Origin of the sequence: Soonwooa buanensis, from assembly GCF_900167905.1 — a bacterium.
In the GTDB taxonomy this organism is placed as follows: Bacteria; Bacteroidota; Bacteroidia; order Flavobacteriales; family Weeksellaceae; genus Soonwooa; species Soonwooa buanensis.
Genome location: NZ_FUYZ01000010.1, coordinates 1 through 57,671, shown reverse-complemented (window position 1 = coordinate 57,671; position 57,671 = coordinate 1). Strand labels below are relative to the sequence as shown.

At 34.2% G+C, this 57,671-nt stretch carries 49 protein-coding genes and 1 riboswitch (1 of these 50 running past the window's edge); of the genes, 25 read left to right on the top strand and 24 right to left on the bottom strand.

The window, feature by feature from the left end; translation table 11 throughout:
• Nucleotides 1-734, bottom strand: the beginning of a protein-coding gene (recQ, locus tag B5X62_RS12640) for a DNA helicase RecQ (protein WP_079667802.1). The gene continues 1,474 nt to the left of window position 1, outside the view; 734 of the gene's 2,208 nt are visible here — the first part of the coding sequence; its start codon is at nucleotides 732-734; the stop codon falls past the left edge of the window.
• 222 nt (nucleotides 735-956) lie between these two features.
• Here recQ and B5X62_RS12635 point away from each other — a divergent pair, with 222 nt between their 5' ends.
• Nucleotides 957-1,907 (top strand): KpsF/GutQ family sugar-phosphate isomerase, encoded by a 951-nt coding sequence (locus B5X62_RS12635; RefSeq protein ID WP_079667801.1) that lies wholly within the window; start codon nucleotides 957-959, stop codon nucleotides 1,905-1,907.
• 85 nt (nucleotides 1,908-1,992) lie between these two features.
• Entirely contained in the window at nucleotides 1,993-2,823 is an 831-nt protein-coding gene (tatC, locus tag B5X62_RS12630) for a twin-arginine translocase subunit TatC (RefSeq protein WP_079667800.1), read from the top strand.
• A gap of 54 nt (nucleotides 2,824-2,877) precedes the next feature.
• Here the strand turns inward: tatC and B5X62_RS12625 are convergent, their stop codons facing one another.
• The gene (locus B5X62_RS12625) at nucleotides 2,878-3,342 is read right to left on the bottom strand and encodes a methylglyoxal synthase (protein WP_079667799.1); all 465 of its coding nucleotides are present in this window, start codon (nucleotides 3,340-3,342) and stop codon (nucleotides 2,878-2,880) included.
• Between the two features lie 304 nt (nucleotides 3,343-3,646).
• Between B5X62_RS12625 and katG the strand changes: the two genes are divergently transcribed.
• The 3 genes from katG to B5X62_RS12610 all read left to right on the top strand — a co-directional run bounded on the left by katG (nucleotide 3,647) and on the right by B5X62_RS12610 (nucleotide 8,570).
• Nucleotides 3,647-5,896, top strand: coding sequence for a catalase/peroxidase HPI (gene katG, locus B5X62_RS12620; protein ID WP_079667798.1), 2,250 nt, complete (start codon nucleotides 3,647-3,649; stop codon nucleotides 5,894-5,896).
• A gap of 341 nt (nucleotides 5,897-6,237) precedes the next feature.
• On the top strand, nucleotides 6,238-7,899 hold the full coding sequence (locus B5X62_RS12615) for a tetratricopeptide repeat-containing sensor histidine kinase (protein ID WP_144038387.1): 1,662 nt from the start codon (nucleotides 6,238-6,240) through the stop codon (nucleotides 7,897-7,899).
• 5 nt (nucleotides 7,900-7,904) lie between these two features.
• On the top strand, nucleotides 7,905-8,570 hold the full coding sequence (locus tag B5X62_RS12610; protein ID WP_079667796.1) for a response regulator: 666 nt from the start codon (nucleotides 7,905-7,907) through the stop codon (nucleotides 8,568-8,570).
• Nucleotides 8,571-9,075: 505 nt separating this feature from the next.
• Here B5X62_RS12610 and B5X62_RS12605 read toward each other — a convergent pair.
• Nucleotides 9,076-11,292, bottom strand: coding sequence for an NADP-dependent isocitrate dehydrogenase (locus tag B5X62_RS12605; RefSeq protein ID WP_079667795.1), 2,217 nt, complete (start codon nucleotides 11,290-11,292; stop codon nucleotides 9,076-9,078).
• Between the two features lie 188 nt (nucleotides 11,293-11,480).
• On the opposite strand from B5X62_RS12605, the gene tpx reads away from it, so the two are divergent.
• The 7 genes from tpx (at nucleotide 11,481) to B5X62_RS12570 (ending at nucleotide 19,810) form a co-directional block, all read left to right on the top strand.
• Nucleotides 11,481-11,978 (top strand): thiol peroxidase, encoded by a 498-nt coding sequence (gene tpx / locus B5X62_RS12600; protein WP_079667794.1) that lies wholly within the window; start codon nucleotides 11,481-11,483, stop codon nucleotides 11,976-11,978.
• Nucleotides 11,979-12,038: 60 nt separating this feature from the next.
• Nucleotides 12,039-13,244 carry a DUF763 domain-containing protein gene (locus tag B5X62_RS12595; RefSeq protein ID WP_079667793.1) on the top strand — a complete coding sequence of 402 codons (1,206 nt, stop codon included), beginning with the start codon at nucleotides 12,039-12,041 and terminating at the stop codon, nucleotides 13,242-13,244.
• Between the two features lie 92 nt (nucleotides 13,245-13,336).
• Nucleotides 13,337-15,682, top strand: coding sequence for an adenylate/guanylate cyclase domain-containing protein (locus B5X62_RS12590; protein WP_144038386.1), 2,346 nt, complete (start codon nucleotides 13,337-13,339; stop codon nucleotides 15,680-15,682).
• Between the two features lie 22 nt (nucleotides 15,683-15,704).
• The gene (locus B5X62_RS12585; RefSeq protein ID WP_144038385.1) at nucleotides 15,705-17,714 is read left to right on the top strand and encodes an adenylate/guanylate cyclase domain-containing protein; all 2,010 of its coding nucleotides are present in this window, start codon (nucleotides 15,705-15,707) and stop codon (nucleotides 17,712-17,714) included.
• A gap of 32 nt (nucleotides 17,715-17,746) precedes the next feature.
• Nucleotides 17,747-18,322 (top strand): HD domain-containing protein, encoded by a 576-nt coding sequence (locus B5X62_RS12580; protein ID WP_079667790.1) that lies wholly within the window; start codon nucleotides 17,747-17,749, stop codon nucleotides 18,320-18,322.
• A 15-nt stretch (nucleotides 18,323-18,337) separates the two neighbouring features.
• Complete coding sequence (locus B5X62_RS12575) at nucleotides 18,338-19,219, top strand: YitT family protein (RefSeq protein WP_079667789.1); 882 nt, start codon at nucleotides 18,338-18,340, stop codon at nucleotides 19,217-19,219.
• A gap of 12 nt (nucleotides 19,220-19,231) precedes the next feature.
• A complete protein-coding gene (locus B5X62_RS12570) occupies nucleotides 19,232-19,810 on the top strand; it encodes a Crp/Fnr family transcriptional regulator (protein ID WP_079667788.1) in 579 nt (192 codons plus the stop codon).
• Here the strand turns inward: B5X62_RS12570 and B5X62_RS12565 are convergent.
• From B5X62_RS12565 to B5X62_RS12535, 7 genes are all read right to left on the bottom strand, one after another.
• Entirely contained in the window at nucleotides 19,807-20,658 is an 852-nt protein-coding gene (locus B5X62_RS12565) for a mechanosensitive ion channel family protein (RefSeq protein WP_079667787.1), read from the bottom strand. The genes B5X62_RS12570 and B5X62_RS12565 overlap by 4 nt on opposite strands.
• A gap of 90 nt (nucleotides 20,659-20,748) precedes the next feature.
• The gene (locus B5X62_RS15770) at nucleotides 20,749-21,135 is read right to left on the bottom strand and encodes a hypothetical protein (RefSeq protein WP_079667786.1); all 387 of its coding nucleotides are present in this window, start codon (nucleotides 21,133-21,135) and stop codon (nucleotides 20,749-20,751) included.
• Nucleotides 21,136-21,218: 83 nt separating this feature from the next.
• Entirely contained in the window at nucleotides 21,219-21,731 is a 513-nt protein-coding gene (locus tag B5X62_RS12555) for a DUF421 domain-containing protein (protein WP_079667785.1), read from the bottom strand.
• Nucleotides 21,732-21,807: 76 nt separating this feature from the next.
• Nucleotides 21,808-22,419 (bottom strand): T9SS type A sorting domain-containing protein, encoded by a 612-nt coding sequence (locus B5X62_RS12550; protein ID WP_079667784.1) that lies wholly within the window; start codon nucleotides 22,417-22,419, stop codon nucleotides 21,808-21,810.
• 133 nt (nucleotides 22,420-22,552) lie between these two features.
• Complete coding sequence (locus tag B5X62_RS12545; RefSeq protein ID WP_079667783.1) at nucleotides 22,553-22,957, bottom strand: hypothetical protein; 405 nt, start codon at nucleotides 22,955-22,957, stop codon at nucleotides 22,553-22,555.
• Between the two features lie 174 nt (nucleotides 22,958-23,131).
• On the bottom strand, nucleotides 23,132-25,957 hold the full coding sequence (gene uvrA / locus B5X62_RS12540; RefSeq protein ID WP_079667857.1) for an excinuclease ABC subunit UvrA: 2,826 nt from the start codon (nucleotides 25,955-25,957) through the stop codon (nucleotides 23,132-23,134).
• Nucleotides 25,958-26,056: 99 nt separating this feature from the next.
• Nucleotides 26,057-26,992: a DUF6845 domain-containing protein gene (locus B5X62_RS12535; RefSeq protein WP_079667782.1), complete on the bottom strand. Its 936-nt coding sequence runs from the start codon at nucleotides 26,990-26,992 to the stop codon at nucleotides 26,057-26,059.
• Between the two features lie 172 nt (nucleotides 26,993-27,164).
• On the opposite strand from B5X62_RS12535, the gene B5X62_RS12530 reads away from it, so the two are divergent.
• Entirely contained in the window at nucleotides 27,165-27,959 is a 795-nt protein-coding gene (locus B5X62_RS12530; RefSeq protein ID WP_079667781.1) for a S1/P1 nuclease, read from the top strand.
• 332 nt (nucleotides 27,960-28,291) lie between these two features.
• Here the strand turns inward: B5X62_RS12530 and B5X62_RS12525 are convergent, their stop codons facing one another.
• Entirely contained in the window at nucleotides 28,292-29,596 is a 1,305-nt protein-coding gene (locus B5X62_RS12525; protein ID WP_079667780.1) for a dihydrolipoamide acetyltransferase family protein, read from the bottom strand.
• A 340-nt stretch (nucleotides 29,597-29,936) separates the two neighbouring features.
• Between B5X62_RS12525 and B5X62_RS12520 the strand changes: the two genes are divergently transcribed.
• From B5X62_RS12520 to B5X62_RS12510, 3 genes are all read left to right on the top strand, one after another.
• Nucleotides 29,937-32,540, top strand: a complete 2,604-nt coding sequence (locus B5X62_RS12520; protein ID WP_079667779.1) for a T9SS-dependent M36 family metallopeptidase — start codon at nucleotides 29,937-29,939, stop codon at nucleotides 32,538-32,540.
• A gap of 131 nt (nucleotides 32,541-32,671) precedes the next feature.
• Nucleotides 32,672-34,477 (top strand): translational GTPase TypA, encoded by a 1,806-nt coding sequence (gene typA, locus B5X62_RS12515; RefSeq protein ID WP_079667778.1) that lies wholly within the window; start codon nucleotides 32,672-32,674, stop codon nucleotides 34,475-34,477.
• A 13-nt stretch (nucleotides 34,478-34,490) separates the two neighbouring features.
• Nucleotides 34,491-35,744, top strand: a complete 1,254-nt coding sequence (locus B5X62_RS12510) for a T9SS type A sorting domain-containing protein (RefSeq protein ID WP_079667777.1) — start codon at nucleotides 34,491-34,493, stop codon at nucleotides 35,742-35,744.
• Nucleotides 35,745-35,905: 161 nt separating this feature from the next.
• Here the strand turns inward: B5X62_RS12510 and B5X62_RS12505 are convergent, their stop codons facing one another.
• The gene (locus tag B5X62_RS12505; RefSeq protein WP_079667776.1) at nucleotides 35,906-36,403 is read right to left on the bottom strand and encodes an ecotin family protein; all 498 of its coding nucleotides are present in this window, start codon (nucleotides 36,401-36,403) and stop codon (nucleotides 35,906-35,908) included.
• A gap of 152 nt (nucleotides 36,404-36,555) precedes the next feature.
• A complete protein-coding gene (locus B5X62_RS12500; RefSeq protein WP_245797196.1) occupies nucleotides 36,556-37,995 on the bottom strand; it encodes an amino acid permease in 1,440 nt (479 codons plus the stop codon).
• Between the two features lie 525 nt (nucleotides 37,996-38,520).
• On the opposite strand from B5X62_RS12500, the gene B5X62_RS15485 reads away from it, so the two are divergent.
• Nucleotides 38,521-38,691, top strand: coding sequence for a lmo0937 family membrane protein (locus B5X62_RS15485; RefSeq protein WP_144038384.1), 171 nt, complete (start codon nucleotides 38,521-38,523; stop codon nucleotides 38,689-38,691).
• 58 nt (nucleotides 38,692-38,749) lie between these two features.
• On the opposite strand, the gene B5X62_RS12495 is transcribed toward B5X62_RS15485, so the two are convergent.
• Nucleotides 38,750-39,577: a hypothetical protein gene (locus B5X62_RS12495; protein ID WP_144038383.1), complete on the bottom strand. Its 828-nt coding sequence runs from the start codon at nucleotides 39,575-39,577 to the stop codon at nucleotides 38,750-38,752.
• 201 nt (nucleotides 39,578-39,778) lie between these two features.
• On the opposite strand from B5X62_RS12495, the gene B5X62_RS12490 reads away from it, so the two are divergent.
• The 4 genes from B5X62_RS12490 to B5X62_RS12475 all read left to right on the top strand — a co-directional run bounded on the left by B5X62_RS12490 (nucleotide 39,779) and on the right by B5X62_RS12475 (nucleotide 43,634).
• A complete protein-coding gene (locus tag B5X62_RS12490; protein ID WP_144038382.1) occupies nucleotides 39,779-40,339 on the top strand; it encodes a hypothetical protein in 561 nt (186 codons plus the stop codon).
• 15 nt (nucleotides 40,340-40,354) lie between these two features.
• Nucleotides 40,355-40,873: a hypothetical protein gene (locus B5X62_RS12485; RefSeq protein WP_079667772.1), complete on the top strand. Its 519-nt coding sequence runs from the start codon at nucleotides 40,355-40,357 to the stop codon at nucleotides 40,871-40,873.
• A 76-nt stretch (nucleotides 40,874-40,949) separates the two neighbouring features.
• Entirely contained in the window at nucleotides 40,950-41,363 is a 414-nt protein-coding gene (locus B5X62_RS12480) for a lysozyme inhibitor LprI family protein (protein ID WP_079667771.1), read from the top strand.
• Between the two features lie 75 nt (nucleotides 41,364-41,438).
• A complete protein-coding gene (locus B5X62_RS12475) occupies nucleotides 41,439-43,634 on the top strand; it encodes a B12-binding domain-containing radical SAM protein (protein ID WP_079667770.1) in 2,196 nt (731 codons plus the stop codon).
• Nucleotides 43,635-43,636: 2 nt separating this feature from the next.
• Here B5X62_RS12475 and B5X62_RS12470 read toward each other — a convergent pair whose 3' ends face one another.
• Complete coding sequence (locus B5X62_RS12470) at nucleotides 43,637-44,278, bottom strand: hypothetical protein (protein ID WP_079667769.1); 642 nt, start codon at nucleotides 44,276-44,278, stop codon at nucleotides 43,637-43,639.
• Nucleotides 44,279-44,344: 66 nt separating this feature from the next.
• The gene (locus B5X62_RS12465; protein ID WP_079667768.1) at nucleotides 44,345-46,141 is read right to left on the bottom strand and encodes an ABC transporter ATP-binding protein; all 1,797 of its coding nucleotides are present in this window, start codon (nucleotides 46,139-46,141) and stop codon (nucleotides 44,345-44,347) included.
• A 193-nt stretch (nucleotides 46,142-46,334) separates the two neighbouring features.
• On the opposite strand from B5X62_RS12465, the gene B5X62_RS12460 reads away from it, so the two are divergent.
• The 3 genes from B5X62_RS12460 (at nucleotide 46,335) to B5X62_RS12450 (ending at nucleotide 49,863) form a co-directional block, all read left to right on the top strand.
• Nucleotides 46,335-47,105 carry a hypothetical protein gene (locus B5X62_RS12460; RefSeq protein ID WP_079667767.1) on the top strand — a complete coding sequence of 257 codons (771 nt, stop codon included), beginning with the start codon at nucleotides 46,335-46,337 and terminating at the stop codon, nucleotides 47,103-47,105.
• A gap of 234 nt (nucleotides 47,106-47,339) precedes the next feature.
• Nucleotides 47,340-47,792: a DoxX family protein gene (locus B5X62_RS12455; RefSeq protein WP_144038381.1), complete on the top strand. Its 453-nt coding sequence runs from the start codon at nucleotides 47,340-47,342 to the stop codon at nucleotides 47,790-47,792.
• Nucleotides 47,793-47,910: 118 nt separating this feature from the next.
• Nucleotides 47,911-49,863 carry a TonB-dependent receptor plug domain-containing protein gene (locus tag B5X62_RS12450; RefSeq protein ID WP_079667765.1) on the top strand — a complete coding sequence of 651 codons (1,953 nt, stop codon included), beginning with the start codon at nucleotides 47,911-47,913 and terminating at the stop codon, nucleotides 49,861-49,863.
• A 3-nt stretch (nucleotides 49,864-49,866) separates the two neighbouring features.
• Here the strand turns inward: B5X62_RS12450 and B5X62_RS12445 are convergent, their stop codons facing one another.
• From B5X62_RS12445 to thiS, 8 genes are read right to left on the bottom strand one after another with little or no spacing between them, the layout of a single operon-like run.
• Nucleotides 49,867-50,568, bottom strand: a complete 702-nt coding sequence (locus B5X62_RS12445) for a HesA/MoeB/ThiF family protein (protein ID WP_079667764.1) — start codon at nucleotides 50,566-50,568, stop codon at nucleotides 49,867-49,869.
• Entirely contained in the window at nucleotides 50,569-51,678 is a 1,110-nt protein-coding gene (gene thiH, locus B5X62_RS12440; protein WP_394333309.1) for a 2-iminoacetate synthase ThiH, read from the bottom strand.
• A 9-nt stretch (nucleotides 51,679-51,687) separates the two neighbouring features.
• Nucleotides 51,688-52,461 (bottom strand): thiazole synthase, encoded by a 774-nt coding sequence (locus B5X62_RS12435; protein ID WP_079667762.1) that lies wholly within the window; start codon nucleotides 52,459-52,461, stop codon nucleotides 51,688-51,690.
• The gene (locus B5X62_RS12430; RefSeq protein WP_079667761.1) at nucleotides 52,458-53,081 is read right to left on the bottom strand and encodes a thiamine phosphate synthase; all 624 of its coding nucleotides are present in this window, start codon (nucleotides 53,079-53,081) and stop codon (nucleotides 52,458-52,460) included. The genes B5X62_RS12435 and B5X62_RS12430 overlap by 4 nt, the downstream gene beginning before the upstream one ends.
• Nucleotides 53,068-53,814 (bottom strand): hydroxymethylpyrimidine/phosphomethylpyrimidine kinase, encoded by a 747-nt coding sequence (locus B5X62_RS12425; RefSeq protein WP_079667760.1) that lies wholly within the window; start codon nucleotides 53,812-53,814, stop codon nucleotides 53,068-53,070. Before B5X62_RS12425 ends, B5X62_RS12430 begins: the two co-directional genes overlap by 14 nt.
• A complete protein-coding gene (locus B5X62_RS12420) occupies nucleotides 53,787-54,374 on the bottom strand; it encodes a thiamine phosphate synthase (protein WP_159447655.1) in 588 nt (195 codons plus the stop codon). Before B5X62_RS12420 ends, B5X62_RS12425 begins: the two co-directional genes overlap by 28 nt.
• Nucleotides 54,371-56,185, bottom strand: a complete 1,815-nt coding sequence (thiC, locus tag B5X62_RS12415) for a phosphomethylpyrimidine synthase ThiC (RefSeq protein ID WP_079667758.1) — start codon at nucleotides 56,183-56,185, stop codon at nucleotides 54,371-54,373. Before thiC ends, B5X62_RS12420 begins: the two co-directional genes overlap by 4 nt.
• Nucleotides 56,186-56,211: 26 nt before the next feature.
• Nucleotides 56,212-56,418 (bottom strand): sulfur carrier protein ThiS, encoded by a 207-nt coding sequence (gene thiS, locus B5X62_RS12410; protein WP_079667757.1) that lies wholly within the window; start codon nucleotides 56,416-56,418, stop codon nucleotides 56,212-56,214.
• Between the two features lie 63 nt (nucleotides 56,419-56,481).
• A riboswitch (TPP riboswitch) is annotated at nucleotides 56,482-56,578 on the bottom strand.
• A 112-nt stretch (nucleotides 56,579-56,690) separates the two neighbouring features.
• Between thiS and B5X62_RS12405 the strand changes: the two genes are divergently transcribed.
• Nucleotides 56,691-57,314: a hypothetical protein gene (locus B5X62_RS12405; RefSeq protein ID WP_079667756.1), complete on the top strand. Its 624-nt coding sequence runs from the start codon at nucleotides 56,691-56,693 to the stop codon at nucleotides 57,312-57,314.
• The last annotated feature ends 357 nt before the right edge of the window (nucleotides 57,315-57,671 follow it).

The window sequence follows — 57,671 nt, the reverse complement described above, 5'->3', positions numbered from 1 at the left end:
CGGCGGCTGAGACAATAGACAATTCCGGATTTACCTTTATGTTGGTTGATGAATTTTACAATTTCCTTATCAACATTAACTTTTGGTCGGATTTCGTAGAACAAATTGGCTCTGTTAAAGCTTTCTTTAAAAACTAAAGCATTGTTCATTCCCAAAGTTTTTTGGATATCATCCTGAACTTTTGGCGTTGCAGTCGCTGTTAAAGCCATAACCGGCACGTCAGCAATTTTATCAATAATACCTTTTAAGTTGCGATATTCTGGACGGAAATCGTGTCCCCACTCCGAAATACAGTGCGCTTCATCAATGGCAACAAACGAAATCTTAACATCGCGAAGAAATTCAACATACTCTTCTTTTATCAGAGATTCTGGTGCAACATATAGTAGTTTTGTTTTCCCAGATTTAATATCATCAAAAACTTGTTTGGTTTGCGCTTTATTAAGTGATGAGTTAAGAACATGCGCCACACCACTTTCTTCAGAAAGCCCATTAACCGCGTCAACTTGGTTCTTCATCAAAGCGATAAGTGGCGACACAACGATCGCCGTGCCATCCGAGATTAATGCAGGTAGTTGATAACAAAGCGATTTTCCACCACCTGTTGGCATTAATACAAAAACATCTTTCGATGCCAATAATGTATTTACAATCTCTTCTTGCTGACCTTTAAATGTTGAAAAACCAAAGTATTTTTTTAACTCCTTTGATAAGTCGATGTTCTTTATATCCATCCTTTAGTTTTGTTTACTAAATTTGCACAATAAATCAAAAATGACTTCAATTATTAAAGAATAACATTTTTGCTAAACTTTAAAAGCTTAATAGCTGACTTGATGTACTAAAGTTACTAAAGCTAATTGAAAAAACCAAAAATCTATTTTTTTTGGGAACGTGAAGATAGCAAAATTTAATGTGATTCTAAAATAAATAATGAAGCTTAATAATTAAGTAATATGAATCTTCTTTCACTAGCCAAAGATGCCCTATCCATCGAAATCGCCGAGCTTGAATCACTTAAAAATAGATTGGATGACAGTTTTGTAAAAGCCGTTGAAAGCATCAATGCTGCCTCCGGAAAACTCATCGTAGTTGGCATCGGTAAATCTGCCCATGTTGGTAACAAAATCGTGGCAACACTTAACTCAACTGGCACGCCCGCGCAATTTCTACATGCGGCAGAAGCCATTCACGGTGATCTTGGTGTTATCCAAAAACAAGACGTTGTGCTTTGCATATCGTATTCTGGAAACTCGCCCGAAATCGTTAATCTTCTTCCCTTTTTAAAAGATTATTCTTCATGTTTAATCGGTATGACTGGAAATCCTGATAGTAAATTAGGAAAAGCATCTGCAATTATTTTGAATACGTATGTTGACAAAGAAGCTTGCCCGAACAAGTTGGCGCCAACAAGCTCTACGACAGTCCAAATGGCTTTGGGTGACGCGCTAGCAGTTTGTCTTATGGAACTAAAAGATTTTAAAGATATCGATTTTGCAAAATTCCATCCAGGAGGAAGCTTAGGAAAAAATTTAACAGCGAAAGTGGAACAATTTGTTTCGCAAACCAAACCAGAAGTTAATCCCGAAGCAACAATTCGTGAGGTTATTATTTCGGTGAGTGCTTCCAAACATGGTATAACCGTCGTGACAGACAACGGAAAAATTCTAGGTGTGATTACTGACGGCGATTTGCGAAGAATGTTGTTAAATCAGGATGATGTTTCCAAAGTTATTGCAAAAGATATTATGAGCAAAAATCCGAAAAACATTGATAAATCCGAACTTGCGAAAGAAGCCATGTACATTCTTAAAAACAACAATATCGGACAACTCATCGTAACGGATAACGGACAATATTATGGCATTATCGACTTGCACAAACTTTTGGATGAAGGGATAATTTAGAATTTCGAAAAAAGTCATACAAAGATTTAACAATAAAATAGTTAATTTCGCAGTCACAAAATTGCATTAACAGGAACAGAAATTAATGAGCGAAGAAAAAGAAATGTCCTTTTTGGGACACATTGGAGAGCTTAGATCACATTTGGTAAGATCAATTTTAGCCATTATTGCTGGTGCTTTAATCGTAGGATTTAATATTAATTGGATTATGGATCACATATTTTTTGGTCCAACAAGTAACGATTTTCCGACTTTCCGATTGATTAATCATTTTTCAAAAATGTTTACTGGTCAAGAAAGTATCCATCTTCCCGACACTTTCAAAATTCAACAAAAGCAATTATTTCAGCAGTTTAATGTGATGATGGCGGTTTCTATTTTTGGTGGAATTGTTATCGCATTTCCATATATAATTTGGGAAATTTGGAGATTTATAAGTCCTGCTTTACTTCCTAAAGAAAAAAGAAACTCAGTGTTTTATATCAATAGCATTTGGATTTTATTTATTGCTGGTGTTTTAACAGGATATTTTTTAATTCTACCTTTAGCTATTAATTTCGGTTTACTATTCACAGTTTCAGAAAACATTGTTCAACTATTTGATTTAAGCGATTATACAACACTTTTTTTACAAGTTGTATTAGGAATGGGCTTGGTATTTTTGTTCCCGATAATCGTTTATATATTGACAGCCATCGGGATTTTAACACCGAAATTCTTAAAAACTTATCGTCGTCATGCCATTGTTTTAATCATGGTTGTTGCTGCGATTATTACGCCTGCTGATGTGCTAAGTATGATGGCAGCTGCGTTACCGTTACTATTGTTGTATGAATTTAGTATTTTGATGTCAAAATATGTGTATAATAAAATTGAAAAAGAAAACAAACGAGATTTGATGAAAACCTCAGAATAAACTCAAAAAGCTACAAGATTAATTGTAGCTTTTTTTATTGAATAAAATGTGATTCTATATACCTTTCTTGATATTTCGGTTCAAATAGGTTTTGTAATCAGGAAGCGATACGCTGTGATCTTCGTCCATATATTTGGAAGTAATTAAGAAATCGGCACTTGCAGAATTACTTGCTGTTGGGATATTCCAGACCACGCAAAGTCTCAAAAAAGCCTTTACGTCGCTGTCATGAGGTTGCGATTCCATCGGATCCCAAAAGAAAATAACCATATTTATTTTTTCTTCAGCAATCATGGCTCCAAGTTGCTGATCTCCACCCAATGGACCACTCAGGACACGCGCCACTTCAACATTCAGACTTTCCGAAATTAGTTTTCCAGTTGTTCCCGTTGCTATAAGATGATGTTGTACCAAGATATCTCGATGGCGTTTTACCCAATCTAGTAATTCATCTTTTTTATGATCGTGTGCTACCAGAGCAATTGTCTTTTTTGCAGGAAGTTGTTTTAATTCTGTCATGATTTTTATTTCAAAACAAAGTTAATCAATTGTTTCGATAGGATTTTTGCATTAAATAAAACTTACGAATGTTAATCTTATTTTAAAATTGATAAACAATTGTGCATATCATGGAAATATCTTTTAAATTTAAAGATAAAATTTATGTATTAGTAAATTTTAAATAGATGAACGGAATTGAAATTTTGAATATGATAGATTTTATTTATCGGTTGTTTAAATTTAAGTTATGACTAAAATTGATTTTCCCAATATTAAACCAATAGCTTTGTTAAAACCTTTTAGAAATTAAAAATAAACTTATATGAACACAGAAAACGGAGAAGGCAAATGCCCTTTTAATCACGGTGAAACTTCACCACAACCAACTCAAGAAACAAATTCTAATTCAGGAAAATGCCCTGTAATTCATGGTGGACTTACTTCCAATAACGAATCTGTGATGGATTGGTGGCCAAATGCTCTTAATTTGGATATCTTGGCGCAACACGACCAAAAAACAAATCCTTTTGGTGAAGATTTTAATTATGCAGAAGAATTCAAAAAACTGGATTTAGAAGCAGTTAAAAATGATATAAAAACTTTATTAACGGACAGTCAAGATTGGTGGCCAGCTGATTACGGAAACTACGCAGGAATGTTTGTGCGTACAGCTTGGCACATGGCGGGAAGTTACCGCGCAATGGACGGTCGTGGTGGTGCGAACACAGGAAATCAACGTTTTGCGCCGTTAAATTCTTGGCCAGATAACGTAAATACAGACAAAGGTCGCCGTTTGCTTTGGCCAATCAAAAAGAAATACGGAAATAAAATTTCTTGGGGAGATTTAATTATCCTTGCAGGAACGGTTGCTTACGACGCGGTAGGTTTGAAAACTTTCGGTTACGGCGGTGGACGTTTGGATATTTGGGCTCCCGAAAAAGATGTTTATTGGGGTTCTGAGAAAAAATGGTTAGACTCTACAAAGCATCGTTATGGTGATGATGAAAACCGTGACACTCTAGAAAATCCTTTGGCAGCCGTACAAATGGGATTAATTTATGTAAATCCTGAAGGTGTTGATGGACATCCAGACCCTATTAAAACTGGTCATGATATTCGAGTGACATTCAAAAGAATGGGAATGGATGATGAGGAAACCGTAGCTTTAACGGTTGGTGGTCACACGATTGGAAAATCTCACGGAAACGGAAAAGCCGAGAATTTAGGCCCAGACCCAGAAGGTGCAGATGTAAACGAGCAAGGTTTGGGTTGGCATAATTCTGTGGGAACTGGAAATCGTGATAATACGATGGTTTCGGGAATTGAAGGTGCTTGGACAACCAATCCGACGCGTTGGGACAACGAATTCTTGACATTACTTTTCAAATACGATTGGCAATTAACGAAATCTCCTGCTGGAGCAAATCAATACGAACCCGTTAATATTGCAGAAGAAGATATGCCAGTTGATGCATTCAACCCGAATGTGAAGCGCAATCCAATGATGACAGATGCTGATATGGCGATGAAATTTGACCCTATTTACAGAGAAATTTCATTAAACTTTTTAAATAATCCAGATAAATTAGCGGATGTTTTCGCAAGAGCTTGGTTCAAGTTGACGCACCGTGATATGGGACCAAAAAATCGTTATTTGGGGGCGGATGTTCCTGCCGAAGATTTGATTTGGCAAGATCCAATTCCGAAAGTTGATTATACTTTAAGCGATTCTGAAATTGCTGATTTAAAACAAACTTTATTAAATTCTGGACTTTCAAGAACGGAATTAATCAACACCGCTTGGGATTCTGCAAGAACTTGGAGAGGTTCCGATTATCGTGGTGGTGCAAATGGAGCGAGAATTAGACTAGAACCTCAAAGAAATTGGGTTGCCAACGAGCCTGAAAGATTGAACAAAGTTTTAGCAAAATTGGAGGAAATTCAAGCTGGATTGGCGAAAAAAGTTTCTATTGCAGATTTAATTGTTTTGGGAGGAACAGCAGCTGTTGAAAATGCAGCTCAAGAAGCTGGTGTGAACATTACCGTTCCGTTTGCTGCAGGTCGTGGCGATGCAACTCAAGAACAAACCGACATCGAATCTTTCGAATATTTGGAGCCACTTTACGACGGTTACCGAAATTTCTTGAAACAAAATTACGATGTTAAAGCTGAAGAATTATTGCTAGACAGAACGCAATTAATGGGATTAACAGCTCCAGAAATGGTGGCTTTAATTGGTGGAATGCGTGTTTTAGGCACCAATTATGCTGGAACTAAACATGGCGTTTTCACCGACAGAGAAGGTGTTTTAACAAACGATTTCTTTGTGAACTTAACCGACATGAACAACAAATGGATTCCAACGGGAGACAATTTGTACAATATTGTAGATCGCAATTCTGGTTCTACAAAATGGACTGCAACACGAGTGGATTTGGTTTTCGGATCTAATTCAATTTTAAGATCGTATGCTGAAGTGTATGCACAAGATGACAACAAAGAGAAATTTGTAAAAGATTTCGTTGCCGCTTGGGTTAAAATGATGAACGCAGACCGATATGATTTGAAGTAAAATTTAAATTACTTAAAATAGAATCCTCATAAGTTAAATCTTGTGAGGATTTTTTCATTTAATACAACTCGTTATCTTTGAAATCCAAGGAACTATTTCGTATACTTATTAATAATATATTCAGTAATAGGTTTTAATGATTTTCCATTTTCTGGATTTTTCAAACCCTTCAACTACGACTATAACAAATATTTGATACTACTGGAAATACAACGGTGGTTACGCAACAAGCTAGTCCAGTTGATACGGGTAAGAACGAAGCTTATTCTCCTAAAAATAGTAGTAAGCGAAAGAATCATTCTTTCGCTTATTTTTTATATTTTCGATGCAAACTAATTCCGTTGAAGAAAATAGTATTTTTTATTTTATTATCATTTTATTGTTGTTCTGAAAAACCGATTTCCAATAAACAAATTCCTAATTCTTTTTATGATAAAGCTTGGATATTTTATGATAAAAAAGAAGATTTAGAAGCCTTTGTTTATTTTGAAAAAGCAAAATATATTTTTCTTAAGAATAAAGATAGTCTTGGGGTTGGCAAATGTTTAACTAACATGGCAACTATTTTATATAATAAAGGTGATAATTTTGGAAGTATAGAAGTCTCTTTGGAAGCTTTAAAATTTTTAAACAAACACAATAAAGAAAACTTTTACTTTCTATTATCAAATTATAATAATCTAGGACTTACAAATTATAATTTAAAAAATTATCAAAACTCGCTAAAATACTATGAAAAGGGCGCTCAATTTGCTGAAGATGAGTTGTCTAAAAACATTTCGCTTAACAATAAAGCTAACGTTTTTAGAGAGTTAAGACAATATGATAACGCATTACACATATTTAATAATATTTTAAAATCTAATAATAAAAAAGATGTCAACTATTCTCGTACTCTAACCAATTTTGCAAAAACAAAATATCTCCAAAATCCAAACTATAAGCCTATTCCTGAATATCAAGAAGCTTTAAAAATTAGATTAAAAGAAAAAGATAATTGGGGGCTGAACTCCAGTTATGCACATCTAGCGGATTATTATATCACAAAGAATCAGGATTCTGCATTAAGTTATGCAAGGAAAATGTATGAAATTTCTAAGGTGATCAAAAGTCCAGATGATCAAATTGAAGCACTTCAAAAACTAATTACTTTAGAAAGTTCTGAAAACTCAAAACAACATTTTAAAGATTATCAAAAATTAAATGACAGTCTTCTAACAGCTAGAAATAAAGCAAAAAATCAGTTTGCCCTTATCCGTTATGAAACAGAAAAAAACAAAGCAGATTTTCTAAAAGCAAAAGCTGATAGTGCCCAAAAAGAGAACCATATTATTGTACAATATTTTGGGATTACACTCTTATTAATGTTGTTAATTGTTGGTTATTTAGTTTATAAAAAAAGACAAAAGCGACTTCAGCAAGAGAAAATCATCGAAGTTAAAAATACAGAACTAAAAATTTCAAAAAAAATACATGACAAAGTTGCGAACAAAATTTATCAAATACTTTCATTTGTAGAAAACAGCAAAACGGTCGATAGAAATGCTTTGATTTTTAGTCTAGACAATGTTTATGAAATTACGCGAGACATTTCTTATGACAAAGATTTTAATGAAAATCAAAACTTTGTATCACAGCTTTCAAATATGCGAAGTTCTTATTTATCAGATTCTACGAAAATTTTTTTTGTGGGAAATGATGAGAAAATATGGACAGATGTTAATTTTCAGATTAAAACCGAAGTCTATTTGATCATCCAAGAACTATTAACGAACATGAAGAAACACAGCCAAGCAAGCGTCGTTTCTATAAAGTTTGAAAAAAATGAAAATTACATTCATATGACGTATACAGATAATGGCATAGGAATTAAGAAACTTTCTCCAAAAAATGGTATCCAAAATATGGAAAACCGTATTCAAACAATTCATGGAAATATTACTTTTGACACAGAAACCAATCATTTGTTGAAAATAAAAATTTCATTTCCTATCAAAAATTAACACATATGTTTAAAAAAATTCTTGTTGCTGAAGATTATGAAAGTGCAAACATCTCTGTTCAAAAAGCTTTAGACGACCTAAAAATACCCAATCCAACCTACGTAAGCTATTGCGATGATGCCTTAGTTCGTATTAAAACAAGCCTTTCACAAGAAGAATATTTTGAGCTTCTTATTACGGATCTTTCTTTCGATGAAGACCATAGACAACAAAATATTAGGTCCGGTCAAGAACTTATTTCAGCTATTAGAGAAATTCAGCCTCATTTGAAGGTAATTGTTTTTTCTGGTCAGAAAAAGGAAGTCATTATTGAAAAACTTTTTGAAGATCAAAAAATAAACGCTTATGTTAAAAAAGGAAGAAATGATGTAAAGGATCTTAAAAAAGCGATAATATCAGTTTTTAATAATGAAAAATATATTTCATATGATTTGAAAACTAAAAGTTCAGAAAGGAATTCATACGAGTTTTCAAATTATGATATTACGCTTGTTTCCTTATTAGCAAACGGAATTTTACTAAAAGACATTCCAGAATACTTGAAAGAAAATAGTATAACGCCTTCTAGCAAAAGTGCCGTTGAAAAAAGATTAAAAGACATCAAGGATTCGTTAGATATTAATAGTAATGAACAGCTTATCGCCTTTTGTAAAGATTTTGGGATTATCTAATTCTTAAAGATAGAATCATTTATTTTGAATTTTTTTTAATTATTTTAATTATTTTAATTTTTTGAATTTTTTGAATTTTTGTTTTTACATATATCCGTAAAGAAAAAATATATAGACTATTCAAGAAGCTGTGAATGAGACTAACCATTAAATTTAAAATAAATGAAATTTAAATTATTTACCTTAACATTAGTGTTGGGATTTTTGTTTACAAATTCTTTAACCAATAATCTTCACGCTGCATCTGGAAAGTATTACAATTCTCTCCAAACGAAGAAAAAGAAAGGAACAAAAAAGAAATCCACATCTTCTACAAAAAAATCGTGCACATATAATGGTCACTCATTATATGTTGGTAAAAGAGGAGGCTGTTATTATTACTCAGGCGATAGTAAAGTCTATGTAGATAGAGATTATTGCATTGGTTGTAGATAACATTGTTATAAAACAATTTCGGCAGCTTCAAAGAAGCTGCCGAAATTTATTTTCAGAAAGAATTTAATTCTTAAATTCCATCAATAATTTCATTTAAAACTGTGCTTGGACGCATTGCTGCGTAAGTTTTATAAGTATCAGGTTTGTAATAACCATCAATATTTTGAGGTTTTCCTTGAGCTCCGATTAATTCAGCGTTGATTACTTCTTCGCTTTCTTTCAAAGCTGCTGCGATAGGCGCAAATTTAGCAGCCATTTCAGCATCTTTTGTTTGTGCAGCTAATGCTTCAGCCCAATACATCGCTAAATAGAAGTGAGAACCTCTGTTGTCGATAGTTCCTAATTTTCTACCTGGAGATTTATCTGTTGCCAAGAATTTAGCATTTGCTTCATCCAAAGCGTCTGCCAAAACTTGAGATTTTGTATTGTTTTGAGTTTGTGCTAAATGCTCCAAAGAAGCTTGTAAAGCTAAGAATTCACCTAAAGAATCCCATCTTAAATAACCTTCTTCCAAGAATTGCTCGATGTGTTTTGGAGCAGAACCTCCAGCTCCAGTTTCGAATAAACCACCACCATTCATCAAAGGAACAATAGAAAGCATTTTAGCAGAAGTTCCTAATTCTACAATCGGGAAAAGGTCTGTTAAATAATCTCTCAAAACGTTTCCAGAAACAGAAATCGTGTCTTTTCCTTCTCTTGCTCTTTTCAAAGTTTCTCTCATCGCATCTTTTACATCCATAATTCTGATGTCAAGACCTGTTGTATCGAAATCTTTCAGGTATTTCTCAACTTTTTTGATGATTTCTCTGTCGTGAGCTCTTCCTTTATCCAACCAGAAAATTGCAGGTGTATCAGACAATCTTGCTCTGTTTACAGCCAATTTTACCCAATCTTGAATTGGAGCATCTTTAGTTTGACACATTCTAAAGATATCATCTTTTTGAACTTTTTGCTCTAAAAGAACATTTCCGTTTGCATCTTCAACTTTAATCGTTCCATCTGCAGTTGCTTGGAAAGTTTTGTCGTGAGAACCGTATTCTTCAGCTTTTTGAGCCATCAAACCAACGTTAGGAACTGAACCCATAGTTGTTGGGTCAAGCGCTCCGTTTTCCTTCATATCATCTACAACAGCTTGATAGAAACCTGCATAAGAACGGTCTGGAATAATAGCAATCGTATCTTCTTCAGCACCATCTTTATTCCACATTTTACCACCATTTCTTACCAAAGCAGCCATAGAAGCATCAACGATAATATCAGATGGAACGTGGAAATTGGTAATTCCTTTATCAGAATTCACCATCGCAACGCGTGGTCCGTTTGTTAAGTCAGCATCAATTGCAGCTTTAATTTCTGCTTCTTGAGGTTGACCTTTAATTTTTTCGTATAAATCTGCTAAACCATTATTAGCATTGATGTCTAAAGACTTGAATAATTCACCATATTTAGCAAAAACATCTTTGAAGAAAGTTTCCACAATCGCCCCGAAAATAATTGGGTCAGAAACCTTCATCATCGTTGCTTTAAGGTGTGCAGAAAGCAATACGTTTTTGTCTTTTGCTTCTTGAATAGCGTTTTGTACAAAAGCTCTCAAAGCATTAAGATTCATTACAGAAGTGTCGATAACTTCTCCAGCTTTAAGAGGAGAAAGTCCTTTTAATTCTTTAGAAGAACCATCGTTTCCATAAAAAGTAATTTTAAATTCTGTTGCGTTTTCAACAGTTGTAGAAGTTTCCGTTCCGTAGAAATCACCTTCGTTCATGTTTGCAACGTCAGTTTTGCTGTCAGAAGCCCAAGCTCCCATTTTGTGTGGGTTTGCTTTTGCATAATTCTTAACCGCTTTTGGAGCACGTCTATCCGAGTTTCCTTCACGTAAAACTGGGTTTACAGCACTTCCTAAAACTTTTGCATATTTAGCTTTAATAGCTTTTTCATCATCATTTTTAGGTTCTGCTGGATAGTTAGGAACTGCAAATCCTTTAGCTTGAAGTTCAGCAATCGCTTCATCCAACTGTGGAGCAGAAGCAGAAATATTTGGAAGTTTAATGATATTAGCCTCTGGAGTTGTCGCCAAAGCACCCAATTCAGCAAGCGCATCAGGAATTCTTTGTTCTTCTTTCAAGAATTCTGGGAAGTTGGCCAAGATTCTTCCTGCAAGAGAAATATCTGGAACTTCGATTTCGATGTTAGCCGTTTTTGTAAATCCTTTTACGATAGGTAAAAATGAGTGAGTAGCCAACATTGGCGCTTCATCCGTAAGGGTGTAATGAATTTTTGCTTGTGACATTATAATTGTTCTTTTTATCTTTTTTGATTTAGCTACAAAAATAAGCATTATTAAATGAAATTTTATTAATATCCAAGATGATTTTAGGTGGCTTTCTCGTGTCTTTGCGTTAAATTTTCTTAAATATTATCTTATGATATAGGATTACTGAAAAGCTTGCCCTAAATTTGATTCAAATAAAAAAAAGTATGGCAAATATTACATTTAAAGGAAATCCAATACACACAGTTGGGAATCTTCCAGAAGTTGGAACTCAAGCTAAAGATTTTACTTTGGTAGCTTCCGATTTATCCGAAAAAAAATTATCCGATTATAAAGGAAAGAAAGTTGTTCTTAACATTTTTCCAAGTATTGATACTGGAGTTTGTGCGGCTTCTGCAAGACATTTCAATCAAGATGCAAGTTCTTTAGATAATACAGTTGTGGTTAATGTTTCTCGCGATTTACCTTTTGCGTTGAGTCGTTTTTGTGCTGCAGAAGGACTAAATGATGTTGACGTACTTTCTGATTTTAGAGGAAGTTTTGGTGAAGATTATGGTGTAACTTTAGAAGATTCTCCGCTTCATGGACTTTTGAGTCGTGCGGTTGTTGTGGTTGATGAAAATGGAAAAGTGGTATACACAGAGCAAGTTCCAGAAATTGGTCAAGAACCAAACTACGAAAATGCTTTAGCAGCAGTTAAATAATATTTATATTTAAATAAAAATCTAGACGGTCTGCCTTCGAGTGGACCGTTTTTTAATCCTATGAAACGATCAGGTACAGCAACTCTTCCGCTTCACTATGGTAAAGTTCCGCCATGGTTGTACGAGCGTATGTCTGCCCTGGGACTTTCTATTGTCGAAGTTATTTTGGCAGATTACGGAAAGGCTGAAGTGCTTCGACGTTTGTCGGATCCTTTTTGGTTTCAGAGTTTTGGTGCTGTTATGGGCATGGATTGGCATTCGTCGGGAATTACCACTTCCGTGATGGGCGCTCTAAAACGAAGTATCAATCCTATCGCTAAAGATTTGGGAATTTATATTTGTGGTGGAAAAGGCAAATATTCTAAAGAAACGCCCTCCGAACTTCTACTAATTGCCGACAAAACTGGATTAAATGCTGACAGGCTTGTCCGAGCGAGCAAATTGACGGCTAAAGTTGATAACACGGCGATCCAAGATGGTTATCAATTGTACTTGCATAATTTTATTTTGAGCGATGAAGGCAGTTGGGCGGTTGTTCAGCAAGGTCTGAATGATGCCGATGGAACGGCGCGCCGCTATCATTGGCATTCCGAAAATCTGAAATCCTTTGTTGATGATCCTCACAGCGCGATCCAAGGTGTTAATCGAGGTGAGATTCTTAACCTTACAGCAAGCGATGCTAAAGATAATCGAAACGGAATTTTAGACATTTCGCATACCAACTCCGAGAAGATTATGCAGGATTTTGCGAATTTAATTCTGCCTCAACATCATGAAGTCACCGCCAAAGATGTCGATCTGAAAAGACTTGGCGCTTTGCTGTATGTCACTCGCGAATTGCAACCTCAAAACTTCGAAGATTTATTATTGCTAAAAGGTGTTGGACCTCGCACGATGCAAAGTTTGGCTTTGGTTAGTGAAGTTATTCATGGTGCGCCGTCACGTTTCAAAGATCCAGCGCGCTTTTCTTTTGCGCATGGCGGGAAAGATGGTCATCCTTTTCCTGTGCCAATTAATACGTTCGATGAGACGATTTCGATTCTTCAAAAAGGTGTTGAAAAATCCAAACTTGGAAACTCGGACAAATTAAAGTCAATCGAAAAACTACACCGCATTGTTGCTGAGACCGAAAAAAACTTTACACCCGATTTTGATTTTGATACTGTTGTTGAGGAGGAGCGCCGAAATTCATTTCGATTTGGTGGAAAGACCGTTATGGGCGACGCTAAACCACCAAGTGACGGAATACAATTGTCATTGTTTTAATTGATTTCTTAATAAATTCTTAAAATTTTAGCGCTTTTGATGATTTAAAATTGCTATTAATTTTTATTTTTGCTTGCGATAAAAAGCATGATTTGAAAAATATCTCCATCCCTTTCTATATTTTCCTATGTATAACACTGAGTTCTTTTTGTGTTTTAAAAGCGCAGGATTCGGTTTCTATTAAAGAACTTCGTCAAAAGCTGAAAGATGCGAAGGACGAGAAAAGTCGTACTAGTATTAAGATTGATATGATTAATCAATTTAGTGTAGAAGGAAAGAATGATAGTGTTATTGCCAACGGTCCAAAGCTTATTGAATATTTTAAAAAGTCGAAAAATAGTATGACAATCGGTAGTATTTATATTACTATCTATTCTGCCTATTTAACAAAGGGAGACACTACGGGAGGAGAATATTATAAACAAGAAGCGCAAAGATATTTGCAGATGTCAAATGATTATAATTCTAAAGCTCTTTTAATTCTTACCGATGCTCAAAACTTTTTTACGCAAAATAAATTCGAAGAAGCTAGTACGGAGTTAAATAAAGCAATTGCATTAAATCAGCAGAATGAAAATAAGATTGTTCCTAGCATTATGAGAAATGTTTATGCAATGAGCATTAGCAACCTTAATCAGCAAAATAAAATTTCGGATGCCTATACAAAGGCTTTAGAATTTTCCGATTATACAAATAAATATAGCAAAGCAGAATCTTATATTCCAATGTACTTTATAGGTTTGTTGCAATATCAAATGAAAAATTATCAAAAATCTTTGAGTGCTCTTGATAAAAGTGCGGAGTTATTGCCTAACAAAAGTGAAGCTTTTTTAGCTGAAATTAATATTTTGCGTTCGTTTTGTTTTATGGAATTAAAGGATTATGAAAAGGCAAAGTTATATGCTACAAGTTCATTAAAGTTTATGGAGGCGCAAAATCAAATTCAAAACTTACCAAGATTATATTATTTAACTGCTCAGATTAATCAAAAAGAAAAAGACTATGATAAAGCAATTCAATTTGCGCAAAAATCATATGATTCAGCTCCAGAAAAGGGATTGTCAATAACAAAATCCTCTGCAAAATTACTTTTGTTAAACATCAAAATTGATCAAATACAAGATAAAAAGATAAGTTTTGCAACAGATTCGGAAAGAAAAACTACACTGCAAAATTTACGTACTGATCTAACAAAAACCTATGATAATTATTTAGCGCAAGAACTTTATCATAATAAGGAAATGGATGGTCAAATGTGGGAATATTATTCTAAAGTTGATGAAATGTTAGGAGATTATGAGTCGGCTTTTTCGTACTACAAAAAATACAAAGATCTTGAAAACCAAAAGACAAGTGCTGAGAATATTCGGGGTATCGAAGAAACTCAATCTGAACGAACTTTATCTGAACAGAAATTAAAAATCAAATTAGAGGAAGAAACCAAACGTATTCAGCTTCAAAAAGAATTGGAGTTAAAAGCACTTCGTTACGAATTTGACAAAAAACAAGCGGCTGCCAAAACTGAAGTTGAGCGCCAAAGATTGTTGTTAGAAGAAGAACATAAACGTCGTGAAATTAGTATTAAATACGATGAAGAGCAAAAAGCAATTGCAATAAAATATGCTCAAGAAAAGAAAGTTGCAAAAGCCGAACAAGCTAAAAAAGATGCCGAAGCTAAAGCAGAACTTTCTAAATCTAAGAACATCCGAAATATGTCTATTGGTGGTGCTTTAGCGGCATTGTTACTTTTAGGTTTTGCAGGTTGGTCATACAATCAAAAAAGAAAAGACGGTATTAAAATCGCTGCGGAGAAAAAGAAATCCGAAGATTTATTACTAAATATTCTTCCGCAAGAAGTGGCGCAAGAGCTTAAGGAAAAAGGAAAATCTGATGCGAAATACTACGACGAAGTTTCAGTCTTATTCACAGATTTTGTGAATTTTACAGCGACTTCGGAAAAGATTGGTGTTCAAGAATTATTAGAAGAACTTAACGTTTGCTTTACAGAATTTGACAATATTATGGGCAGACATGGTTTAGAAAAAATTAAAACCATTGGCGATGCTTATCTTGCAGTGAGCGGACTTCCAACAGTTAATAAAGATCACGCGAAAAATGCTATTGCGGCGAGTCAAGATATTCTAAGATTTATCGAAGAACGTAAAAAAGTAAGTCCAAACGCTTTGGATTTGCGCATTGGGATTCACTCTGGGCAAGTGATTGCAGGAATTGTTGGGGTGAAGAAATTTGCTTACGACATTTGGGGCGATACGGTGAACACTGCAGCGAGAATGGAACAAGCGGGAGAAAAAGGAAAAATCAATATTTCTAAAAATACATACGAATTAGTAAAAGACGATTTCGAAACCACTTATCGTGGCAAGATTTCTGTGAAAGGAAAAGGCGAAATGGAAATGTATTTTGTGGGAAAAGCTTAATTATACATTGAACTAATAATAAGTGAAAAAAAAATCAATAGTTTATACAATCTTTAGAGAGCGGTTTTTAGTTTTAATCGTCTTTTTAGCGCATTGCTTTTTGTTGGCTCAAACAAGTAAGGAAAATCCAGCTTTATTAAAAACAAGCAAAAATGATTCTTTAGAACTTGTTCTTGATAAAAAATGGATGGTAAGTCCAGACGATCGTCCAGAATATGCACAAACTAATTTTGATGATCGTTCTTGGAAAGAAATTTCTAAAGTAGATATTAAGAATTATTCGAAAATCTATTGGCAACGTAATTATTTCAAAATAGATTCTTCATTAGTAGGAAAGCCTTTGATGGTGAGAGTTATGCAAAATGGAGCTTCTGAAATATTTCTGGATGGAAAAAGATTAGACGTATTAGGAAAAATTGATGTTAAAGATCCGAAATATAAAATAAAAAATAATAATCCTAAGATTATAACAATTTCAGATACTTTAACGCATGTTCTTTCGGTAAGAATTCAGCCTGTGCCTCGGAATGAACTTAGTTCAATTGTTTCTTTTAGTGGTAGTAATTTCTACATGTATTTTACATTAGCGAGTGATTATTTTCCTGAAACATTAGATGAAGACAAGTCATTTTATTCTATTGTTATGTTGATAACAGGGATATTTATGGCATTAGGATTTATTCATTTATTGCTTTTTCTTTTTTATAGAAATGCCGTTTACAACCTGTTTTTTGGAATTTATAATTTATCAATTGCGTTGATGAGTTTTCTGTTGGTTAAGTTCTATCAGATGGAAGATCCAACAACTCTTATCTCAACAACATTTTGGTTTTATATCAGTTTTGCAGCATTTTGTTTTTCGTTATCAGGATTTGTGAATACACTTTTCGGAAAAAGAAAATTGAGATTTTATATACTTTCAATTTTTCCAGTGTTAGGAATTTGCATATTCTATTTCAGTAACGAGTGGGCTTCTCTTATTTTACTACTATATTTGATTTCTGTCACATTCGAATCATTTTTCCTGATAATAAGAGCAATGTGGCGAAGAGAAAAATCGGCATTTATTGTCGGTGGTGGAATATTGGTTTTCTTTGTGGCAATTGTTGCTTTGATAATAACTTTAATCTTAAATGGAGGTTCTATTGATCCAGATAGTGATTTTTTATCAAAGTATTTTCCGCCCATAGCATTTTTTATTTTATTTAGCTTTCCTGTTTCTATTTCAGCGTATTTAGCTTGGCAATTTGCAGCAACCAATATTGGATTAACAAAACAATTGGTAGAGGTTAATCGACTGTCAGATTTAACGATACAACAGGAGCAAGAAAAGCAAAATATTCTTCAAAATCAAAACGAAATTCTTGAAGAACAAGTTGAAAAAAGAACTTCAGAACTGCAAGTGGAAAAGCAAAAATCCGAAGATTTATTACTAAATATTCTTCCGCAAGAAGTGGCGCAAGAATTAAAAGATAAAGGAAAATCCAAAGCAAAATATTACGATGAAGTTTCGGTTTTGTTTACTGATTTTGTGAATTTTACAGCGACTTCGGAAAAGATTGGTGTTCAAGAATTATTAGAAGAACTCAACGTTTGCTTTACCGAATTTGACAATATTATGGGCAAACATGGTTTAGAAAAAATAAAAACCATCGGTGACGCGTATCTTGCAGTGAGCGGACTTCCAACAGTTAATAAAGATCACGCTAAAAATGCCATCGCAGCGAGTCAAGATATTCTGAAATTTATCGAAGAACGTAAAAAAGTAAGTCCAAACGCTTTGGATTTGCGCATTGGGATCCATTCTGGACAAGTGATTGCGGGAATTGTTGGTGTGAAGAAATTTGCGTACGATATTTGGGGCGACACCGTAAATACAGCTGCCAGAATGGAACAAGCGGGCGAAAAAGGAAAAATCAATATTTCTAAAAATACTTACGAATTAGTAAAAGACGATTTCGGCACAACTTATCGTGGCAAGATTTCTGTGAAAGGAAAAGGCGAAATGGAAATGTATTTTGTTGAAGCATAGTATTTAGTCACAATTTCAATTATATTTGACATATGAATTATCAGGAGGTAAAAAACATAATTCTGTCGGAGCTTCAGAACAAGTTGCCGAAACATTTGTCGTATCACAGCGTGTCGCACATTGAGGATGTAATTCAGGCTTCGCGAGAAATCGGTAAAGCCGAAGGTCTTTCGGAGGAAGATTTGGTTTTACTGGAAACAGCGGCGCTTTTCCACGATACAGGATTCTTGTATGGTTCTAAAGATCATGAAGAAAAGTCGTGCGAAATTGCTCAAGATTACTTACCAAATCACGGTTATTCGCAAGAAAAAATCGATTTGATAAAAGGGATGATTATGGCGACGAAAATTCCGCAATCTCCCAATAATCATTTTGAAGAAATCCTTGCTGATGCCGATTTGGATTATCTTGGACGTGATGATTTCTTCACCATTGGTGACAAATTGTATGAAGAATTAGCGATGTTTGGGATGATTTCCAGCGAGCGCGATTGGAATCTTCTGCAAGAACGTTTCCTCGAAAATCATCATTATTTTACCAAAACCGCGATCGAAAATCGAGCAGCTAAGAAAGCAGAAAATCTAGCGATCATCAAATCTAAACTATAAAATTACAACCGAACAATGCAGGCAGGAACGCATCAGAATCATCCATTATTCACACTTTCTGATATTATTTATCTTATTTTGGGCGTTTTGTCCGCAAGTTTTGCACTTAAAAGTTTCCTTGTTCCCAATCACTTTTTAGATGGTGGAGTAACGGGAATTTCACTTTTATTTCATGAAGTTCAAGGCTGGAATTTAGGTTTGATTCTTATTTTATTGAACATTCCATTTATCGCTTTAGCTTATTTTAAAGTTTCAAAACATTTTGCGATTCGTTCTGCGCTAACGATTGTTTTAATCGCATTAACACTGCATTTTATACCATTTCCAGAACTAACGCATGACAAATTATTGGTTGCGATGTTTGGAGGATTTTTCCTCGGAATTGGCATTGGATTATCGATGCGGGGTGGCGGAACTTTCGATGGAATGGAGGTTTTAGCATTATTGACCTTAAAACGAAGCAGCTTTAGCATCACCGAAATTATTTTGGGAATGAACATCATTATCTTCATTATTGCGGCTTTATTTTTAAAGGTTGAAACAGCATTGTATGCAATTTTAACCTACGTTATTGCTGGTCAAATGACGAAATATGTTATCGAAGGAATTGAAGCTTATACAGGCGTAACGATTGTTTCCAGCAATCCGGATGCGGTGAAGCGAGCTTTGGTTTTAACTTTAAATCGTGGAATTACCGTTTACAAAGGCGAAAGAGGTTTTATGAAAGAATCCTTTGAACAAAGTGCGGATGTAGATATTATTTTCACGATTGTGACGAGATTGGAAGTTCGTAAACTTCGAAATATCGTTCACGAAATTGATCCAAAAGCTTTTATTTTTACTTCAACGGTTCGTGAGCCTCAAGGTGGAATTGTCAAAGAAATTATTAAACATTAATTTTCTCCAATTTTGAATTCTGAAATCTTTCAAAATACCTATCAACACTTTCTTTTAAGCGAAGAAGATATTAATCAAATTGCTTCGTTTCACAAGAAAAGAAGCTTTGTAAAAGATGAACTAATTCTTGCGAAAGATCAGGTTTTAGAATCGTATTATCTTTTGGAAAAAGGCGTAGTTAGGGCGTTTGTAAATGATATGGATAATAATGACATCACCACCGAATTTTTTATTGATGGCGATATTGTGATTATTCCGAGTTCTTTGTTTCAGCAAATTCCTTCACAAGAAAGTTTACAAGCCGTTACGGATTGCGAAGTTTGGGAAATTAAATACGATGATTTTCAGGAAGTTTTTCGTTCTATTCCAAGTTTTGCAGAATGGGGAAGATTGTGGTTTACGTATCAGTTATTCACGTTGAAACAACGTTCGTTGGACATGATTACGATAAGTGCAACCAACCGATATTTAAAATTATCCAAGGAAAAACCTCAAATTTTGCAAACGGTTCCATTAAAATTTATCGCTTCATTTTTAGGAATCACCGACACTTCGCTCAGTAGAATCAGGAAAGAAATCGTTAGAGCTTAAGCCTTCATTTCATCAAGAGAATGTTTGATATTTGGCGTATAAACAGTTCTTATCGGATAAGGAATATCAATATTATTGGCTCTAAATTTTTCTAAAATATCAATTCTAATATCACCTTTTATGGCTTCTGCTTTGAAGAGATATTTCGTGTTGAAAAACAAACTAAAATCTAAAGAAGATTCTCCAAAATTAGTCAACCTTGCCACGACTGGTTTCTCATGCATGACTTCTGGATGCGACTTTGCAGCTTTTTCCATCAAGTTAATAACTTGCTTAACATCCGAATCATAACCAACACCAATTGAAATACTGAACCCCGAACTATCATCATCATAACTCATGTTCACCAATTTGTTTTTGGTCAAAATGGAATTTGGGATAATCATGGTTTTATTGTCACGTGTTAACATTGTCGAGGTACGGATGTTAATTTGTTGAACTTTCCCGACAACGCCTTCGATTTCAACAACGTCATCCACTTTAATACTTCGATCTAGAAGAATAATGATTCCAGAAATAAAATCGAGAATTAAATTTTGCAAGCCCAGACCAATACCAACCAAGATCGCACCTCCACCAACAAGAAATGGCGAAACGTCAACACCAATCGATTTGAAGGCCAAAATCGCCGTGATCAGGATGATTAAATATTTTAAAATCTGAGAGAAGGCAAATTTTTTACCGACATCGATACGTTCGGATTTATATATAAAAGTTCGGAAAAGCTTTGTGACAAACATCCCGACTATGACGATAATCGCCGATGAAATCAGTTGATAGACTGATAAAGAGTATTTTCCGATTGTTAAAATATCGTATTCTAAAATTTCTTTTAGGCTAATGTCCATTCTTTTATTTTTTTGAAAGATTACAAGGCTTCAAGTCTTATGCCAATAAAAAATCCGTCTCTATTCTGATACGGATTTTATTGTTATAAATTAATCATCGTCGTGGTCACGGTGATGTTTTTTGCCTTTATTTTTTTTGTACTTTCTTCCCTGATCATCATCGTCGTCGTAATAATAGTTTTTGGCTTTTTTACGTTGACCTGGTGCATATTTTTTAGCTGATTTATCACCATATATTTTTTTTGCTTGGCCAGGCGGTAGATTTCTGTAATCGCCAGAATTTCTGTCGTAGACAATAACTCTACCATTTTGATAAACACTACCATTTCTATCTCTGTAGACCTCCCCTTGTCTATAAACACCGCCGTCTGGCGCACGATAGACTCGATCATTCTTTCCGTATATCGAACCTGTAGAACATGATATTGCTAAAAAACCTCCTGCAATACTAAGTCCTAAATATTTAATCCATTTCATAACATTCAAATTTTACGTTCGCTTATGTTAATTCAATATGAATGCCAAAAAAGAAATAATAAATTCAAATGCTTATAAAATTCTTAAAAATTTCTTTTTCTACGTAGCCATTTTTTATGTCTTGTATAATGTGTCGATCCGTTTTGATCCTGAGACACAACACTTATATTACCATCGACTTCCAAAATAGCTAGTTTGACTTTATCTAAGCTTTCGATGCCGTGCTCATGGACGGTTTCGAGAAGTTCATCTTTTGAAATTTCTACTTTTTGACAAGTTTCTTGGAAAATTTGTCCATCTCTAATTAAAACATAGGGTTCTGACTCTAGCAAATTTTTGAATTTTTGATTTCTAAACATTACTTTTTTAACTATAAAATTTGCAACAAACAACACCAAAGCTGCTAACAAACCGCCTTGCAAGGTTGTATCTGGCCCAACCATCGCATTCTGAACTGCATTAGAAATTAATAACAACAAAACAACATCGCCCGCATTAAGCTGTGACAACTGATTTTTACCAAATAGTCGCAATGCAACAAGCATAAAAATATATACAGCAAGTGATCTTAGCGAAATGTCTAAAAATGGATTCATTTGATCTAAATTTTAAATAAAAGTAGTCAAAAAAGCCTTCCGTTTTGGAAGGCTTTGAGATTATTATTGAATAAAATTATTCTTTTACAAACTTGGCATTTATTACTTTGCCCGACTTTGAAACCGCTGAAATAACATAAACGCCTTTTGTTAATTTTGAAATATTTATTGCTTTTTCTGGTTTTGCACTTTGAATAAAAAGCTTACCAGAAACATCCGAGATTTTAATACTTGAAAACTCTTCCGAAAAGTTAAGAACGTCTTTAGCAGGATTTGGGAAAATTGAGATTTTAGTTAGTGATGTTTCATTTATATTTAATGCTGCACCGCCGACTTCAAAAGAAACACGATCAGATTCTACATTTCCTTTATAGACGGCTGCAATATAACCAGTGAATGGACCACCACCATTATAGGAAATAAAATTACAATCTTCGGTTGCACCCCATTTGGGATTACACCCAAAAGAATTTTTTGTGAAAAACTTATAAAATTCATTATTACGATAAACATTATATCCTAACAATTCATCATGCGGAGTTTCTGGTTCTGACCAAAATAGTCCATAGAGATTTCCGTAAGGCCATTCATAACTATGACTCCATTCTAAATTCTGAACAGGATTGGCTTGTCCAAAACCGAAATTACCAATAACACAAACAAAAATAGATAATAAAGATTTTCTCATAGATATTAGTTTTATTTATTTCAAATTTATAAATTTTACTTAAACAAATAATAATACTGTAAAATATTCTTTAAAAACAAAAAACCACACTTAATTAATAAGCGTGGTTCTATAAAAAAGTTTAATACAGAAATTATCTTTGTGCAATACTTACTGTCACTGGGAAAGTGTACTCATCAGCAAGCATGCTAGATTTTAGTTTAGAAACATCTACTTTGTATAACAAATGTGTCAATACATTTTCGATTTCTTTACTTACATTTTTGCAATCTCCTTTGGCGTGAACATTAGAAATTTTACCTTCTGGCGTTAAACTAAAACTAACATCAGAATTGATAATTCCTTCTTTAAAAGTAGGATTATTAAAATCGAAATTGTCTTTTAATAAATTTCTAAGTTCTCCAAATCCGTCTCCAGATTTAACAGTAACTTCTTGTAATTCGCTGTGGTTACTGGTTTGCGCTTTAGTTGTAGAAAAAACTCCTACAAGTCCAAACATAAATATAGATAGCGATAAGATTTTGATATTTGTTTTCATAATGCGTTGATTTATAGATTAATTATTCAATAACAAAAACAAAGTTACAAATTTTTAATATACAATTAAACTTTAGTTAACATTAAATTCACATTAATGCGGAAATTTAACATTGGAGAAAAAAAATACCTCATCAAAAAGACAAGGTATTTTATATGTATAACTAAAATTTGTTTAAAATTCTTTCTTCAAAAACTTACCAGTTAATGATTTTTTAGATTTTATAATTTCTTCAGGCGTTCCTTGTGCAACGATAGTTCCGCCGTGTTTTCCACCTTCTGGACCGACGTCAATTATATGATCTGCCAATTTGATAACATCCATATTATGTTCAATAATAATAAATGAATTCCCCAACTCAACCAACTGATTAATCGCGTCCATCAAAATTTTGACATCTTCAAAATGCAATCCAGTCGTCGGTTCATCCAAAATATATAAAGTGTTACCGGTTTGTCTTTTCGAAAGTTCGGTTGCAAGTTTCACACGTTGTGCTTCTCCCCCACTCAAAGTCGTAGATTGCTGCCCAATAGTGATATAACCAAGGCCAACGTCTTTCAAAGTTTTAACTTTATTATAAATTTTAGGAATCGGTTGGAAGAAATCTACCGCTTCGTTAATGGTCATTTCCAAAACATCAGAAATTGATTTTCCTTTGTATCTAACTTCCAAAGTTTCTCTGTTAAAACGTTTACCATGACAAGTTTCACAATGAACATAAACGTCTGGCAAGAAATTCATTTCGATAACTTTAAGTCCGCCACCTTGGCAAGTTTCGCAACGTCCACCTTTTACATTAAAAGAAAAACGTCCCGCTTTGTAACCTCGGATTTTTGACTCAGGAAGCTCTGCAAAAAGATTTCTTATATCCGTAAACATCCCGGTATAAGTTGCAGGATTCGAGCGTGGCGTTCGACCAATTGGACTTTGATCAACATCAACAATTTTATCAATATTATCAATACCATCAATGCTTTTGTAAGGCAAAGGCTCTTGCACACTTCGGTAGAAATGACGATTAAGAATTGGATACAAAGTTCCGTTAATCAAGGATGATTTTCCACTACCAGAAATCCCAGTCACAACCACCAATTTCCCAAGCGGAATCTCGACATTTACATTTTTAAGATTGTTGCCCATCGCACCTTTTAGCACAATAGATTTTCCGTTGCCAGCTCTTCTAACTTCTGGAATTTCGATTTTACGCTTTCCTGTAATGTAATCTGCGGTAATCGTATTTGCTTTTTTAATATCTTTTGGATCACCTTGCCAAAGAATCTCTCCACCGAATTTCCCAGCGCGTGGACCAATATCCAAAACATGATCTGCTTCCAAAATCATGTCTTTATCATGTTCTACAACCAAAACCGAATTCCCAATATCACGAAGATTTTTCAATGAATTAATTAATCTTTCGTTGTCACGTTGGTGCAATCCGATACTTGGCTCATCTAGAATATAAAGAACATTAACCAACTGAGAACCGATCTGTGTCGCCAAACGAATACGTTGAGATTCGCCACCAGAAAGAGTTTTAGAACTTCTACTTAAACTTAAATAATCCAAACCAACATCCAATAAAAACTGAAGTCTTGTTTCGATTTCCTTTAAAATTTCGTGGGCAATGATTTTATTTTTTTCACTGAATTTATCTTTAACCTCGGCCAACCAATCTTTTAGATCGATTAAAGAAAGTCCGTTAATTTCAGCGATATTTTTTCCATCAATTTTAAAACTCAAACTAGAAGCTTGTAGACGCGCGCCTTTGCAACTCGGACAAGTTTCTTCGGTTGTAAAGTTTCTTTCCAAAACAACGGCATCATAATTTTCGCGCTCTTCCACCATTTCTTCCAAAATCGCCACCAAACCATCAAAATTGATTTTTAGCTTTTTAGAAATGCCAGCGTGTTTTAGCTCTTTATTTATTTCTTGATGTGCTCCATAATAGATCATATCCAAAGCTTCCTTCGGAATATTTTCGAAAGGCGTCGACATCGGCAAATCAAACTGTTCTAAAATCGTTTTGATCTGACCAATAATCCATTTATTATTTTTAATTTGTTCCAAAGGCAACAAAGCGCCTTGGTTAATGGATAATTTAGGATTGTCTACAAAATAATCGGTATTGACTTTTTTAACAGTTCCTAAACCTTTACAAGTTGGACAACTTCCTTTAGGAGAATTGAACGAAAACGTGTTAGGTTCTGGCAAAGCCAAAGAATCTCCCGTCGCATCGTCCATTAAGTTTTTACTAAAATATTGGACGTCCTCCTCTCCCATTTTTTGAATTGCGATAATACCATCTCCCATTTCCATAGCGGTTTTTAGAGATTTTGGCATTCGCGTTTCCGAAGCTGATTCGCCAATAATCCAACGGTCGATAACGACTTCGATATCGTGGGTTTTGTAACGATCAAGTTTTAGATCATACTCAATATCTTGAAGAACGCCATCAATTCTCGCTTGTGAATATCCTTTTTTTGCTAACTGAACAAAAAGCTCGTGATAATGCCCTTTTCTAGAACGCACAACTGGCGAAAGCAACAAAATCTTTTGACCTTTAAAATTTTCTTTAATGGTTTCTAAAATTTGATCTTCCGAATAACTCACCAATTTCTTCCCAGAACTTTGAGAATAAGCATCCGAAACTCTCGCAAATAAAAGACGTAAAAAGTCGTACAACTCCGTAATCGTCCCCACTGTAGAACGTGGATTTTTATTGGTAGTTTTTTGTTCGATTGCAATAACTGGCGAAAGTCCTTCAATTTTGTCAACGTCAGGACGCTCTAATCCTCCCAAGAATTGTCGCGCGTAGGCCGAAAAAGTTTCGATGTAGCGACGTTGACCTTCTGCAAAGATGGTATCAAACGCTAAAGAGGATTTTCCACTACCCGAAAGCCCCGTGATAACGACCAATTCGTTGCGCGGAATTTTTACATTAATATCTTTAAGATTGTGCTCGCGAGCACCATAAACTTCTATAAAATCTTGATCTGCCATAGATTTTGCAAAGGTACAAATAATCAAATCTTTAGTCATCATAGCAACAAAAAAATCCCAGAAAATTCTGGGATTTTATGATTAATTAATATTCTAATCTTAGTTGATAAAGTTGTTATAACTTGAGATTGCAGAATCGTAAGCGCTGTCCAACGTACTCATGTTAGACTCAGAAACATTTCCGCTTCCTTTAGAGTCACGCATTACTTTTCGTAACTTATCAAGATAACTACTGATATCTCTATTAAAACTATCATAGTACACACCCTTCGATGTGTAAGAAGCATCTTTAACCTCGAATTTTTTATCTTGATTTGCTTTCAAAGTTTTTTCTAATGCATCATAAGCTTTTTGCACTTCAGCTTCGTTGTATTTCCCAGCAGCAAAAGATTTATCCATCGCATCGTAAGACGCATCAAGACTATTAAGAACAGTTTTAGAAGTTATGATGTAATCTTTAAGTGGATGATCTTTAAGCGTAATTTCTTCGGCTTTATCAGCAATCGGTTTTAGCGTTTTTAAAATAGAATCTCCAGCAGCAAAGAAGGTATTAGAAGCTGTTTCTATTTCTTTAGCGATTCCATCAGCTTTTGCACCTTTATCGTCTTTATAGTCTTCTGCCGACATATAAGATTTTAGTTCTTCAAACTTTTTTTCAATGGTAGCAAAAGAAGATTTAAAACTTGCATAAGACTTATCCATTGCATCTTTATCTTTTCCAAAAGCTTTTGGCACTTCCGAAATATCTTTTTTACTAAAGCCAATCATTGGGATGACAGATGGTATAAAAGGTACATTTTCCCCTTTCGACTTCGCGACAGCTTTGTCCATGTATTGCAAAATATTGTCAACACGTTTAGACTTCTTTTTGTATTCTTCGATAATGATATTGTTAAAATCGATAATATCATTAGCGTCGTCAGAACCTTTTACGCTAACTTCGGTTTTAGAAGAATCTGTTGCGCCATCTTTTTTGCAACTTGTTGACATGCTTGCGATTGTTAAAGCACCAACAATCAAAAATACTTTTTTCATAACTTATTTTTTCAGTGTTTCAATGTTTGTGTTTTAAATATAGAATAAAATCAACTAAAACCAATAAAACATTACGATAATTTAACATATTTTGACACTGTGTTAAAATTGATGTTGAATGTTTTTAAAATCTAGCTTAGTATCTTTGCAGTTCTAAAACTTTTTAATAAAAATGAAAAAACTTTGGGTAAAAGTTTTGATGCTATTAAGTATCTCAACGTCGATATATTCTTACGCATGGGGATTAGCTGGTCACCGTATAATTGCAGAGATCGCAGAAAATCATCTTGATGGTCGTGCGCGTCGCCAGATAAAAAAAATAATGGGACAAGAACGCCTTGCCTATTGGGCAAACTGGCCAGACTTCATCAAGTCTGATAAAACTGGCATGTGGAAAGAAGCATCATCATGGCATTATGTTAATATCGATCCACAAACGGATTTTAAAGCTTTTGAAGAAAATCTAAAAGCGCAAGCTGGACCAAGTCTTTACACACAAATCGGTGTTCTGTCTTCTCAGATTAAAAGTGATAAAACTTCTGAAAAAGATAGAAAAATAGCTTTAATATTTTTGATTCACTTGCTTGGTGATCTAGCACAGCCAATGCATACAGGCCGTTCGGAAGATTTGGGAGGGAATAAAATTAATGTGACTTATTTTGGTGAGAAGTCTAATCTACATTCGGTTTGGGATGGTAAATTGGTGGATTCTCAAAAATACAGTTATACGGAATATGCAAAACTTCTTGATATTAAAACTAAAGATGAAGTAAAAGCTATCCAAGCCGGAACTTTGGAAGATTGGTTATATGATTCTCATAAAATCGCCAACGAAATCTACGCAGCAACGCCTAACGACAGTAAATTGGGTTACGATTATCAGTACCAATTCAATGAAGTTATGGAAAGACAATTGCTTTACGGCGGTCTTCGTCTTGCTAAAGTTTTGAATGATGTTTTTGATTAGTGATGCTAGATACTAGATATTAGAAATTAGACATCAGACATCAGACATCAGATATTAGACATCAGATGCTAGATAATTTAAAGCCTTTCAGAGTTTGAAACTCTGAAAGGCTTTCTTGTCTAAATATTTTATTAATTATAAATTCATAATTACTCAAATTTTAAAAATTATTCCCCACCCGCGTCCCAGATGGAACGGCATGTTGGAGCTCGCGCCGCAGGCGCGGGCATTAGCTTTGGCGCGGCGCAGCGACTAGTGACAGCTGGTTAAGACGCCCAAATAAAAAAAGCCTTCAAAATTTTGAAGGCTTTTATATTAGGAAAAATCTAATATTAGATTTCTGTATTTAGATCCCAGTTTTCTAGGTAGTCGTGAACGTGTTTTAGCATCATTCCACCCAAAGATCCGTCAACAACTCTGTGATCGTAAGAGTGTGACATAAACATCAAGTTTCTGATTGCAATAACGTCGCCATCTTCCGTTTCCAAAACTGCTGGTTTTTTAACAATCGCACCAATTGCTAAAATCGCAACTTGCGGTTGAGGGATAATTGGCGTACCCATAAGGTTTCCGAAGCTACCAACGTTCGAGATTGTATAAGTTGCACCTTGCGTGTCTTCTGGTCTTAACTTTTTGTTTCTCGCTCTGTAAGCCAAATCATTAATGGCTTTTGCAAGTCCAGAAAGTGATAATTGATCAGCATTTTTAATAACCGGAACAATTAGGTTACCGTCTGGTAAAGCTGTTGCCATACCGATGTTGATGTTTTTCTTTTTGATGATATTTTCACCGCTAATAGAAACATTGATCATTGGGAAATCCTGAATGGCTTTAACAATCGCCTTCACGAAAATTGGCATGAAAGTCAGTTTTTCACCTTCTCTCTTTTCGAATGCTGCCTTGTTTTTAGCTCTCCATTTCACAACATTAGTAACGTCCGTCTCGATGAAAGATGTTACGTGTGGTGCAATTTGTTTCGCCTTAACCATATTTTCTGCGATAATCTTACGCATTCTGTCCATTGGGATGATCTCGTCACCCGCTGCAACAGCGATTGGCGTAACTGGAGCAGTTGGTACAGCAGCTTTTGGAGCTTCTTGTACTGGCGCAGCAGCAACAGGCGCAGGTGCGGCTTGATTACCACGGTTAGCTACATACGCTAAAATATCTTCTTTTGTAATTCTGTTTTCTAAACCGCTTCCTTTAATGGTTTTAAGTTCAGTTTCAGAAATGTTTTCTTGTTGTACGATAGATTTTACAAGCGGTGAAAGATTAAGATCTCCCGAAAGTGCTACTGCAGCTGCAACTTGTAATGGTTCTTCTATCGTTTTTAAAGTTTCAGCATCTGGTTGCGCATCTGCAACTGGGGCAACTTCGGTAGAAGCTGATCCTTCTCCTTCAATTTCTAAAATGGCAATGGCTTCGCCGATTTTAGCAACTTCGTCCTTTTGTTTTAGGATTTTTACAATTTTACCAGAAACTGGCGTTGGAACGTCTGAGTCAACTTTATCTGTTGCAATTTCTACAACAGAATCGTCTTCTTTAACCATATCACCTTCATTGTATAACCAACTGATGATTGTCGCTTCCATCACACCTTCTCCCATTGAGGGTAGTATTAACTTATATTCAGCCATTTTACTTTTTTTGAATTTTTACAAAAATACATTTTTTTTTGATAGATATATAACGTTCTTAAAAATATTGATAAAAATTGTTTGAATTGTATTTGAAGATGATTTTTAGGTGTTTTCTTAAGGATGCAATTGAAAATATCTGTAAAAACAAGTTTATACATCTTTTAATTATGATTATTGATAATTGATTATAATCAATTATTTTTATGAAAATAACAATGATGTGGGGCTTAAATTTTAATTAAAACTTAACTATTTAACAATTGAATTTTAAATTCAATAAAAAAAAGCTGTACATTAGGGCGTTCAAAAAATCAAAATATACAATTGTAGTTTTAATATGAAAAATTCTTTATTAAAGCGTTCAATCGGAGTTGGAGCATTGTTCTTCTTAACTGTGGTGAACGGACAAAGTACGGAGACGATTATTAGAGATCATATCTCAAATGATGCAAGTTTTAAAGGAGTGTCAAAAGCGGTAGAGTTTAAAATCCTTAATGAGGATAATTCTGCTAGCTTGAAAGCAAATGTTGTGGATGTGCAACAAACTGTAAATGGTGTCCCTATTTATCATTCATTAGCAAAAGCTATTATTAAAGATGGTAAAATGTGGTCATTTAATAATAATTTTGATACTGTTCAGAATGTTTCAAAATATTCGAAACCAAATTCTGTAACATCTGCATTTTCTTCTGTTATTAGTAATCTAGGTCTTGCTGAAGCTAATTACAAATTGATTGCTGATGGTGTTGCTGTTGATAATCCAAAAGCTGATCAAGTTGCTAATTTTGCTTACTATTATCAAAAAGATGGTAAGTTAGTGCCTGCACGTTTATTCTTTATAGATGATTCTAAAAACAATGCATTTTGGCAAGTAATGGTTAATCTTGAGAATAACGAGGTTTTGGAAAAACATAATATGGTTATTTCATGTAATTTCCATGATGATGCCTACGCAGCTTCAGAAGATGGCGAGCATGTGCACAATCATTTTTTACCAGCTTTTGTTGAAAATCAAATAAATACTGCACATAAAGCGGCTACTGCGGTTGCAAGTGCTTCGTATAATGTTTTCCCTTTTCCGATCGAGGCTCCAACATTTGGCTCTAGATCAGTTTTAACAGATCCATGGGATGTTGCAGCATCACCGTTAGGATGGCACGATACAGGATCTGCAAACTACACTTATACCAGAGGAAATAACGTATGGGCATATTTTGATAATGCAAGTACAAATACACCACCTAACACAGATATAACTGATGGTGGATCAGGTTTGAACTTTGATTTCCCTTATGCTGAAGGACCAGAAATCTCAGCGTATGATAACAAGCATTCTGCCATAACCAATTTATTCTATGCTAATAATATGGTGCATGATGTTTTTTATCGATTTGGATTTACAGAATCATCAAAGAACTTCCAAACAAATAACTTCGATAAAGGAGGTAGAGGTAATGATGCTGTAAGAGCAGAAGGTTATGATGGTAGTGGTTATAACAACGCAAACTTTAATGCAGGTTATGAAACTGAATCAACAGTTGCTGCACCTAGGATGCAAATGTATCTTTGGAAATCAGGGACATTAGGTTTAAAACAAAAACTATTCTACAATTCTCCAGAGGAAGCTGTATCTAGACCAGGTGTAGCGGCAGGTGCTGCAACTTTTGGGAAATTATTATTTTCTATACCAACAACTGGAGATGTTGTTATTCCTAACGTAGCTAACGGTTGTAGTACCATTACAGCTGGTTCATTGACTGGTAAAATAGCATTATTAAATTATTCTCCTGGAAGTGGTGGGGAGTGTTCAAATATTGTAAAGGTGAAAAATGCTCAGGCGGCAGGAGCTAAAGGAGCTATTATACATCGTACAAATACCAATTCTGCGATTGACATGAATGGTACAGATCAAACAATTACTATTCCTTCAATTATGGTTGGTAAAGACGAAGGAGATTATATCATTTCGCTAATTAACAGTGGAAAAACAGTTAATGTAGATTTGAAGGATATGGGGAATGGTTATAAAAACTCTAGTTTTGATAATGGTGTAATGGTTCATGAATATGGACATGGTATCTCTAACCGTCTTACTGGTAACAGTATGGGATGTCTTAATAATGGTGAGCAGATGGGTGAAGGTTGGTCAGATTTCTTTGCTTTGATGATGACTAACAAGCCAGAATATACTGCTGCAACTGCAAGAGGTATAGCTACTTATTCTGCTGGTCAACAACCTACAGGTTTAGGGATTAGAGGGAAAAAATATTCTCCTGATTTTGCTGTTAACAACTGGACTTATAACAGTATTGCTGGTGCACAATCGCCACATGACGTAGGTCAAGTTTGGGCAACTATGCTTTGGGATTTGCATTGGAAGTTAGCAGAAAAATATGGATACGCCTCAGATATCGTTGCAAATCCTAATAGTGGTAGTGCGAAAGTTGTACAGTTAGTAGTAGATGGATTGAAGTTACAACCATGTTCTCCAGATTTCGTATCAGGAAGAAATGCTATCATCCAAGCAGATCTTGCTACTGGTGGTGCTGACGAATGTTTAATCTGGAATGTTTTTGCTAAAAGAGGTTTAGGTCTTAACGCAAATGCAGGTTCTAATACTAGTGTTGCTGATCAGACTGAAGATTATAATGTGCCTGAAAAATGTAAAATGGCAACTTCTGAAGCTAATAAAGCAAAAGCATTTAATGTTTATCCAAATCCTGCTAAAGGAGAATTCTTTATTGCTGGAAGACCAACGCTTAGCCAAGGCTCTGTAAAGGTTGAAGTAATCGATATTTCTGGAAAAACTATCAAATCTTTTGAAAGAAAGAAAAATAGTGTTGAAGCTGTATCAACGTCTAACATGCCAAAAGGTGTTTACTTAGTTAATATCTCTGAAAATGGTAATGTTATCCAAACTGATAAATTGATTGTAGAATAATTAATTTTTGCAATTATAATTTTTTAAAAGTCCATTCGCAAGAGTGGACTTTTTGTTTTTTTGTTAAATTTTCGTCACTTATAATTTTTTTTTCTGAAAATTCCGTAATTTTGCACCCGTAAAAATCCTTTATGCAAAACATTAGAAATATTGCGATTATCGCGCACGTTGACCACGGTAAGACTACTTTGGTTGATAAAATCATCCACGCAACCAATATCTTTAGAGAAAATCAAGAATCTGGAGAATTGATTATGGATAATAACGACCTTGAAAGAGAAAGAGGTATTACTATTTTATCTAAAAACATTTCTGTTACATACAAAGACACCAAAATCAATGTTATCGATACGCCTGGTCACGCCGATTTCGGTGGAGAGGTAGAGCGTGTTTTGAAAATGGCTGATGGTGTTATCTTGCTAGTTGATGCTTTCGAAGGTCCAATGCCGCAAACGCGTTTTGTTTTGCAAAAAGCTTTAGAATTAGGTCTTAAACCTATCGTAGTTATCAATAAAGTTGATAAGCCTAATTGTCGTCCAGAAGAAGTACACGATCAAGTATTTGATTTGTTCTTTAACCTAGATGCAACAGAAGAGCAATTAGACTTCCCAACATTCTACGGATCGTCTAAGCAAGGTTGGTTTAACACAAGTCTAGAACCTACAGATAGCATCTTACCAATTTTGGATGGTGTTCTTCAATATGTTCCTGAACCAAAAGTTGTGGAAGGAAATCTTCAAATGCAAATCGTTTCTTTAGATTACTCTTCTTTCTTAGGAAGAATTGCGATCGGAAAAGTTATTAGAGGTAGCATTAGCGAAGGTCAATGGATTGGTCTTGCTCAAGAAGGTGACAAAATCGTAAAAGGTAAAGTAAAAGAACTTTATGTTTTTGAAGGTCTTGGTAAGAAAAAAGTAACTGAAGTATTGGCTGGAGACATCTGTGCAGTAGTAGGTTTTGACGCTTTCCAAATCGGTGATTCATTTGTTGATTTAGAAAATCCAGAACCACTTCCAAGAACGTCTATCGATGAGCCAACGCTTAACATGACGTTCTCAATTAACAACTCGCCTTTCTTCGGAAAAGATGGAAAATATGTTACATCTAACCACCTTAAAGAACGTTTAACAAAAGAATTAGAAAAAAACTTAGCACTTAGAGTTCAACAGACTGACGATGCTAACACATTCTTAGTTTTCGGTAGAGGTATTCTTCACTTATCTGTTCTTATCGAAACAATGAGAAGAGAAGGTTACGAAATGACAATTGGTCAACCACAAGTTATCCTTAAAGAGATTGATGGTGTACAATGCGAGCCTTATGAATCTTTAGTAGTTGACGTTCCAGAAGAAGTTGCTTCTAGAGTTATCGACTTAGCAACACAAAGAAAAGGTGATCTTCACATCATGGAAACAAAAGGTGAAATGCAACACTTAGAATTTGAAATTCCATCAAGAGGATTGATTGGATTACGTTCTCAGATGTTGACTGCGACGGCTGGTGAAGCAATTATGGCACACAGATTTACAGAATATAAGCCTTTCAAAGGTGCTATTCCTGGAAGAAATAATGGTGTTTTGGTTTCTAAAACGCAAGGTCCTGCAACTGAATATTCTATCGCGAAATTACAAGATAGAGGTAAATTCTTTGTTGATCCAGGAGAGGAAATCTACGCAGGTATGATTATCGGTGAACAAAACAAACCAGGTGATTTGGTTGTAAATATTGTTGAAGCTAAACAATTGAACAACATGAGAGCTTCTGGTAAAGATAAAGATACTGGTGTAGCTCCAAAAATCTTACTTTCTCTTGAAGAATGTATGGAATACATCCAAGCTGATGAAGCGATCGAGGTAACGCCTAACTTCATCCGTATGAGAAAGAAAATCCTTTCTGAAGAAGAAAGAAAACGTGTAGAACGTAACGCAAAAGGATAATATTAAAACATATATGACGAAAAATTTTACAATTGCATTTGTGTGCTTAGTTGCTCAAATGTCTACTGCTCAATTAACAGTAAATGGTTCTATTGCCATTAAAACTAACAAAATCCTTTATGATAAAGTTAGTGATAAAATGTTTGCAACAGTGCCGAGTACCAATGGTAGTAATGGAAACAGTCTTGCTGTTATTTCACCAAAAACAATAAGTGTTGATAAAACAGTTTTTGCAGGTAGCGAACCGACCGTTATGGCTATTTCTGATAATAGTGCATTTATCTATGTTGGATTTCGAGGAACTAATTCCGTTAGAAAATATGATGTAGCGAGCCAAACTTTTGCTGCGCCGTTTTCGATGGGTACTTCGGTTAGCTATGGTCCTTTATATGCAGGAGACATTAAAGTAATGCCAGGAAGTCCTAACACAATTGCAGTTAGTAAAAAACAGTTTAATACGTCAGCGTCGTTTAAGGGAGTCGCTATCTATGATGAAGGGGTAATGCGTCCTACAACTAGTTTTAATCCAGAAAATTTCACTTATGATTCTGCTGATATCATTGCATTCGAATCGCCAGAATATATTCTAGGAATAAGCACAGGTACATCTGACTCCAAACTTAGAAGAATTAAGGTGACTGCAAACGGTGCAACAGATATTAATCAGAATGTTACATTAACATCGTATCCAGGTGATTTTGTGATTTTTGAAGGTAAAGTTATCTTTGACAATGGTCAAGTGTTCGACTATAAAAACAGCACATTGTTAGGTACTTTTAGTAATGTGAAAGGAAGCTTTACAATAGATTATACCAATAGAATTATTACATATGCTAATAATTATTATAGCTACAATGCTGGTATAAAAAGATTTAATATTGATACTTTCTTACCGATTGATGATTTTCCAATTTCACAATCTGAGCAAATTCTATCAGTAGCTAATTGTGGACAAGGTTGTATAGCGTATAACACAGAGTCTAAAATTTATTTTTTAAAGGATAACGCACTTGCAACGAGTAATATTAATCTACAAAAAACATTTGTAATTACTCCAAATCCTGTAAAAGACGTTCTTAGCTTCGTAACTGATCAGAATATTAAGATTAAATCAGCTAAAGTTTTTGAGGCATCTGGAAGAGTAGTTATCGAAAAAGAAGTTTTAGATAATAAAATTGATGTTAGAAATCTAAAGGCTGGTACTTACTTCGTAAGTGCAGTTGATAATTATGGAAGAATAAATCAAGCTAAGATTATCAAAAATTAATCTAAAAGAGACTAATTTTATTGAAAAACCTGAGAAGAACTGTGGCATAAGCTTTTCTGAAAAAGAAAGAAAAATATCTAGAGTTCTAATAGAAAAGGATAATCATAAAAAGAGGCTGTCATAGTTTGGCAGCCTCTTTTTTAATGTTAAATATCTAAATCTTATTTCGATTTTGACATAATTTCTTGTGCGCTATAAAGATCCTTTTCGGCTTTATAAATTCTAAATTTCGCTTCGTAACCATCAGGGATGTATAACACGATAGGCATTCGTCCATTATAGTCTGTGAAGTATCCTTGTGATTTTACAAACTCATTCTTAGGCGCTGCATTTGGACAAGCCATATTGGTCGAAGGTGTTGATCCATCAGTCTTAAAGGTTAAATAATCGTAACCCCAACCTTTCAACTCTGATTTAGAAAACTGTCCAGACAACCAAATTCTGTTACAACCATCTGTTTGCATAGATTTACCAACAAATATTTCGATCTTTTTGTTTGCGTCATTGTTAGAATGTGGCACTTCGATAACCACTTGTTTCATACCTTTTTCTGCTTTTGGGAAAGGTGTAATATCAACTTTTTGTGTCGTTTGTGCAAATGCTAAACTTGATAATAAACTCAATCCTAATAGCATTCCGCCAGTTAATGTACTTTTCATTTTTTTATTTTTTGCTATAACCTAAGACGCAATTAACATACCAAAACAAATTTCCAAAAACTGACAAGAATCAATTTAACCTTTTTAATGAAAAGCAATCGCAGAAGTATTTTCAATAAAAAAAGCCTCAAAAATGAGACTTTTAAATTTATTTATTTTGAAAGTTTTTTGGCATTGTTCTTCTTAACACCTAGATAACATAAAAATAAGAATGCTAACCAAATCGGAATAAGTTCTACCGAAATTTTTAGTCCTGTAAACCACATAATCACCAAAATTCCGAATAGGAAAATAAGACAGATATAATTAGTTAAAGGATAAGCAAAAGATGGGAACAAGGTTTTTGTATTTTTATAAGCTTGTTTGAATTTAATATGTGTATAACTAATCATTATCCAATTGATTACAAGACAAGAAACCACCAATGACATTAGGATTTCTAAAGCTTGTTCTGGTATTATTTTATTAATGACGATACAAATTGCAGCAAACGCAGCTGACACCAAAATTGCCATTACAGGAACGTGATTTTTATTTAATTTAGACAAAAATCGAGGAGCATTACCTTGTTCGGCAAGACCAAATAACATTCTACTATTACTATAAACACTACTGTTGTAAACTGACAATGCTGCAGTTAAAACAATGATATTAAGAATATTAGCAATTAATTTTGTAAACTGAATTGTCGTACCAAATATATCAAATTGAAATCCATTTAACCTTTCAAATACCATAACAAACGGGCTACTTCCTGCTGTAATTTTTTCCCAAGGTGACAACGAAAACAAGATAATCAAAGCACCGACATAGAAAATTAAGATTCTATAAATAACTTGATTGGTTGCTCTAGGAATATTTTTCTCTGGATTTTCTGCTTCTGCCGCCGTAATACCAACCAACTCTAGTCCACCGAATGAAAACATAATCAAAGCCATTGCAGCCAAAAGCCCTACAAAACCACCTTTTCCGTCAGTGTCAATCCATCCTTTTGGGAAGAAACCACCATTATTCCAAAGGTTAGAAATGGTTGCTTGATCACCGCCAGTTCCGCTAATCAACAAATAACTTCCGAAAATAATCATCGCAATAATTGCAACAACTTTAACAATGGAAAACCAAAATTCGGCTTCACCATAGACTTTCACCGAAGCAAGATTCAAAGCATTAATGACAAAAAAGAAAAATAAACTCGACATCCATAATGGAATTTCGGGCCACCAAAACTGGACATAAACGCCAATTGCTGTTAGCTCTGCCATACTAACAAGAATATACAACAACCAATAATTCCACCCAGAGGCAAAACCAGCAAATGAGCCCCAATATTTATACGCAAAATGGCTAAAACTTCCTGAAACAGGCTCCTGAACGACCATCTCACCAAGCTGACGCATGATAAAAAAAGCGATAAGTCCTGCAAAAGCATAACCCAAAATTACTGATGGACCCGCCAAAACGGCAGCTGGACCAATCCCTAAAAATAGACCTGTACCGATTGCTCCTCCTAACGCAATTAGCTGAATATGACGATTTTTGAGACCTCTTTTTAATTCGGTTTTAGATTCGCCCGATTGTTGTTGTGTTTCCAAATTCTTTTCTTTTGAAATAAAGTCCCTAAAATAGCAATTTAATTGCATTCAACAACCGAAATGTTTTGAATCCTTTTTTTATTTTCAAATCTTTAATTATGATGACATATTTTTCTTTAATATCAACTATTATGACTTTAGGCCTAAGCTAAATTCTATTTATACTAATAGACCTCCTCTCCTATTTCTAGATTTCATCGGTATTTTGTTATCGCTGAATAGTGAAAATTTGCAATTTTTTGTTCTTAGTAACTTCACTTTTATTTGATGTTAAATAATAATTTGGTATTCAGACTTGTGATTCAGATTTAATAAAAGTGAAACGCTAAAAAATAATAAGAAGAAGAATATTCTGAAATCCAGAAATTAACATTACTTAGTTTTATAAAATCTATAATAAAATATAATTATATCGAAAATTTCAATAGTAAATTAAACTTATCTGTGATTTTAGTTTAATGAAAATAAAATTAAGGCACAATTTATGCAAGTCAATTCATATATTAATCCTTTAAAACTTTTATTATGAGAAGTATATTATGGACCGTTGCAGTAATTTGTATTATTGTTTGGTTGCTAGGGATGATTGGAGTTGTTCCTGGTTTAAGTACAGGCTATCTTGTACATATTTTGTTAGTTATAGCAGTTATTGTTGTTCTTTTTAACATTATTTCAGGTAGGAAACCTTTGGATTAAAAAATAGAATTAGGTTTCAAAATAAAACATTTAAAAATTAAAGACTGTCTTATCTTAGTCAGTCTTTTTTATGCTTTGAAATTTTTAAATATACAGCAATCGAATATATTATAAGAAGGCTGATCATAATGAAAAAGAAGTTAATAAACGTCAGTTCTGACGGAAATTTATCATAACGAGAATAAGACTGAAGGATTTCGACAGAGGAAAAAACGATCGATAAAAATAAACCTGCACAAATAAAAAGTCCAACAATGTAATAAGTTACTCCCATCCTTTCAATAATATTGTAATGGATTTTTTCACTTTTATGGACGTAAACACCCATATTTTTAAAACTGAATTGATTTGGTTTTACGAAGGCTTCTTTTTTATTAAAATTCTTATTGATGTACGGTAAAAGTTCTTCAAAAAATTGGTCAAGTTTGCTAACATCTTCCTCTTTCGAAAAAGGTGTAAATCCGCCATTCCCTACTCTAATTTTCACCACAGAATTTTTGGTATAAAAACTTAAATATCGAAAGACATTAGAATTACCAACATTCTTGATCTTTAATATATCTGACAACGGAATAATCGTTTCTTTTTGTCCATAATTAAAATAAAGTCTATCATCTAATATTTTGATTGTCCAAACTTTATTTTTAATAAAATTCATTATAAACTTTAAATACAAAAAACTCCCTGCCACAATAGTTCCAGCAAGTCCTACAAGAGAAAACCTCGCAACGTTACTCATCAAAAACGGCGTGACTGCAATAGCAATAAACACACAAATAATGATGACACCTAATCCAATGCCCAATTGCAATTCGGTTTTATAATCGATTCCATTAATCGTGTAATCGGCGGTGATGTTCTCGTTTTCTTCTTTCTTTCTGTGCATTAGTAAAATTGAAATTTCATATTTATTGCAATCTATTGAATTTTTTTTAGAAAATATTTCAATGAAAATAAGTTTTGAGGTCATAATTAACTTTCATCAAAAGCCGAATTTTCTTATTTTTAGAAAGACAAAACCACACAAATAATGACAAAATCGAAGTCAAATATTTTACTATTACTATTGACAATATTCATTGCAAATATGGCAATTGCACAAAATCAAGATTCGTTGCGAACTATCGTTTTAAAATCTAAACCCAACAAAATTTTAAAAGAAAGTTTTCTACAAGAATTATACATCCGAAATGCGGTTAATGTCAAGAATGATGAAATTGTTGGAAATATTACTTTTAATTTACATGGCCCAGATTGTGGTGCGCCCGATTGTTTTTCGAATGATGTCAGTTTTAAAATGAAATTAACAAATCCTTTTAAATTTCCAAAAACGCTGAAAATTACCGAGCAAGAAGATGGTTGTATCGAAAAGAAACATCAATATAAAGATACTTTTGTCTTGGTTGAAGAAAGTGAAAATTTTGTTTTGTATCATTCTAATAAGCTGAAGAAGTCATTGATATTGTTTAGAAATTATAAAGATTTTGGTTCGGCGGCATTTTATTTTGCCAATGTTTCTAAAAATCAAATCACAGAAAACAATCTTAAAACTTTGATTGAGAATTATAATGATGATGATTCCAAATCCGTTTATCCTTTTTCGAGTTGGTCGTTAGATACACCTGATTATCAAACGTTTTTATATTAATTTTAAATTCTAAAAATGAAGCTTAGATACATTTCAATTTTCTCTATTGTCGTTTTATTTTCTTGTAAAAAAGAAAAACAAAATTTAACCGAAAGTAAAACTAAAAATGATAGCATTAGGATTCAAAAAGTTGAAGATACTTTAGTAGATATCTTACCAAAACCTATTCCTCCAATTGTTGAACCCGAAGAACTGAATGATGATGAACGTAATACATTTGGAGTTTCACTTTCAAGAAAAGACAGTACGATGTATTTAACATCCAATATCCAACATGATCATCGTATTTTTGGTTATGCAAAACCTAACATAAAATCTGAAAAATTAATTCTATTTTCCGTTTTCACAGACGAAGTTGAAAATAATCCTTCAAAGTGTAGGTTTGGCTCCTATTACGAAATGCCTCATAATAGTAATAAATTTAGTTTAAAATATAAAAATAAAACAAAGGATTTTGTCCATGCAATCTTAACTGATAGTTTAAATAAAAAACATGATGTTTATTTTGAAAAAGAATGGGTTAAGTTTGATTAAATTTGGAATTATCCGAAGAAAAATATGTTTATTAGTCTCGTTGTTACGGGGTAATCTCTAAATCTTAATTACTCAAATGAAAAAATACATCTTCGCCTATGCTACATTCTTTATTTTATTTACATATCAATCCATGAATGCTCAAGAAAATAATATTGAAACTGAATTGGAAAAATGTCTAGAAAAGAATTACTCAACTGCCGGACAACGCGAATGCACATTTAAAGCTCAAGAATCTTATGATAAAGATTTGAACAAATATTATCAATTGACTTTAAAAAGACTTCCAAACGCCCAGGAAATCCAATTTACATCGGCTCAAAAAGCTTGGTTGAAATTTAGAGATGCAGAATTTTCTTTAATAGATGGATATTATTATAACGTGAAGCAAGGAACATTGTACAGCGTTATTGCAGCTGGTGAAAAGCTAAACGTGGTAAAAGTCCGTGCAAAACAGTTACAGGTTTATTACGAAATGCTTGATCAATAGATGATTTCTTGTTGTCTATTTCCTAGAATTTGATTTCCATAAAATCCTCCGTATTTTTGCAGCAAATATTTCACATTGCAAACCGATTTAGTCCTTATTACGCCGCCTTTTACACAATTGAACACGCCTTATCCGGGCACGGTTTATCTAAAAGGTTTCTTGAATACGCTTTCCTACAAAGTGTTTCAGGCGGATTTGGGTTTGGATGTTATTCTGAAATTATTTTCCAAAAAAGGTTTGACCGATTTATTCAATTATATTGAATTTCAAGATGTTGAATTAAGTGAAAACGCACAACGAATGTTGATGCTGAAAGACGATTATATTTCGAGCATTGATGCTGTCATTCGGTTTCTACAAGGAAAAAATTCCACTTTGGCAGATTCTATTGTTCAAGATGGTTATTTGCCCGAAGCGTCGCGTTTTTCACAGTTAGATGATTTGGAATGGGCTTTTGGAGCAATGTCTTTTCAGGACAAAGCCAAACATTTGGCGACTTTGTATTTGGAAGATTTATCAGATTTAATCATTGAAGCCGTGGACGAAAACTTCGGTTTTAGTCGATACGCCGAAAGATTGGGACGTTCCGCCAATTCTTTTGATGAAATGTATGCTGAACTTCAAAAAGAACCGACGTACATTGACCAAATTACACTTTCGGAATTGGAAGATTTAATTCAGAAAACCAATCCAAAAATGGTCGGATTTTCGGTGCCTTTTCCAGGGAATTTGTATTCGGCTTTTCGATGTGCACAATATATCAAGCAAAATTATCCGAACGTAAAAATCAGCATGGGCGGAGGTTTCCCGAATACGGAATTACGTTCGTTGAGCGATATTCGAGTGTTTGAGTTTTTCGATTTTATCCTTTTGGATGATGGCGAAGCTCCGACGGAACAAGTTTTAAAATACGTCAATAACGAAGTTGAAGTTTCGGACTTAAAACGAACTTTTGTTCTTAAAAATGATGAAGTTGTTTACATCAATAATCCAAAAATTCGCGATTATAAATTTTCGGAAGTTGGAACGCCCGATTATTCGGATTTAAAACTCAATCAATACATTTCTGTTATAGAAGTGGTGAATCCGATGCACCGACTTTGGAGCGATGGTCGTTGGAATAAATTGACGATGGCGCACGGTTGCTATTGGGGAAAATGTACCTTTTGTGATATTTCTCTCGATTACATCAAGGTTTACGAACCAATTGCTGCGAAACAAATCGTTGATAGAATGGAAGAATTGATTGAATCCACTCAAAATACAGGTTTTCATTTTGTTGACGAAGCTGCGCCACCAGCTTTGATGCGAGAAGTTGCTTTGGAGATTTTGAAACGTAAATTAAGTGTTACTTGGTGGACGAATATTAGATTTGAAAAGAGTTTCACCTACGATTTATGCCGATTATTGAAAGCTTCTGGTTGCATCGCTGTTTCAGGCGGTTTAGAAGTGGCTTCGGACAGATTATTAAAATTGATTGACAAAGGTGTAACTGTGGATCAAGTGGCGATTGTCAACCGAAATTTCACCGAAGCTGGAATTATGATTCACGCGTATTTGATGTACGGTTTTCCGACACAAACCACGCAAGAGACGATTGATAGCTTGGAAATGGTTCGTCAACTTTTTGAAATCGGAATTTTGCAATCTGGATTTTGGCATCAATTTGCGATGACCGCTCACAGTCCAGTTGGTTTGAACCCTGAAAAATACAACGTCATCAATCACAGCGTAGAAGTTGGAGCTTTTGCGAATAACGATATGATTCACGAAGAAAAATCAGGAATGGATCATCAGCAGTTTTCGTATGGTTTGAAGAAATCTTTGTTCAATTATATGCACGGTGTTGGATTTGATTTATCGCTACAAGAATGGTTTGATTTTAAAGTTCCAAGAACAACGGTTCCGAAATTTTATATCGAAGATGTTCTCAATAACGAAACTTTTTCTGGACATAAACCGAACCAAAAAATCGTTTGGCTTGGCGGAATTCCAAATCTTAAAACTTCAACGAAAATGAAGAAAGGCGTTTCGTACGAAAATACGATGCTTTCGATTCATACCAAAAATGAAGCGGTAGAAATCAGAGTAGAAAAGGAAATTGGAGAATGGTTTATTCAGTTCATTAAAGATTTAAAACAGACCCCGAAAACCATAACCTTCCAACAAATGAAATCTGATTTTGAAGAAAAATTACAAATGGATTTCGATGTTTTTATTTACTCAAAATCTGCTGAAAAATTAAAAGAAGTAGTATTGTTGGTGGTGTAATTTTAGACAACGAAATACATCCAAAGCGATATTATTCCGTTGATTAGGAACAGTAAAACACTTATGTTTCTTGCTATTTTAACCCGCTCTTTCATTGTTTTATTAAACCCGAAACTCGCTACCAACACAAAAAAGAACATTGCAACACTAGTCAATGAAATTGCAATAACACTGAATAAGGGTTCAAACTCAATGCTGTTGGCATTCTTGGAGGCATCGTTTGCGCTGATCTTTATGGTTTGTCCAATTTTATAGGGATGATTACTTGTTAAGTCCAGCTTCTTTTTAGTTTCAATTCCTTTCTCATTTTTAAATTTAACGACAGGAAAATAAAGCAGTATTGGGTATGATCCAGATCCTGTGGTACTTTTTCGGTAAGATTTTTCAATCACATAATCGACAACTACAGCTTCATGTTTTTGTTCAACAACAGCACGAAATCCTTTTTCCCAAATGAATGTATAAGAAAAGAAAATTGAAAATAAGTTTAAACTTCCAACAATTAAAAACGTGAAAAGAAACAGAAATCCTGATTCCCAAATTTTGCCTTTATCACTTTTTGAAGCTATTTTCTTTGTAATTCTAAATGCGAAATAGAAAGAAATTACAACAAGAAAAAGTAGTAAAATTGATGTGGAATTCATTGCTTGGATATAATATTTATCAATTAAAAATAATACTATTCAACGAAATAAGCTCATCAATTTTAGTTAAGATGAGAGCGTTTTTCTTTCCCCAATTTGCTGTCTCCACATCGCGTAATACAAGCCGTTTTCGGCAAGTAAGTTTTCGTGCGAACCCGTTTCAATGACTTTTCCGCGTTCCAAAACATAAATTCTGTCAGCATGCATAATCGTACTCAAACGGTGCGCGATGAGAACGGTAATTTGTTCTTTATTTTTCGAAATATCTTTAATGGTTGTCGTGATTTCCTCTTCTGTAATGCTGTCTAACGCAGAAGTAGCTTCGTCAAAAATCAATAAATGAGGTTTTCTTAACAAAGCTCGTGCAATTGCAATTCTTTGTTTTTCACCGCCGCTTAATTTCAAACCACCTTCGCCAATTACGGTTTCAATTCCTTTTTCGGCACGTTCCAAAAGTGCTGTACAACTTGATTTTTTCAACGCCAATTGCAAATCTTCTTCGGTTGCGTTTGGATTCACGAAGAGTAAATTTTCCTTTATCGTTCCAGAAAATAGCTGCGTATCTTGAGTTACAAAACCAATTTGATTCCGCAATTCATCAAAATCAAAATCTTTTCCGTTGATATTGTTATAGAAAATACTTCCTTCCTGCGGTCTGTACAAACCAACCAAAAGTTTTACCAACGTACTTTTTCCAGAACCACTTGGTCCAACAAAAGCGATGGTTTCTCCATTTTTAACATCGAAAGAAATTCCATTCAACGCTTTGTATTGCGCCGATTGATGTTTGAAAGAAACGTCTTTAAACTCTAATTCTTCGATGCTTCCGATATGTTTTGGATGAAGCGGTTTTTCTTCGGCAGGTTTTTTCATCAATGTATCAAAGTTATTCAAAGATGCTTCCGCTTCACGATATGAAATAATGATGTTTCCAATTTCCTGCATTGGCCCGAAAATAAAAAAACCATAAAACATCAACGACAAATATTGACCTGGCGTAACAATGTTTTTAAAAATTAAAAGCAATAGCGTGAACGTAATCACTTGTTGTAGAAAATTCACCAAAGTCCCTTGTACAAAGCTTAAAGAACGAATGCTTTTTACTTTTTTCAATTCTAAACCTAAGATTTTATAGGTATTATTATTTAAACGATTCACTTCTTGATTCGTTAAACCCAAACTTTTTACGATTTCAATATTTCGGAGACTTTCTGTTGTACTTCCCGCCAAAGCTGTTGTTTCAGAAACGATATTTTTCTGGATTTTTTTAATTCTTTTACTCAATAAATTCGTGACAAACGCAATGAAGAAGATTCCAACGATATAAACCGGCATTATCGACCAATGCAAACGAAGCGCATAAACAGAAACGAAAATAATGCTCACCAAAATCCCAAAAAAGATGTTCACAAAACTGGTGATGAATTTCACCGAATCTTCACGAACTTTGGTTAAAATAGATAAAGTTTCGCCACTTCTTTGGTCTTCAAATTCTTGAAAAGGCAATGCCATCGAGTGTTTTAAACCATCTGTGAAAATTTTTGCGCCGTATTTTTGCGTAATCACATTCACAACATAATCTTGGAATGCTTTTGCAATTCGGCTGACCATCGCGGTTCCAATCAATAAAAGCAAGAAATAAAATACACCGTGGTAAATTCCGTCACCGTATAAATATTGATTTAGATTTCTCGGAAGTGTATTTTCTTTATCGAAAAAATTAGGATGCGTCACCAAATGATCGAGAATATTTCCCGTAATCGCAGGCGAAAACAAAGAAAAAACTTGGTTAATGGTAGCTAAAAGTAAAGACAATACAATCAGCCATTTATAAGGTTTTAAATATTTAAAAAGCGTTTTCATTTTCAAAAATAATGCTGCAAAAGTAGAGATATATTTTTAGCAAAATGCATGTAATTCTTGAAAATCGATAGAATGAAACAATCGTGATTATTTTAAAATATCAAAAAAGTAGTTTAAATCTCTTTTAAAAATTGGCAATATTATTTATCGTTAATATTTTGTTTAAATTTGAACAAACTAATGCGATACGAGAATGTTAGACGTTGTACAGCAACTTACACGAGAAATCCTTGATCATGGAAAGGTGCGAAATTCTGTTTTAGGAAAAACCAATGATTGGAAAAATAGTCATTATGAAAGCCTGTCCGAAATTATTAACGAGGAACTTTTTGAAAAAATAGATATTAATAGCGAGGCTTTTTTCAGTTTGGGCAATACTATTTCTCCCATTACATTAAAACGAATTTTTAAAAATCAGATAAAAGAATCTGCTTATAAAGATGCTCGTTTCTTGAAATCACTTGAGAAGCTTTCCATATTTTTAGGATATGAAGAACTCAACGTTTTTATTGCTCAAAAAGTATCGTCTAAAGAAAATTCTGAAGTAGATGATTTAACTGAGGCAATTTCTCTAATTGAAAAAGCCTGTGCTTCGGAATACAAGCAAATGCTACATCTACCCGATTTAGATTTGGAGGATTTTGATGGTGTTGTTTGTAATTCTTCTCCTTATCTCAAGAGGATCGAAATGTATTTGCAAAAACTTTCGTCGTACGGTAAATTGAAACTTCAAGAAGAATTAAGCAATTTTGAAGTTTATAATTATCAACTTGTCTCAAAAGATGATAATACACTTGTCGTTAAAACCGAAGAAACTTGGAATCTTATTTTTTCTGCTAACGAAAAGTTTTTTCCATACCAAAAAAAGGAAGAACAGGTCTATTTTTTACGCAAAAATGAAGACAATAATTGGCTTATTTGGGATAATTATAATCCTGATATTGACGAAATTTTAAATTCGTAATAGACTTGCTCCGAAGAACAAGCCTATTACATAATTTCCTTCATTTGTGTTCTTGACAGTAAAGATAGTTAAGCTTATTTCGTTGACCTATTCTTAAGTTGATCTTATCTTCGTAAAGTACCATGGTAACGCAATTTGAAAAGAATTTAATATTAAATAACTGAAGTTTTAATTTCTTTTTTAAATGTTGTTATGATATTTGTATGAAATATTATTTATATTTTTAAAATAAAAATGAAGCCTTTCTTTATTTTTATTTCTTCTTTTTTAATTACGTTATTAGGAACTCTTATCGTTTCAAGAGAAATTGATCCCATATTTTCAGGAAGATTGGCCTTGGCTGTCATGTTGATTTTTACTTCAATTGGTCACTTTAAGTACGAAAAAACAATGGCTATGATGCTTCCCCATTTTGTACCGAAAAGGCAACTTATTATTTTGTTGACTGGTCTTATAGAGATTGCTGCTGCAGTCGGAATTTTTATTCCTCAGATTCAAAAGATAACAGGTATTTTACTCATTTTATTTTTTATTCTAATTCTACCTGCTAATATTTTTGCATCGCTCCATAACATTAATTTTGAAACGGGTAATCGTGACGGCAAAGGCATGTCATATCTTTACTTTTTTAGAATTCCATTTCAAATTTTGCTAATAATTTGGACTTTTATTTTTGTAGTTAGATGATTTAATTTACATATTTTTTAAATGTTATTAAATTCAAAACTATTTTAATAATTATTTAAGCTAAAAAATACAAAAGCGGTTTTTCATTTGATATAATTTTGCAATACAAATTTTCTCAATGAAAAAAATAATAGCCTCAGCTGCTATACTTTGTTCCTTAACAGCTTTCGCTCAACAGAAATCTGACACGATAAAAAAGGAAAACGAAATACAAGAAGTAACCATCGTCGCTTCCTCCAGAACTCAACAAAAAATTGAAAATTCTCCGCAAAAAGTTGAAGTTCTTGGCAAGGAAGAAATGACGGAAGAAAGCGGTATAAAACCCGCTGGAATCGGGAGTATTCTTGGTGATATTAGCGGCGTACAAATTCAGCAAAGTTCCGCGGTATCAGGAAATTCAAATATCAGAATTCAAGGTTTGGATGGGCGTTACACACAAATTCTTCGCGACGGAATGCCTTTGTTCGATGGATTTAGCGGCGGTTTGGGCGTTCTAAATATTCCGCCTTTGGATTTGCAACAAGTTGAATTGATAAAAGGTTCGGCTTCCACACTTTATGGCGGCGGTGCAATTGGCGGCTTGGTGAACGTTATTTCGCGTAAACCAACTTCAAAGCAAGAGTTAACTGCGCTTGTGAACTACTCTACTTTGGATGAAAAAAATCTAAATTTATTTGCATCTAAAAAATACAAATGGTTCGGCTACACGTTTTTCGGAGGTTACACGGATCAAAACGAGCAAGATATAAACAAGGACGGATTTTCGGATGTTCCACAGATTCGATCTTTGGTTGTTCATCCAAAATTGTTTTTTTATCCATCTCAAAATTCCAGCATTAGTTTGGGTTGGAGCGGAAGTTTTGACAAAAATTTGGGTGGCGATATGCAAGTTATTAAAAATGGAGAATCAGCTGACCATCAATATTTCGAACAAAATAAATTGCAAAGAAATACTTATGAATTGGTTTATAATCAGAAATTCAATGATGATTCAAAACTTGAATTTAAAAATAGTTTGAGCGATTTCGAAAGAAAATTTTCAAGCAACGATAATTTTTTGAATGCCAATCAAACCAACTATTTCTCGGAGCTTTCTTACGTTAAACCAATGAATAACATGATTTGGGTTTTGGGAAGCGATTTTCAAGGAAGCCGATTTAATCCAGAATCTTTTCAAAATTTTAATATTCCAAAATTTGAAAACAATAGCTTTGGTTTCTTCCTTCAAAACACTTTAAAATTCAATAAAGCAACGGTAGAAACTGGAATTAGAAACGATTTCACCAATCATTACGGAAGTTTCTTTTTGCCAAGTTTGGCGATGATTTATCATTTTGATGATTATTGGGCAGCGCGTGGCGGTGTTGGTTTGGGTTATAAAGTTCCGAATGCATTGGCTCCACAAATGATTGATTATCCTCTTGAAAACCTGATGCCTATTAATATTCAGACGACGAAAGCTGAAAAATCTGTGGGTTATAATTTAGAATTCAATTATAAAAAGAAATTCGAAAACGGAAATTCAATTTTTATTAATCAAGCGTTTTTCCTCACCAACATCAATCATCCTGTGATTGCGACTTTGGACGCAAATCAAAACGTGTATTTTGCGAATCAAGATCAGCCTGTGGTTTCAAAAGGTTTTGACACTTATGTAAAAGGAACCATCGACGATTGGGAGCTTTATTTGGGTTATACCTTTACGATTGCGAAATATAAATTTCAAGAGGGGAATCAATTCATTCCATTAACGCCAAAAAATCGTGCTGCAATGACGGTGGTTAAAGATTTCGACGGTGGTTGGAAATTCGGTGTAGAAGCGTCTTACAACGGAAGTCAGTACCGAATGGATTACAGCAAAACGCCAGATTATCTGTTTGCGGCAGCGATGATTTCAAAAGATTTGGGTGAACATTTTACGGTGGTTTTAAATTGCGAAAATCTGTTCGATTACAGACAAAGTCGCAAAGAAAGTTTATATACTGGAAGTACTTTAAATCCGAGTTTTAATCCACTTTGGGGACCAATTGATGGCCGAGTTTTTAATCTTTCGGTGAAGTGGAAATTGTAGTTTTTAAAAATCAACTTGCGTAAAATTCCAGTTTAAAGTATCAATAATTAAAAGTTGATTGGTTTTTACTGGAAGTTTACAAATAATTTTCAGTGTATTCATCGCCATAAAACTGCCAACAATGCCTGGAAGAGCGCCTAAAACGCCGTTTTTATCACAATCTAAAGCGGTTTCAGGACAATCTGGGAAAATATCTCGCAAGTTTTTACTTCCTTGATAATTAAACACAGCAACTTGACCTTCAAAACCTAAAATACTGCCATAAACCAAGGATTTTTTTAATTGAACACAAGTGTCATTAAGTAAATATCTTGTCGCAAAATTATCGGAAGCATCAACGATGACATCAAATTCTTTTAAAATGGAATTCGCATTTTCCAACGTAATTTTTGATTTAAAACCTATAAATTCCACATTAGAATTGATGTTTTGAACAAAATTTTGTGCGCTATCAACTTTTGATGTTCCAACAGAATTTTCGATGTGAATAATTTGCCGATTTAGGTTATGAATTTCAACTTCATCAAAATCTGCAACGCCAATTTTCCCAACGCCAGCCGCAGCTAAATACTGAATTACAGGACTTCCCAAACCGCCCGCTCCCACCACAAGAACTTTGGCTGACAAAATTTGCTTTTGACCTTCAATGCCAATTTCATCCATGAAAATTTGGCGACTGTAGCGTGTAAATTCTTCGTTTTTCATTTAAGAATAAGCTTTATCCCAATCCTTCATCACAGGATCGTAACCTGCATTTTTAATAATATTCTTAATTTCATCCATGCTGCGTTCATCCGAAGTTTCGAACTGTTCCAAAGAATTTTCATCTACAGAATAACCACCAGGATTGGTTTTAGAAGCCGCACTCATCGTGGTTGCACCCAGTTGTACAATATGATTTCTAAAATTTTCATTTTCGCGAGTCGAGATAGAAATTTCCAAATCTGGATTCCAAATTCTGTAAGCAAAAATCAGTTGTAAAAGATCACGATCCTTCATTTCAAAATTGGGTTCAATGATTCCTTCCGCAGGTCTCAATCTAGGAAAAGATACCGAAAACTTCGATTGCCAATAGGTTTTCTGCAAATAGTCGATGTGTAAAGCATTGAAAAAACTATCGATTCGCCAATCTTCTAAACCAAGCAAAACGCCCAATCCCATTTTATGAAAATCCGCATTACCAACGCGATCTGGCGTATCGAGACGGTAATCAAAATTAGACTTTCGACCTTTCGGATGGTAAGTTTTGTAAACATCTTGATGGTAAGTTTCTTGATACACCAAAACCGAATGAACGCCAGCTTCATGCAAAACTCGATATTCGTGAGTTTCCAAAGGCTGAACCTCAATAGAAATATTCGAAAATAGCGATTTTAAAAGCGAAACTGCATTCAAAAAATACGGAAGTCCAACTATATGTTGCGCTTCGCCGCTTACCAAAAGAACGTGATCAACTCCCATTTTTTTGAGGATTGAAGCTTCTTTCAGCAATTCTTGATCGGTTAAAGTTTTGCGTTTTATTTTATTATCCAAACTAAATCCGCAATACGTACAAATATTTTGACACTCGTTGCTAACGTACAACGGCGCATACATTTGTATGGTTTTCCCGAATCTTTTCTGCGTTAATTGCTGAGATTTTTGAGCCATTTCTTCTAAGAAAAATTTAGCTGAAGGCGACAACAAAACCAAAAAATCTTCAACATTTAATTTCTGTTTATTCAAAACTTGCCGTACATCATTTTCTCTGTATGAATAAACCTTTGCGTTGATTTCATCCCAAGAATATTTCTGAAAAACACCTTTAAAACTCATGATATTTCTTTAATCATCCAACAAAAAAGCAGTTAACGGACTCGATGCTTCGGCTCGATTTTGAATTGCTCCCAAACCACTTTCAAATGCGCGTCGTCCCGCTATTACAGCCTCTTTAAAAGCAATTGCCATTTCTACAGGATTCTTTGCAACAGCAATCGCCGTATTCACCAGAACCGCATCAGCGCCCAATTCCATTGCTTTTGCAGCGTCGGAAGGCGCACCAATTCCTGCATCTACAACCACAGGAACTTTGCTTTGCTCGATAATGATTTCTAAAAAATCGATGGTTCTAAGACCTTTGTTCGTTCCAATCGGCGCTCCTAAAGGCATTACAACCGACGTTCCTGCATTTTCTAACAATTTGCACAACACGGGATCGGCGTGAATGTAAGGCATAACCACGAAACTTAATTTCGCCAATTCTTCCGTAGCTTTCAGCGTTTCGATAGGATCTGGCAACAAATATCTTGGATCTGGATGAATCTCCAGTTTTACGAAGTTGGTTTCTAAAGCTTCACGAGCCAATTCCGCCGCTAAAACCGCTTCCTTTGCGTTTCTTGCGCCCGAAGTATTTGGCAAAAGATTGGCTTTTGTTTTCTTTAATTCTGCTAATAATTCGTCTGTTGGAGAATCGAAATCGACACGTTTCAAAGCCATGGTCACCAACTCAGATTCTGAAGCTTGGACGGCTTCTCGCATTTGACTTAAACTTCCAAATTTTCCTGTTCCTAAGAACAATCTTGACGAAAATTCTGTGTTACCTATTTGTAATTTTTTCATATAAATTCTGTTTGTAATTCTTGGATTAAAGCAGGTTTATCAGTAATTAATTGTGACAAAGCCACACCATAAATCCCGATATTTTGAAGCGGTTGAATATCATTTTTTGTTATTCCGCCAATTGCATAGATCGGTGGGAAATCAATGCTATTTTGTTGAAGTTGATTGATGATTTTTTGATAACCTTCAAAACCTAAAATTGGACTCAATTTTTTCTTTGTTGATGTAAACCGTAATGGTCCAAGTCCGATGTAATCGCAGTTTTCGGAAATTCTTTGTTGAACATCTTCAAAAGTATTTGCTGTTCCGCCAATGATTTTTTCGGAACCTAAAAATTTTCTTGCTTTCAGAACATTCAAATCTTCTAAACCCAAATGAACGCCGTCTGCATCGACTTCTGAAACCAAATCCACATCATCATTAATAATAAAAGTTGCATCAAAATTCTCACAAAGCATTTTTACTTTTTGAGCCAATAATTTTAAATCATTTTTTGAAGCATCTTTCCAACGAAGCTGAATCCATTTTACACCATTTTCTAAAGCATTTTCAATATTATTAAATTGAATTTCCGCAGTGTCGCCCTGAGAAATGTATTGTATTTTTTCAAAATTTCGCATGATGTCCTAATAAGTTTGGTGAACTGTTTAAATAATTTTCCATATAATTTTTTGCTTCTGTACAAGCTTGTTTCATGGTTTTTCCTAAAGCTAAATTTGCAACAATTGCGCTTGATAAAACGCAGCCAGAACCATGTTTTTGAAAGACTTTTTCGGCTTTTGGTTTAATGTCAAAAATTTCATTTTCTGTGAATAAAGTATCCAAACCTTCCTCATTTTTTCGGTGTCCGCCTTTTAACAAAACATTGCAAAGCATTTTTTTATTTTCATTGAGAATATTCATCGATTTTAAATATTCAAACTCTAAAAAATTGGGCGTTATTAAATCCAAATGTGGCAGAATTTCCTTTACATTTTGAATATCGTTTTCATTAAAAAATGTCTTTCCAGAAGAACTTTTCAAAACAGTATCCCAAACAATTATGGGTTTAGAATTGCTCATTTTTAAAACTTCAACAATGCTTTTCAAATATTCTGAGTTGGGAACAATTCCGATTTTTACAGCTTTAATTGGATAAAAATCCAGTAAAGTTTTGATGCTTTTTAAAACGTCTTCAATTGCAATCCAATCCACAGAAAAAACATGATTTTCCGTTTGTAACGTATTCGCCGTCATCACCGCCAAACCTTGAACTTGATGTTGTTCAAAAGTCTTTATATCAGCAAGAGTTCCCGCTCCACCACAAGGATCAAATCCTGCAATGCTTAATACAAATGGCCTTTCTGAATACATTTTTCAAAAATTTTTAAAGGATTTTCATTTTCCCAAATCGAACCTAAAAAAGCAACACCTACTACTCCATTTTCGTAAGCAAAATGTTGATTTTCAGGAGTTATCCCACCCAAACCAATGAGTTTAGTTTTGCAATTTGTTCTTTTCTTTAAATCAGATAAAATTTGAGAATTTTCACCATAACCAATTTTAGAAATACTTGGGAAAATTGGACTGATAAATGCATATTCCCAAAGATTTCCCAATTGATTAAAATCGTCAATTGAATGCGTAGATGTTGAATAAATTAGATTTTCATTAAAAGTAAAATCAGTATTTTTTCTAACATTTTCTTTAATGTGAAAACGACGCAAACCTAACTGAAATGCCGTTTCATAAAGTTGATGAACCACCAGCTTTTCTTTGTATTCATCCTTAATTCCAAAAACATAGCTGATCAAATCCAAGTTTGAAAATGTTGGTTTTCGAATATGAAATAAATCCAAACCTTGATCAAAAAACTGATTAATCAAATTAGTTTCATTTTTTACATTTTCTTCTGGACTGATGATGATTTTCACAGATACAATTCTTTACCGTTATCAATGAATTCTAAAGACTTTTCTTGCATTCCTTGAGCAGCCGATTCACGAATTTCTTGAGTAATTTTCATCGAACAGAATTTCGGACCACACATCGAACAAAAATGCGCCACTTTTGCACCATCTGCGGGTAAAGTTTCATCATGAAATTCCCTTGCTGTATCGGGATCTAACGACAAATTGAACTGATCTTCCCAACGGAATTCGAAGCGCGCTTTACTCAATGCATTATCGCGATATTGCGCTCCTGGATGACCTTTCGCCAAATCTGCAGCATGAGCCGCCAATTTGTAAGTGATAACGCCATCTTTCACATCTTTTTTATTGGGTAAACCCAAATGCTCTTTTGGAGTAACATAACACAGCATTGCACAACCGTACCAACCAATCATCGCCGCACCAATCGCCGACGTAATGTGGTCGTACCCTGGCGCAATATCCGTCGTCAAAGGACCTAAGGTATAAAAAGGTGCTTCGTCGCATTCCTGCAACTGCTTATCCATATTCTCCTTAATCAAATGCATTGGGACGTGGCCTGGACCTTCAATCATCACCTGAACATCGTGCTTCCAAGCAATTTTTGTTAATTCACCAAGCGTTTCGAGTTCGGCGAATTGGGCAGCATCGTTTGCATCAGCGATAGAACCTGGACGCAAACCATCTCCTAACGAAAAAGCCACGTCGTATTGCTTCATAATTTCGCAAATCTCCTCAAAATGAGTGTACAAAAAGTTTTCTTTATGATGAAATAAACACCATTTTGCCATGATAGAACCGCCTCGCGACACAATGCCCGTCACACGTTCCGCCGTCAAATGAATGTATCGCAAAAGAACGCCCGCATGAATCGTAAAGTAAGAAACGCCTTGCTCGGCTTGCTCAATTAAGGTATCACGAAAAATTTCCCATGTTAGATTTTCCGCAACACCTTTTACTTTCTCCAAAGCTTGATAAATAGGAACGGTTCCGATGGGAACGGGAGAATTTCGGATAATCCATTCTCGGGTTTCGTGGATATTCTTTCCTGTGGACAAATCCATAATCGTATCGGCTCCCCAGCGACATGCCCAAACCGCTTTTTCCACTTCTTCTTCAATGCTTGATGTGACAGCGCTGTTCCCAATATTTGCATTAATTTTCACTAAAAAATTTCGACCAATAATCATTGGTTCGCTTTCGGGATGGTTGATATTGTTTGGAATAATGGCTCTTCCAGCAGCAATTTCGTCACGAACAAATTCAGGCGTAATTTTTCCTTTTGGCGTTTTTGCACCGAAACTTTCGCCAACATGTTGATGATTCATTCCAGCAGTTGCAGATTCTAATTGTTCAATTTTTTGATTTTCACGAATAGCAACATATTCCATTTCTGGCGTAATAATGCCTTGCTTCGCATAATGCAATTGAGTAACATTCTTGCCATCTTTCGCTACTTTCGGTAAGTGCGAATAAGCAAAACGCAAGTCGTCTAGATTCTTATTTTGAAGTCGTTGTTTGCCATATTCAGAAGTAATTCCATCCAAAACATCAACATCATTTCTTTCTAAAATCCATTCTTCACGAATGCGCTCTAAACCTTTGCGGATATCAATTATCGAATTTTCGTCTGTGTAAGGTCCAGAAGTGTCATAAACCGTTACTGGTGGGTTAAACTCTTCTCCACCTCTACTCAACTTTGTAGGATGAAGACTGATTTCGCGCATCGCAACTTTAATCGGATGCAAAGTTCCTGGAATGTAAACTTTACGCGAATTGGGAAAAGTTTTTGTTGTAATTTGCTCTTGTTTCATATTTACTTTTTATTGATTAAAAACGTCTAACCGCCTTGTGTAGCGGTAATGAGCAGAATAGAATCTTTGTTTTGTAACATCGTTTGAGACCAGAAACTTTTAGGAACAACTTTTTGATTGACAGCCACCGCCAAACCAGAGGTTTTCCCCTGACAATGCTGCATAACCAATGCTTCCAAACTTAAATTAGAAACTTCAAAAAAAGTAGATTTGTGATTGATGATAAGTTCCATTCCGTTTCATTTTAAAATTAAAATTGACTTTAGGAATGGATACACGAACGCAGATTGCGCCCAAGATGACCATTTACTTTTCCCTACGCTAGTATGATCTAGATCAGGTTGTGAGGGTAAAATCTCAGCCTACTTTTTGTAGACACCCCTAAAGTTCGAAGCTAAGATATAAAAAATTTTTATACTTCCAAATTTTACAATTTTTGAAAACGAGTAAAAAATTTTGGAAGTATTTTTGTATTTAATCAGAAAAATTTAGGAAATATTACGTTATGAAAAATTCAATAATAATTCAAATTTTTAGTGTTTTCATAATTTTGATTTCGTGTCAAGAAAAGAAGGAAAAACAAATTATAGTTGATGAAAAAAGTGGCGACTCAACCGTCATTAATTCATCAATAAAAACAGATTCTGTTACTCCTGAACAAAGAATTTCTGATATTAAAACTTGGTATTCTGACGCTCAAAACAGCATGAAATCAGTCGATAAAAATTGTGGAAAAGCTGAAGAAAAATGGGTTTACAAACTAGATAAAGAATTAAGTATGGACTTTGTAAATAGAGGTTCGGTGTGTAATCTCCCAAATGGAATAAAAGTGTATTCGGGAGAATTTAATGGTTATGAATGGCAACAAAAATTAAGTTATTATTTTAAAAATGATAAATTATTTTTCGTGTATTATGAATCCGCCGCGGAATCTTGCTACGAGGAAAACCGAATTTATTATGATGAAAACCAAAGGCCGATTCAGTTTTTATTTAAAACCAACGACTGCGACGGAAATGAGGCTTCTGAAAATAAAAAGATTGAAGATAAAAAGCAGCAGAATGATTTAACAAAAATCGTTGACAAGCAAATTGTAGAAATCAAAAGAATTCTGGAGCAGAAGAAATAATCGCGACAAAAAGTTCTCGATACGATTTTTACAAAATCTACTCCTTTAGATTTGTAACAAGAAAAGAGATAACTTTAAGAGAAAGAGAAAAGTGTTTAAGTAAACTAATATTTACTCAGAGTTGTGGCTCATACTTCGATTTAGACTTAAACACTTCTTATCATAAACTCAGATAGAAATTCGGGTTTAAAACCCATTATAAAGGAGTTGAGCTCTAGATAAGTTTCTCTTTAAAATCTTAAAACCAAAGTTATGGAAAAAGTTTTTATTGGAGTAGATGTTAGCAAATTAACGTTGGATTTATATGTGAAATCCAACAAAACGGAAAAGCATTATCAAATTAAAAACGATGTTAAA

Coding starts and splice junctions, on each gene's coding strand:
- B5X62_RS12535 (WP_079667782.1), bottom strand. CDS start 26,992: ATGAAAAAAGTATTTTTGATTGTTGGTGCTTTAACAATCGCAAGCATG.
- B5X62_RS12490 (WP_144038382.1), top strand. CDS start 39,779: ATGGCAATTGCACAAAATCAAGATTCGTTGCGAACTATCGTTTTAAAA.
- B5X62_RS12530 (WP_079667781.1), top strand. CDS start 27,165: ATGAAAAAACTTTGGGTAAAAGTTTTGATGCTATTAAGTATCTCAACG.
- B5X62_RS12545 (WP_079667783.1), bottom strand. CDS start 22,957: ATGAAAACAAATATCAAAATCTTATCGCTATCTATATTTATGTTTGGA.
- B5X62_RS12520 (WP_079667779.1), top strand. CDS start 29,937: ATGAAAAATTCTTTATTAAAGCGTTCAATCGGAGTTGGAGCATTGTTC.
- B5X62_RS12525 (WP_079667780.1), bottom strand. CDS start 29,596: ATGGCTGAATATAAGTTAATACTACCCTCAATGGGAGAAGGTGTGATG.
- B5X62_RS12565 (WP_079667787.1), bottom strand. CDS start 20,658: ATGGACATTAGCCTAAAAGAAATTTTAGAATACGATATTTTAACAATC.
- B5X62_RS12405 (WP_079667756.1), top strand. CDS start 56,691: ATGAAAAATTCAATAATAATTCAAATTTTTAGTGTTTTCATAATTTTG.
- B5X62_RS12635 (WP_079667801.1), top strand. CDS start 957: ATGAATCTTCTTTCACTAGCCAAAGATGCCCTATCCATCGAAATCGCC.
- B5X62_RS15485 (WP_144038384.1), top strand. CDS start 38,521: ATGAGAAGTATATTATGGACCGTTGCAGTAATTTGTATTATTGTTTGG.
- katG (WP_079667798.1), top strand. CDS start 3,647: ATGAACACAGAAAACGGAGAAGGCAAATGCCCTTTTAATCACGGTGAA.
- B5X62_RS12505 (WP_079667776.1), bottom strand. CDS start 36,403: ATGAAAAGTACATTAACTGGCGGAATGCTATTAGGATTGAGTTTATTA.
- B5X62_RS12595 (WP_079667793.1), top strand. CDS start 12,039: ATGAAACGATCAGGTACAGCAACTCTTCCGCTTCACTATGGTAAAGTT.
- B5X62_RS12605 (WP_079667795.1), bottom strand. CDS start 11,292: ATGTCACAAGCAAAAATTCATTACACCCTTACGGATGAAGCGCCAATG.
- B5X62_RS12610 (WP_079667796.1), top strand. CDS start 7,905: ATGTTTAAAAAAATTCTTGTTGCTGAAGATTATGAAAGTGCAAACATC.
- B5X62_RS12455 (WP_144038381.1), top strand. CDS start 47,340: ATGAAGCCTTTCTTTATTTTTATTTCTTCTTTTTTAATTACGTTATTA.
- thiH (WP_394333309.1), bottom strand. CDS start 51,678: ATGAGTTTTAAAGGTGTTTTTCAGAAATATTCTTGGGATGAAATCAAC.
- B5X62_RS12460 (WP_079667767.1), top strand. CDS start 46,335: ATGTTAGACGTTGTACAGCAACTTACACGAGAAATCCTTGATCATGGA.
- tpx (WP_079667794.1), top strand. CDS start 11,481: ATGGCAAATATTACATTTAAAGGAAATCCAATACACACAGTTGGGAAT.
- B5X62_RS12445 (WP_079667764.1), bottom strand. CDS start 50,568: ATGAAAAACGAAGAATTTACACGCTACAGTCGCCAAATTTTCATGGAT.
- B5X62_RS12425 (WP_079667760.1), bottom strand. CDS start 53,814: ATGTATTCAGAAAGGCCATTTGTATTAAGCATTGCAGGATTTGATCCT.
- B5X62_RS12465 (WP_079667768.1), bottom strand. CDS start 46,141: ATGAAAACGCTTTTTAAATATTTAAAACCTTATAAATGGCTGATTGTA.
- B5X62_RS12555 (WP_079667785.1), bottom strand. CDS start 21,731: ATGAATCCATTTTTAGACATTTCGCTAAGATCACTTGCTGTATATATT.
- B5X62_RS12485 (WP_079667772.1), top strand. CDS start 40,355: ATGAAGCTTAGATACATTTCAATTTTCTCTATTGTCGTTTTATTTTCT.
- B5X62_RS12575 (WP_079667789.1), top strand. CDS start 18,338: ATGCAGGCAGGAACGCATCAGAATCATCCATTATTCACACTTTCTGAT.
- B5X62_RS12450 (WP_079667765.1), top strand. CDS start 47,911: ATGAAAAAAATAATAGCCTCAGCTGCTATACTTTGTTCCTTAACAGCT.
- thiS (WP_079667757.1), bottom strand. CDS start 56,418: ATGGAACTTATCATCAATCACAAATCTACTTTTTTTGAAGTTTCTAAT.
- B5X62_RS12625 (WP_079667799.1), bottom strand. CDS start 3,342: ATGACAGAATTAAAACAACTTCCTGCAAAAAAGACAATTGCTCTGGTA.
- B5X62_RS12470 (WP_079667769.1), bottom strand. CDS start 44,278: ATGAATTCCACATCAATTTTACTACTTTTTCTTGTTGTAATTTCTTTC.
- uvrA (WP_079667857.1), bottom strand. CDS start 25,957: ATGGCAGATCAAGATTTTATAGAAGTTTATGGTGCTCGCGAGCACAAT.
- B5X62_RS12495 (WP_144038383.1), bottom strand. CDS start 39,577: ATGCACAGAAAGAAAGAAGAAAACGAGAACATCACCGCCGATTACACG.
- B5X62_RS12580 (WP_079667790.1), top strand. CDS start 17,747: ATGAATTATCAGGAGGTAAAAAACATAATTCTGTCGGAGCTTCAGAAC.
- B5X62_RS15770 (WP_079667786.1), bottom strand. CDS start 21,135: ATGAAATGGATTAAATATTTAGGACTTAGTATTGCAGGAGGTTTTTTA.
- B5X62_RS12510 (WP_079667777.1), top strand. CDS start 34,491: ATGACGAAAAATTTTACAATTGCATTTGTGTGCTTAGTTGCTCAAATG.
- tatC (WP_079667800.1), top strand. CDS start 1,993: ATGAGCGAAGAAAAAGAAATGTCCTTTTTGGGACACATTGGAGAGCTT.
- B5X62_RS12430 (WP_079667761.1), bottom strand. CDS start 53,081: ATGCGAAATTTTGAAAAAATACAATACATTTCTCAGGGCGACACTGCG.
- thiC (WP_079667758.1), bottom strand. CDS start 56,185: ATGAAACAAGAGCAAATTACAACAAAAACTTTTCCCAATTCGCGTAAA.
- B5X62_RS12435 (WP_079667762.1), bottom strand. CDS start 52,461: ATGAAAAAATTACAAATAGGTAACACAGAATTTTCGTCAAGATTGTTC.
- typA (WP_079667778.1), top strand. CDS start 32,672: ATGCAAAACATTAGAAATATTGCGATTATCGCGCACGTTGACCACGGT.
- B5X62_RS12550 (WP_079667784.1), bottom strand. CDS start 22,419: ATGAGAAAATCTTTATTATCTATTTTTGTTTGTGTTATTGGTAATTTC.
- B5X62_RS12480 (WP_079667771.1), top strand. CDS start 40,950: ATGAAAAAATACATCTTCGCCTATGCTACATTCTTTATTTTATTTACA.